At 62.2% G+C, this 57,671-nt stretch carries 54 protein-coding genes (2 of these 54 cut by a window edge); 13 read left to right on the forward strand and 41 right to left on the reverse strand.

All coding sequences use genetic code 11. The annotated features are described in order from the left end of the window. Positions 1-1,305, reverse strand: the 5' portion of a protein-coding gene (locus J2Y41_RS15215; RefSeq protein WP_309929718.1) for a glycerol-3-phosphate dehydrogenase/oxidase. The gene continues 477 nt to the left of window position 1, outside the view; the window shows 1,305 of its 1,782 coding nt (coding positions 1-1,305); it begins with the start codon at positions 1,303-1,305; its stop codon lies off the left edge, out of view. Between the two features lie 121 nt (positions 1,306-1,426). Here J2Y41_RS15215 and J2Y41_RS15220 point away from each other — a divergent pair, with 121 nt between their 5' ends. Genes J2Y41_RS15220 through J2Y41_RS15235 form a run of 4 tightly spaced genes read left to right on the forward strand, consistent with a single transcriptional unit; the run spans position 1,427 to position 5,333 of the window. Further along, positions 1,427-2,389 carry a sugar-binding transcriptional regulator gene (locus J2Y41_RS15220; protein WP_224090525.1) on the forward strand — a complete coding sequence of 321 codons (963 nt, stop codon included), beginning with the start codon at positions 1,427-1,429 and terminating at the stop codon, positions 2,387-2,389. A gap of 34 nt (positions 2,390-2,423) precedes the next feature. Continuing rightward, a complete protein-coding gene (locus tag J2Y41_RS15225; protein WP_309929721.1) occupies positions 2,424-3,305 on the forward strand; it encodes an aldo/keto reductase in 882 nt (293 codons plus the stop codon). Between the two features lie 10 nt (positions 3,306-3,315). Next, the gene (locus J2Y41_RS15230; protein WP_309929723.1) at positions 3,316-4,260 is read left to right on the forward strand and encodes an alpha/beta hydrolase; all 945 of its coding nucleotides are present in this window, start codon (positions 3,316-3,318) and stop codon (positions 4,258-4,260) included. Then, positions 4,257-5,333 carry a glycosyltransferase family 1 protein gene (locus J2Y41_RS15235; RefSeq protein WP_309929725.1) on the forward strand — a complete coding sequence of 359 codons (1,077 nt, stop codon included), beginning with the start codon at positions 4,257-4,259 and terminating at the stop codon, positions 5,331-5,333. The genes J2Y41_RS15230 and J2Y41_RS15235 overlap by 4 nt, the downstream gene beginning before the upstream one ends. A gap of 28 nt (positions 5,334-5,361) precedes the next feature. Here the strand turns inward: J2Y41_RS15235 and J2Y41_RS15240 are convergent, their stop codons facing one another. The 13 genes from J2Y41_RS15240 to pyrR all read right to left on the reverse strand — a co-directional run bounded on the left by J2Y41_RS15240 (position 5,362) and on the right by pyrR (position 20,407). Continuing rightward, the gene (locus J2Y41_RS15240) at positions 5,362-7,419 is read right to left on the reverse strand and encodes a primosomal protein N' (RefSeq protein ID WP_309929727.1); all 2,058 of its coding nucleotides are present in this window, start codon (positions 7,417-7,419) and stop codon (positions 5,362-5,364) included. Between the two features lie 163 nt (positions 7,420-7,582). After that, positions 7,583-8,812 (reverse strand): methionine adenosyltransferase, encoded by a 1,230-nt coding sequence (gene metK / locus J2Y41_RS15245; RefSeq protein WP_224090531.1) that lies wholly within the window; start codon positions 8,810-8,812, stop codon positions 7,583-7,585. 89 nt (positions 8,813-8,901) lie between these two features. After that, positions 8,902-10,161, reverse strand: a complete 1,260-nt coding sequence (gene coaBC / locus J2Y41_RS15250; RefSeq protein WP_309929729.1) for a bifunctional phosphopantothenoylcysteine decarboxylase/phosphopantothenate--cysteine ligase CoaBC — start codon at positions 10,159-10,161, stop codon at positions 8,902-8,904. Positions 10,162-10,188: 27 nt separating this feature from the next. After that, positions 10,189-10,449: a DNA-directed RNA polymerase subunit omega gene (gene rpoZ / locus J2Y41_RS15255; RefSeq protein ID WP_017197559.1), complete on the reverse strand. Its 261-nt coding sequence runs from the start codon at positions 10,447-10,449 to the stop codon at positions 10,189-10,191. A 39-nt stretch (positions 10,450-10,488) separates the two neighbouring features. Further along, positions 10,489-11,061 carry a guanylate kinase gene (gmk, locus tag J2Y41_RS15260; RefSeq protein WP_224090532.1) on the reverse strand — a complete coding sequence of 191 codons (573 nt, stop codon included), beginning with the start codon at positions 11,059-11,061 and terminating at the stop codon, positions 10,489-10,491. 21 nt (positions 11,062-11,082) lie between these two features. Continuing rightward, complete coding sequence (mihF, locus tag J2Y41_RS15265) at positions 11,083-11,409, reverse strand: integration host factor, actinobacterial type (protein WP_224164465.1); 327 nt, start codon at positions 11,407-11,409, stop codon at positions 11,083-11,085. Between the two features lie 99 nt (positions 11,410-11,508). After that, a complete protein-coding gene (gene pyrF / locus J2Y41_RS15270; RefSeq protein ID WP_309929732.1) occupies positions 11,509-12,393 on the reverse strand; it encodes an orotidine-5'-phosphate decarboxylase in 885 nt (294 codons plus the stop codon). After that, on the reverse strand, positions 12,386-15,694 hold the full coding sequence (carB, locus tag J2Y41_RS15275; protein ID WP_224164467.1) for a carbamoyl-phosphate synthase large subunit: 3,309 nt from the start codon (positions 15,692-15,694) through the stop codon (positions 12,386-12,388). The genes pyrF and carB overlap by 8 nt, the downstream gene beginning before the upstream one ends. Then, positions 15,694-16,941, reverse strand: coding sequence for a glutamine-hydrolyzing carbamoyl-phosphate synthase small subunit (gene carA, locus J2Y41_RS15280; RefSeq protein WP_309929735.1), 1,248 nt, complete (start codon positions 16,939-16,941; stop codon positions 15,694-15,696). Before carA ends, carB begins: the two co-directional genes overlap by 1 nt. Further along, positions 16,922-17,443 carry a hypothetical protein gene (locus J2Y41_RS15285; protein ID WP_309929737.1) on the reverse strand — a complete coding sequence of 174 codons (522 nt, stop codon included), beginning with the start codon at positions 17,441-17,443 and terminating at the stop codon, positions 16,922-16,924. Before J2Y41_RS15285 ends, carA begins: the two co-directional genes overlap by 20 nt. Then, the gene (locus tag J2Y41_RS15290; RefSeq protein WP_309929739.1) at positions 17,443-18,798 is read right to left on the reverse strand and encodes a dihydroorotase; all 1,356 of its coding nucleotides are present in this window, start codon (positions 18,796-18,798) and stop codon (positions 17,443-17,445) included. Before J2Y41_RS15290 ends, J2Y41_RS15285 begins: the two co-directional genes overlap by 1 nt. Then, positions 18,798-19,826, reverse strand: a complete 1,029-nt coding sequence (locus J2Y41_RS15295; RefSeq protein ID WP_309929741.1) for an aspartate carbamoyltransferase catalytic subunit — start codon at positions 19,824-19,826, stop codon at positions 18,798-18,800. Before J2Y41_RS15295 ends, J2Y41_RS15290 begins: the two co-directional genes overlap by 1 nt. Continuing rightward, positions 19,823-20,407 carry a bifunctional pyr operon transcriptional regulator/uracil phosphoribosyltransferase PyrR gene (pyrR, locus tag J2Y41_RS15300; protein ID WP_224164472.1) on the reverse strand — a complete coding sequence of 195 codons (585 nt, stop codon included), beginning with the start codon at positions 20,405-20,407 and terminating at the stop codon, positions 19,823-19,825. The genes J2Y41_RS15295 and pyrR overlap by 4 nt, the downstream gene beginning before the upstream one ends. Before the next feature lie 155 nt (positions 20,408-20,562). Between pyrR and J2Y41_RS15305 the strand changes: the two genes are divergently transcribed. Next, positions 20,563-21,816 (forward strand): PrsW family intramembrane metalloprotease, encoded by a 1,254-nt coding sequence (locus J2Y41_RS15305; RefSeq protein ID WP_309929743.1) that lies wholly within the window; start codon positions 20,563-20,565, stop codon positions 21,814-21,816. A 93-nt stretch (positions 21,817-21,909) separates the two neighbouring features. Here the strand turns inward: J2Y41_RS15305 and nusB are convergent, their stop codons facing one another. From nusB to J2Y41_RS15375, 14 genes are all read right to left on the reverse strand, one after another. Further along, complete coding sequence (gene nusB, locus J2Y41_RS15310) at positions 21,910-22,320, reverse strand: transcription antitermination factor NusB (protein WP_216925562.1); 411 nt, start codon at positions 22,318-22,320, stop codon at positions 21,910-21,912. Next, the gene (efp, locus tag J2Y41_RS15315; RefSeq protein ID WP_011774957.1) at positions 22,320-22,883 is read right to left on the reverse strand and encodes an elongation factor P; all 564 of its coding nucleotides are present in this window, start codon (positions 22,881-22,883) and stop codon (positions 22,320-22,322) included. Before efp ends, nusB begins: the two co-directional genes overlap by 1 nt. A gap of 167 nt (positions 22,884-23,050) precedes the next feature. Further along, complete coding sequence (locus J2Y41_RS15320) at positions 23,051-23,572, reverse strand: tetratricopeptide repeat protein (protein WP_224090545.1); 522 nt, start codon at positions 23,570-23,572, stop codon at positions 23,051-23,053. Continuing rightward, positions 23,569-24,660 (reverse strand): 3-dehydroquinate synthase, encoded by a 1,092-nt coding sequence (gene aroB / locus J2Y41_RS15325; protein ID WP_224164474.1) that lies wholly within the window; start codon positions 24,658-24,660, stop codon positions 23,569-23,571. Before aroB ends, J2Y41_RS15320 begins: the two co-directional genes overlap by 4 nt. Next, positions 24,657-25,223, reverse strand: coding sequence for a shikimate kinase (locus J2Y41_RS15330; RefSeq protein WP_224090547.1), 567 nt, complete (start codon positions 25,221-25,223; stop codon positions 24,657-24,659). Before J2Y41_RS15330 ends, aroB begins: the two co-directional genes overlap by 4 nt. Next, positions 25,223-26,422: a chorismate synthase gene (gene aroC, locus J2Y41_RS15335; protein WP_224090548.1), complete on the reverse strand. Its 1,200-nt coding sequence runs from the start codon at positions 26,420-26,422 to the stop codon at positions 25,223-25,225. The genes J2Y41_RS15330 and aroC overlap by 1 nt, the downstream gene beginning before the upstream one ends. Positions 26,423-26,448: 26 nt before the next feature. Then, complete coding sequence (locus tag J2Y41_RS15340) at positions 26,449-27,303, reverse strand: shikimate dehydrogenase (protein WP_309929910.1); 855 nt, start codon at positions 27,301-27,303, stop codon at positions 26,449-26,451. Then, positions 27,300-29,003, reverse strand: a complete 1,704-nt coding sequence (mltG, locus tag J2Y41_RS15345; RefSeq protein WP_309929749.1) for an endolytic transglycosylase MltG — start codon at positions 29,001-29,003, stop codon at positions 27,300-27,302. Before mltG ends, J2Y41_RS15340 begins: the two co-directional genes overlap by 4 nt. Next, the gene (gene ruvX / locus J2Y41_RS15350; protein ID WP_309929751.1) at positions 29,000-29,590 is read right to left on the reverse strand and encodes a Holliday junction resolvase RuvX; all 591 of its coding nucleotides are present in this window, start codon (positions 29,588-29,590) and stop codon (positions 29,000-29,002) included. Before ruvX ends, mltG begins: the two co-directional genes overlap by 4 nt. Positions 29,591-29,592: 2 nt before the next feature. Then, the gene (alaS, locus tag J2Y41_RS15355) at positions 29,593-32,271 is read right to left on the reverse strand and encodes an alanine--tRNA ligase (RefSeq protein WP_224090566.1); all 2,679 of its coding nucleotides are present in this window, start codon (positions 32,269-32,271) and stop codon (positions 29,593-29,595) included. A gap of 115 nt (positions 32,272-32,386) precedes the next feature. After that, positions 32,387-32,629, reverse strand: a complete 243-nt coding sequence (locus tag J2Y41_RS15360; RefSeq protein ID WP_309929754.1) for a DUF6167 family protein — start codon at positions 32,627-32,629, stop codon at positions 32,387-32,389. A gap of 22 nt (positions 32,630-32,651) precedes the next feature. After that, entirely contained in the window at positions 32,652-33,026 is a 375-nt protein-coding gene (locus J2Y41_RS15365; protein WP_216925653.1) for a DUF948 domain-containing protein, read from the reverse strand. 157 nt (positions 33,027-33,183) lie between these two features. Then, positions 33,184-33,804, reverse strand: coding sequence for a 30S ribosomal protein S4 (rpsD, locus tag J2Y41_RS15370; protein WP_216925553.1), 621 nt, complete (start codon positions 33,802-33,804; stop codon positions 33,184-33,186). A 166-nt stretch (positions 33,805-33,970) separates the two neighbouring features. Further along, positions 33,971-35,485, reverse strand: coding sequence for a replication-associated recombination protein A (locus tag J2Y41_RS15375; RefSeq protein ID WP_309929756.1), 1,515 nt, complete (start codon positions 35,483-35,485; stop codon positions 33,971-33,973). Positions 35,486-35,526: 41 nt separating this feature from the next. Between J2Y41_RS15375 and J2Y41_RS15380 the strand changes: the two genes are divergently transcribed. After that, a complete protein-coding gene (locus J2Y41_RS15380; protein ID WP_309929758.1) occupies positions 35,527-36,207 on the forward strand; it encodes an acVLRF1 family peptidyl-tRNA hydrolase in 681 nt (226 codons plus the stop codon). 7 nt (positions 36,208-36,214) lie between these two features. Here J2Y41_RS15380 and J2Y41_RS15385 read toward each other — a convergent pair whose 3' ends face one another. From J2Y41_RS15385 to hisS, 3 genes are all read right to left on the reverse strand, one after another. Next, entirely contained in the window at positions 36,215-37,015 is an 801-nt protein-coding gene (locus J2Y41_RS15385; RefSeq protein WP_309929760.1) for a GNAT family N-acetyltransferase, read from the reverse strand. A 68-nt stretch (positions 37,016-37,083) separates the two neighbouring features. After that, positions 37,084-38,877, reverse strand: coding sequence for an aspartate--tRNA ligase (gene aspS / locus J2Y41_RS15390; RefSeq protein WP_309929762.1), 1,794 nt, complete (start codon positions 38,875-38,877; stop codon positions 37,084-37,086). 96 nt (positions 38,878-38,973) lie between these two features. Continuing rightward, the gene (hisS, locus tag J2Y41_RS15395) at positions 38,974-40,335 is read right to left on the reverse strand and encodes a histidine--tRNA ligase (protein WP_309929764.1); all 1,362 of its coding nucleotides are present in this window, start codon (positions 40,333-40,335) and stop codon (positions 38,974-38,976) included. Positions 40,336-40,542: 207 nt separating this feature from the next. Between hisS and J2Y41_RS15400 the strand changes: the two genes are divergently transcribed. The 3 genes from J2Y41_RS15400 to J2Y41_RS15410 all read left to right on the forward strand — a co-directional run bounded on the left by J2Y41_RS15400 (position 40,543) and on the right by J2Y41_RS15410 (position 43,739). After that, complete coding sequence (locus tag J2Y41_RS15400) at positions 40,543-41,337, forward strand: peptidylprolyl isomerase (RefSeq protein WP_309929766.1); 795 nt, start codon at positions 40,543-40,545, stop codon at positions 41,335-41,337. A gap of 66 nt (positions 41,338-41,403) precedes the next feature. Further along, on the forward strand, positions 41,404-43,023 hold the full coding sequence (locus J2Y41_RS15405) for a DUF349 domain-containing protein (RefSeq protein WP_309929769.1): 1,620 nt from the start codon (positions 41,404-41,406) through the stop codon (positions 43,021-43,023). Between the two features lie 113 nt (positions 43,024-43,136). Beyond that, positions 43,137-43,739 carry a hypothetical protein gene (locus J2Y41_RS15410; protein WP_224090587.1) on the forward strand — a complete coding sequence of 201 codons (603 nt, stop codon included), beginning with the start codon at positions 43,137-43,139 and terminating at the stop codon, positions 43,737-43,739. Here the strand turns inward: J2Y41_RS15410 and J2Y41_RS15415 are convergent. The 9 genes from J2Y41_RS15415 to pdxT form a co-directional block, all read right to left on the reverse strand. Further along, entirely contained in the window at positions 43,736-46,129 is a 2,394-nt protein-coding gene (locus tag J2Y41_RS15415) for a bifunctional (p)ppGpp synthetase/guanosine-3',5'-bis(diphosphate) 3'-pyrophosphohydrolase (protein ID WP_216925652.1), read from the reverse strand. The genes J2Y41_RS15410 and J2Y41_RS15415 overlap by 4 nt on opposite strands. 162 nt (positions 46,130-46,291) lie before the next feature. Beyond that, positions 46,292-47,281, reverse strand: a complete 990-nt coding sequence (secF, locus tag J2Y41_RS15420) for a protein translocase subunit SecF (RefSeq protein WP_224090588.1) — start codon at positions 47,279-47,281, stop codon at positions 46,292-46,294. After that, a complete protein-coding gene (gene secD, locus J2Y41_RS15425; RefSeq protein WP_309929771.1) occupies positions 47,281-49,032 on the reverse strand; it encodes a protein translocase subunit SecD in 1,752 nt (583 codons plus the stop codon). Before secD ends, secF begins: the two co-directional genes overlap by 1 nt. 114 nt (positions 49,033-49,146) lie before the next feature. Continuing rightward, a complete protein-coding gene (gene yajC / locus J2Y41_RS15430) occupies positions 49,147-49,527 on the reverse strand; it encodes a preprotein translocase subunit YajC (RefSeq protein ID WP_216925542.1) in 381 nt (126 codons plus the stop codon). 186 nt (positions 49,528-49,713) lie between these two features. Further along, entirely contained in the window at positions 49,714-50,790 is a 1,077-nt protein-coding gene (gene ruvB, locus J2Y41_RS15435; RefSeq protein ID WP_223946210.1) for a Holliday junction branch migration DNA helicase RuvB, read from the reverse strand. Then, positions 50,783-51,427: a Holliday junction branch migration protein RuvA gene (gene ruvA, locus J2Y41_RS15440; RefSeq protein ID WP_309929774.1), complete on the reverse strand. Its 645-nt coding sequence runs from the start codon at positions 51,425-51,427 to the stop codon at positions 50,783-50,785. The genes ruvB and ruvA overlap by 8 nt, the downstream gene beginning before the upstream one ends. A gap of 69 nt (positions 51,428-51,496) precedes the next feature. Beyond that, a complete protein-coding gene (ruvC, locus tag J2Y41_RS15445) occupies positions 51,497-52,072 on the reverse strand; it encodes a crossover junction endodeoxyribonuclease RuvC (protein ID WP_224164487.1) in 576 nt (191 codons plus the stop codon). Positions 52,073-52,116: 44 nt separating this feature from the next. Beyond that, entirely contained in the window at positions 52,117-52,872 is a 756-nt protein-coding gene (locus tag J2Y41_RS15450) for a YebC/PmpR family DNA-binding transcriptional regulator (protein WP_224090590.1), read from the reverse strand. 3 nt (positions 52,873-52,875) lie between these two features. Then, positions 52,876-53,577, reverse strand: a complete 702-nt coding sequence (gene pdxT / locus J2Y41_RS15455) for a pyridoxal 5'-phosphate synthase glutaminase subunit PdxT (protein ID WP_216925537.1) — start codon at positions 53,575-53,577, stop codon at positions 52,876-52,878. Positions 53,578-53,691: 114 nt separating this feature from the next. Between pdxT and J2Y41_RS15460 the strand changes: the two genes are divergently transcribed. Together J2Y41_RS15460 and J2Y41_RS15465 are read left to right on the forward strand one after the other, a co-directional pair. After that, positions 53,692-55,023 carry a MurT ligase domain-containing protein gene (locus J2Y41_RS15460; protein WP_309929778.1) on the forward strand — a complete coding sequence of 444 codons (1,332 nt, stop codon included), beginning with the start codon at positions 53,692-53,694 and terminating at the stop codon, positions 55,021-55,023. Continuing rightward, positions 55,020-55,760: a type 1 glutamine amidotransferase gene (locus J2Y41_RS15465; RefSeq protein WP_224164489.1), complete on the forward strand. Its 741-nt coding sequence runs from the start codon at positions 55,020-55,022 to the stop codon at positions 55,758-55,760. Before J2Y41_RS15460 ends, J2Y41_RS15465 begins: the two co-directional genes overlap by 4 nt. A gap of 3 nt (positions 55,761-55,763) precedes the next feature. Here J2Y41_RS15465 and J2Y41_RS15470 read toward each other — a convergent pair whose 3' ends face one another. Further along, a complete protein-coding gene (locus J2Y41_RS15470; protein ID WP_309929780.1) occupies positions 55,764-56,762 on the reverse strand; it encodes a CapA family protein in 999 nt (332 codons plus the stop codon). Between J2Y41_RS15470 and J2Y41_RS15475 the strand changes: the two genes are divergently transcribed. Both J2Y41_RS15475 and J2Y41_RS15480 read left to right on the forward strand, forming a co-directional pair. After that, positions 56,761-56,988: a hypothetical protein gene (locus tag J2Y41_RS15475; RefSeq protein ID WP_309929782.1), complete on the forward strand. Its 228-nt coding sequence runs from the start codon at positions 56,761-56,763 to the stop codon at positions 56,986-56,988. The two genes, J2Y41_RS15470 and J2Y41_RS15475, sit on opposite strands and share 2 nt — an antisense overlap. Positions 56,989-57,115: 127 nt before the next feature. Then, positions 57,116-57,671: the beginning of a M3 family metallopeptidase gene (locus J2Y41_RS15480; RefSeq protein ID WP_309929784.1), read on the forward strand. It continues 1,457 nt past the right edge of the window; the window shows 556 of its 2,013 coding nt (coding positions 1-556); its start codon is at positions 57,116-57,118; its stop codon lies off the right edge, out of view.

Below are 57,671 nucleotides of genomic sequence, written 5' to 3' on the forward strand. Positions count from 1 at the left end.
AAGAACGTCGTTGGTCATGTGTTCGGCCAGTGCCCGGAAAGTAGTCCACTTGCCACCTACCAGGCTCAGTACGACGGCGGCCTTGCCGCCTGGCGTAGCCATGGCACCTTCGCCGGTGCGGACGCTGCGTTCGATCCTGTAGTCCCTAGAGACAAATCCCGGCTGGGTTGCGTCGTGGCGCGGCAGTGGACGGACTCCGGCGAAGCTGTAGACGATCTGGTCGCGGTCCACCTTGATGGTGGGGAAGACGTGGCCGATCAGGTCGAAAAAGTAGTCGATTTCGGATTCGGTACAGACGGCGTCTTCTGACATGTCGGCGTCGACGTCCGTGGTGCCCACCAGCACCCGGTCCCCCATCGGGTAAATAAGGACGATGCGGCCGTCCGTGTGTTCGAAGAAGATCTCCCGGCCATTGCAGGCGGCCAGCAGCCCAGGGTGGTCCAGCACAATGTGCGAGCCCTTGGTGCCGCCCATGAACTGGCTGGCGGCTCCCATGGCTTGGTTGGTGAGGTCCACCCACGCACCGGTGGTGTTGACGATGACGTCTGCCTGGAAATCGAACTCCTTGCCGCTCAATTCGTCGCGCAGCCGGACTCCGTCAGTACCCATGGAAACCAGTGAGACGTAGTTGCTGGCCCGGGCCGTCCCGCCAGGCAGGCCACCACCGCGTCCGGCCTTCTCGCCATCCTGAAGCACGTCCAGGGTGAGCCGCTCAGGATTGTGGACGGACGCGTCAAAGTAGGTTGCCGTGTACTTGATTCCCGGGTGCAGCTTGGGCAGCTCCGCCAGAGCCTTGTCCTTGCCGCGGAACTGGTGCCGGGGGACGCTGCCGCCGTCACGGGAGAAGAAGTCGTACATGCTCAGGCCGAGCTTGATGAGGAAGGCGCCGCGTTCGTTCGGTTTGCCCTGTTTGTGGGTGAGGAAGCGAATGGGCGCGGACAGGATGCCGGAGAAGGTGCTGAAGATGGGAATGGTGGTCTGCAGCGGCTTGACGTAATGCGGGGCGATCCGCAGAAGGCGGTTGCGCTCCACCACTGATTCCTTGACAAGGCGGAACTCACCGTTCTCCAGGTAACGGATGCCGCCATGGATCATGTGCGACGATGCACCGCTTGCGCCCTGGCAGTAGTCACCACGCTCCACAAGCGCAACATCAATGCCCTGCAAGGCCAGGTCACGGAAGGTCCCTACGCCGTTGATACCCCCGCCGATAATCAGCACCTTCGCCGACGGCCGCTCCCGCAAGGCGGTTACAGACTCACGCCGATGCGCATCGGAGGAGGTAGAAATCCTGTTGTGTCCCAAAACTGCTCCCTTGGGCTTGGTTTGTGCGCGGCGTTACGTTCGCTGCACCTTTCACCACTAATCTGGCGAAGGTGGAAAATGGAGTCAAGCTATATGCACAAACGTGCAGTAAGGAAATGAGATGGGACGCTCACGTCACTCGGATGCCCTCCGGGCCGCACAGATGTACTACCTGCAGGACCTGACCATGGACGCCATTGCGCGGGAGTTGCGGACCTCGCGCTCCACTGTTTCAAGGCTCTTGTCTTCCGCCCGGGAAACAGGCTTGGTCCAGGTCCAGATCCGCAGCCCGTTTGATACCGCCCCCGAGCTTGAGAGCCAGATTCGCGAGAAATTCAAGGTGGACGTCCACGTAGTGCCGGTGCTTGACACCTTGAACGAGGCTGAGACGCTGGACCGCGTGGCCATGCAGGCAGCTCGGACCATAGGACCCCTGGTGGATTCCAATGCCATCATCGGCATAGCCTGGGGTGCCACCCTCAGCGCTGTAAGCCGGCACCTGACCCGGAAAGTCACGCACGACACCATCGTTGTCCAACTCAACGGCGCCGGGAACATGCAAACAACCGGCATCACCTACGCGAGCGACATCATGCGGCGCTTCGGCAGCGCCTACGGAGCGCGGGTCGAACAATTTCCCGTGCCGGCGTTTTTCGATCACGCGGCCACCAAGACGGCCATGTGGAATGAACGCAGCGTTCAACGCATCCTGGATCTGCAGGCGCGCATGAGCATCGCCATTTTCGGTGTTGGATCCGTTGATTCGGACTATCCAAGCCATGTGTATGCCGGCGGCTACCTCGACGAACAAGACCTCAGCATGTTGGCCGCCGACGATGTGGTGGGCGACGTAGCCACGGTCTTCTTCCGCAGTGATGGATCATCTGACGGCATTACCCTGAACGAGCGGTCGACGGGTCCAAGCCATGAACAGCTACGGCAGGTGCGACGCCGGATTTGCGTCGTGTCCGGTGCCTCCAAAATCAACGGCCTGCAGGGCGCCCTGGCAGCCGGACTTGCCACTGACCTCATCCTCGACGAAGCTTCGGCGCGACGCCTGGTGAGTTTCAATGGCCAGTCCTGAGGCTTTCGGCCGGGGAATGGGTAGAGTCGTTGATATGAGATTCCCGGCCCGGCTGACATTGAACAACGGCGTGATGATGGATCGCCTGGGATTCGGACTCTATAAGGTGCCGCCCAAAGAAGCTGAAGCTTTGGTGAGCACTGCCCTCGGCGAAGGCTATCGGCGGTTCGATACCGCCGCCATGTATCGCAACGAAGTAGGCGTAGGCCGCGCGATCGGTGGTGCAATCGGCGATGCCAATGAGGCAAACCTCGGCACGGGTGGTTCCGGCGAATCCGTGCATGCCCTGGCCCGGGAAGACGTCTTTGTCACCACCAAGGTCTGGAATGACGACCACGGTTACGACTCCACGCTCCGGGCTTTCGATTCATCCATGGCCAACCTCGGACTGGACTACGTGGATCTTTACCTCATCCACTGGCCGTGTGCCGGACGAGGCCTGTTCGTGGAGACCTACAAAGCCATGGAAACCCTGTATAGGGAAGGCAAAGTCCGGGCCATTGGGGTTTCGAACTTCCAGCCCGGGCACTTGGAAGAACTCATGCAGAAAGCCGAAGTGGTCCCGGCCGTTAATCAAATAGAGCTGCATCCCTGGCTTCAGCAGGCCAGGCTGCGGACACTGCATGAACAACTCGGGATCCGAACCGAAGCATGGAGCCCCCTTGGCCGTGGGCAGGTCCTTGCCGATCCTGCGATTGCGGATTTGGCTCACAAGTACGGCAGGACACCCGCCCAAATAATCCTCCGGTGGCATCTCCAGCTTGGGAACCTCGTCATTCCGAAAGCAAGTTCCGCGGGGCGGATCAAGGAGAACTTTGCCGTTTTCGACTTCGAACTCGAGGCAGCAGACATGGACGGCATGGCGGCGCTTGAACGCCACCACCGCACGGGCTCGCACCCGGACAACGTGAATTAGGAACGGCCGAATGGAAAAAGTGGACACCGCGCAAACCCCGGAAGGCGCAGATGCCCCGTTTGAATTCATCAGCAAATCCCTGCAGGGACGCACTATCGCCTCTGATGTGGACGTCGATGGCAGCAATGTGGCGTATTGGACGTACGAACCCGTCAAACCCACACAGAATGCCCGCACGATTTTGGTCATTCACGGTTTTCGGGGTGACCACCATGGATTGCTCCGTGTAGCGGACCTGCTTCCGGACATGCGGATCATCATGCCTGACCTCCCTGCGTTTGGCAGTTCGGATCCTTTCCTTGACGACGAACACACGGTTGAGCGTTACGGCCATTTCATCTCCGGTTTCATGGCCGCGCTGGGCCTGGGCCCCAAGACCGTGCTGCTGGGCCATTCCTTCGGCTCCATCGTCGCGAGCCATTTTGCGGCCCGGAATCCCGGCGCCATTTATCCATTGATCCTTATCAACCCCATCGCTGCACCCGCTTTGGAGGGTCCCAAGGGGATCATGACCAAGCTCGCGGTGTTTTACTACCAGGTGTCTGCCAGGCTTCCAAGGCGCCTTGGCCTTGCCCTCCTGCGCAACCGCGCCATTGTCCGCGTCATGAGTATCACCATGGCCAAGACCAAAGACAAAAACCTGCGTCGCTTCATACATGGCCAGCACGATGCCTACTTCAGCGCATTCGCGGACCGGAGGAGCCTGCTCGAATCCTTCAAGGCATCCGTGTCGGGAACAGTGGCCGACGTCGCCGGGGAGTTGCGCCTCCCCGTGCTTCTGATCGCGGGCGAAAAGGACGAGATCGCCACTCTGCCCAACCAGCACAAACTGATGGAACGCCTTCCGGAGGCCACGCTGGAAGTGATTCCCGACGTCGGGCATTTGATCCACTACGAGACTCCGGCCCCGGCTGCCGCAGCCATCCGCACATTCCTGGAGGAACACCCCGCGTGAAAATTGTCATCGACGCCCGCTTCACCAGGACGGACCACCACGATGGCATCAGCCGGTACGGTTCAAGCCTCATTGCAGCAACATCCAAAATTGCGGATGTCACCATGCTCATCAATGACGAACGCCAGCTGGCTTTGCTTCCCGACGTGCCCTACGTGATGGTCAACAGCCCGCTGTCCCCGCTCGAGCTGTTCGTGGCCCGTAAAGTCAACCCGCTGAAGGCCGACGTCGTGGTGTGCCCGATGCAAACCATGGGAACCTTGGGGCGGAAGTATGGCCTGATCCTTACGCTTCACGATCTCATCTATTACGAACACCCCGCTCCCCCGGGGTTCCTTCCGGCTCCGGTGCGCCTGCTCTGGAGGCTGTACCACAAGGCATTCTGGCCGCAGCGCCTTTTGCTGAACCGGGCTGACGTGGTGGCAACCATCAGCAGGACCACAGAGGCTTTAATGGCCAAGTACACCTTGACCCGCCGTCCCGTACGGATCGTTGGCAACGCCCCGCAGCCCGGCCAGACTCCCCGCGATCCTTCGGCCGGAGCGGATAAGACCCTGCTGTACATGGGTTCGTTCATGCCTTACAAGAACGTGGAAACCATGATTCGGGGAATGGCAGGCCTGCAGGATTACACACTGCACTTGCTCAGCCGGATTACGCCCCAGCGTCGGGCCGAACTCGAGGCCATGGTGCCCCACGGGGCAAAGGTCCTGTTCCACAACGGTGTAACAGACGCCGAGTATGAAGAGCTTTTGACCAGGGCGACTGCACTCATCAGCCTGTCGCGGGCCGAGGGATATGGCTTGCCCCTGGTGGAGGCGATGTCCCTGGGTACGCCCGTTATCGCCAGCGACATTCCAATTTTCCGGGAAGTGGGCGCCGATGCGGTCAGCTATGTTGACCCCGGTTCACCCTCGGAGTTCGCTGCGGCTGTCACGGCGCTGGGCGATGACGCATTGTGGCAGGAACGTTCCCGCAGGTCCGTGGAACGTGCTGGAGACTTCAACTGGGACGAATCCGCCCGGCAGTTGCTGGCTGCGGCAGAAGAGGTCGTGGCGCTTCGTAAGCGCTAGCGTGCCCGCCGAAACCAGCGGCTGAAGGCTACAAAACGTCCACGCCGTCGAGCCGCAGTTGGACTGGACCGGCTGTGCGTTTCGCCGCGTTCGCTGCCTTGACGGCACGCATGGCACGGGTAACGTCTGCGGCGTCTGCGTAGGGAATGAAGTACAGGGTGCGAACATCTGCCTGAAGTGGCGCCGGACCGGCGCTGCGGAGCTTCGAACCGGACTTCAGCTTGACGCTTGCCTCGAAGGTATCGGAAAAATGCGCGACGTCGGCCCTTGGCCCGGTCACTGAAGCTACCCGCACTGCCGGGGGAAGCTGGAGTTCTTTGCGGAGTGCCAGTTCACGCGACGCGTAGCCCGGTGCGTCCCAGCGCAGCAGGGCTCCGGTAGCGGTTGTGTCATCTGCCGTGATGACTACCAGCCCGCCCTGGTTGGAGGGTCTCACGAGCGACGCCGCGTTGAACCATCGCCGAACAGTGTCCTCGCCGGCCCGCAGGTTTTCCCGGCGGAGCAATGAATTACCATCCAGAAGCAGCGCGGCCGCGTACCCCTGGGGAGCCACGGGTTCCGCGCCGACCGTGGCAATTACCAATGCCGGAGCATCAGGAACCGTGGCCTTGATGTTTTCCCCGGATGAGGTGATAACCGTCTGGCCAGGAAAAGCCCGCCCCAGTTCCTCCGCCGTTCGCACGGCTCCCGCCGCAACCCGGCGCAACTGTGTGCCGTTGCAATGGTTGCAGTGCCACTGCGGTGCCGGCGTGGAACACCAGCGGCAAAGCGGCATGGCGGAACTGCTGGAGATAGCCAGCGGTCCTTGGCAGTTGTTGCAGCGGGCGAGCTCCCGGCACGTTTCGCAAGCCAAAGAGGGCGCATAGCCGGCACGGGCAACCTGCACCAGCACAGGGCCGTGCTCGAGGCCCTCCTTGGCTGCACGCCATGCCGCTCCGGGCAAACGTGCAATCCGGGCCAGGGGATCCCGTTCCTGTTCAAAGCTGTCCGCTGTGTTCAGGACACGGGGAACAGTGGAACGAATGACCGTTCGCGGCGCCTCGATCGGCACCGCCCATTTCATTTCAACCAGGCGCTGGAGTTCGGTGCTGCGGCTATGGGATGCCATCAGGCAGGCTGCGTTCTCCTGCTCGGCCCGCAGGAGCAGTACTTCCCGCGTGTGCGCGTAGGGAGCCCGCTGGTCGATATGGAGGTCATCGCCGTCGTCCCAACAGACCACAAGTCCCAACTCCCGAACCGGCGCATAGGCGGCGGATCTCGTACCAATGGCTACACGCGCCTCACCACTAAGGATTCGCAGGAAGCTCCGGTAGCGGGGAGTTTGACCGTCGTCAGCCGTCAACCGCGCGACGTCACCCGGTGGCAGGACCCTGGCCAGGGCCACCTCCAGCTGTTCAAGATCCCTGTAATCGGGAACCACCACCACTGCACCACGGCCCGATGCCCGGACTGCCCCAACAGCCGCGGCAACCAGCGAAGGCCAACCCCCCGGGCCGAATCCCTGCAGCGCCGTCAGGACAGCCTTGGGCACTCCGCCACCGGCCAGGTGGTGGAGGTACGGGGCTCCCTTGGAGTAGGAAGCCCAGCCGGTGGCATCCGGCGCATTAGACGGAAGGTCCGGTTCCCGTGCTGCGTCCCCCGCGAGTAGCTCCTTCTCAACTTTGGCAACGCGAGGGGGAACAGCAGTGCGCAGGACATCGCTCAAGGTTCCGGCGTAGCGCGCGGCTACCGTTCCAGCCAACTCCGCGATGTGGGGCGTCAGGACGGACAGCGTGGAGACTACTTTGTGAAGTGGGGTCAGCGGGTGGCCGGCATCCGAAGCATCGACGCGTTCCAGCACGAAGCCGTTAAGCTCCTGGCCGTTGAACTTCACTTTCACCCGGACGCCGGGAGCAGCAGAATCAGCGAGTTCAGCGGGCACGCTGTAATCGAACGGCCGGTCCAGGTGTGGCAGGGAAGATTCCAGCACCACACGGGCAACGGGATTCACCGCCGCCAACGGGGGTCCACTGACGGGAGACTTGTCAGGGAACCCTTGAAGCAAAGAAGGTTGAAGCAGGGTGGGCTGGGCTTCATTTCCCGCCATGCTCTCTACCTCCAACTTTTTGTCACGGGGTTCCCGCGCAGACTAAACGACGGATGCCCGCAGTAGGGGAAACCCACTGCGGGCATCTCTCTGGCTCCAGCCAATCATGGACCACCGACAAAGCAGTAAACCCACGGCCGGCACCGGCCGAACATCGAGGAGATCAGGCGTTGAAGAATTCCTTCAGGTCCGCCACGCGGTCCAGGCGCTCCCAAGTGAAGTCGGGCTCGTCGCGCCCGAAGTGTCCGTGAGCCGCCGTCTTGGTGTAAATGGGACGCTTGAGGTCCAAGGCGTCGATGATGGCTCGGGGACGGAGATCGAAAAGTTCATTGATGGCCTCGCTGATGCGGGCGGGGTCAACAGTTTCCGTGCCGAAGGTTTCTACGTACGTGCCGACCGGACGGGCTTGGCCAATGGCGTAGGCAATCTGGATCTCCGCGCGCTTGGCCAGACCTGCGGCTACCACGTTCTTGGCAACCCAGCGCATGGCGTAGGCGGCCGAACGGTCTACCTTGGACGGGTCCTTGCCGGAGAAGGCACCTCCACCGTGCCGGGAGAATCCGCCATAGGTATCGACAATAATCTTCCGACCGGTCAGTCCGGCATCGCCAACCGGGCCACCGATGACGAAGGCACCTGCAGGGTTCAGGATGTTGGCTACATGGGAGATGTCAAGGTTGGATGCCGCCAGAACGGGATCGATGACATGGCTCGCGAGGTCGGCGCGCAGTTGCTCCAGGCTCGCGTCTTCGGCGTGTTGACTGGAAATAACCACCGTTTCAACCGAAACCGGGCGATCGCCGTCATACCCAACCGTGACCTGCGTCTTGCCATCCGGACGGAGGTATGCGAGTTCGCCGCTCTTGCGGACCTCGGTAAGGCGCTCGGACAAACGGTGGGCAAGCCAGATGGGCGTCGGCATGTAGGACGCAGTTTCATCGCTCGCATAGCCGAACATGATGCCCTGATCGCCCGCACCTTGGAGATCGTAATCGTCCTCCTGGCGGCCTTCACGCGCCTCAAGCGAGTTGAAGACGCCACCGGCGATGTCGTTGGACTGCTGTCCGATCGACACTGAAACGCCACAGCGGGCCCCGTCGAAACCGTTGGCCGAAGAGTCGTAGCCGATGCCGAGAATGGTCTCACGGACAATCTGCGGAATCTCGACGTACGCGTCAGTGGTTACTTCACCGGCCACATGGACCAGGCCGGTGGTGGCCATGGTCTCGACAGCCACCCGGGATTCAGGATCAGCAGCCAGCAGCCCATCCAGGATCGCGTCACTGATTTGGTCGCAGATCTTGTCCGGATGCCCTTCAGTGACCGACTCGGACGTGAAGAGCCGGAGCTTGGACGGGGTGCCATGATGTTCATGGTGCAGCGGTAAAGTCACTCGACCACCTTACTGTGTTGCGGGGCGGCGGCATCTGCCGTGTGTCCCTATGCTAAGAATTTCGGGGCGGGGGCTACCGCCCGTGGACATTACCTGGCCGGAAAAACCCTGGCCAATTCGGCGCCCACCCGATCCACAACGGCCGCGGCGACATCAAACTTGGATCCGGACGCGGACTGCGGTTCGGCGCCGTGCCCGGAGAGGATCACCACCGAGTTATCGTCCTGGCCGAAGACACGGCCTACCCCGACGTGGTTGACCACCAGGAGGTCGCAGCCCTTGCGCTTGAGTTTGGCGGTGGCATGCTCCAGGACATCACCTTGGGCATCGCCCGTTTCGGCGGCAAAACCTACGATCAGCTGGCGGCCACCCTCAGCGTTGCGCCGTTCGACCAGCTCACGCAGGATGTCCGGGTTCCGAACCAGGCGCACCAACGGCGCGTCCTCGCCGTCGACCTTCTTGATCTTGGTGTCAGAAACTTCAGCCGGCCGGAAATCCGCTACAGCGGCAGCCATGATGACGACGTCGGAATCCACGGCCGCTTTCAGCGCTGCATCACGCAGTTCCAGGGCGGACTCAACGCGGACGAGCTCGACGCCGGCGGGCGGCTCGACGTCCATATGCGCGGCAAGGAAACGAACGGTGGCACCGGCAGCCAATGCAGCCGCGGCCAGGGCAGCACCCTGCTTCCCCGAGGACCGGTTACCCAGGAAACGCACCGGGTCCAGCGCTTCCCTGGTACCACCGGCCGAAATCGTCACTGTTCGGCCAGCAAGGGAAGGGTGTGCCGCGGGTACGGCCTTGGGCGCATCCACCTCCGTGGCGGCCTCGGCCAGCGCCATGGCAGCCGTGAAGATTGCTTCCGGTTCGGGCAGTCGACCGGGGCCCGAATCGGCGCCGGTCAGGCGGCCGCTGGCAGGTTCCAGGACTGTTACCCCTCGACTCCGCAAGGTTTCCACATTGGCCTGGGTTGCAGCATGCTGCCACATTTCCGTGTGCATTGCAGGAGCGAACAGCACCGGCCCGTGAGCCATGAGGAGCGTATTGGTCAGGAGGTCACCGGCCTGGCCTGTGGCTGCCTTGGCCAGGAGGTCCGCAGTGGCCGGTGCAACGACGATCAAGTCAGCCTCGTGGCCCAGACGGACATGGTTGACCTTCTCGACGTCGTCAAAGACGCTGTTGCTCACCGGGTTTCCGGAGAGTGCCTCCCACGTGGCAACACCGACGAAACGGGTGGCTGCTTCGGTTGGGATCACCGTCACCTGGTGTCCGGCTTCAGTAAAAAGCCGGAGGAGCGATGCAACCTTGTAGGCTGCGATCCCTCCCCCGACTCCGAGGACTATGCGCACGTGACCTCCGTCAACAGGCAGTCTGTTTTATTCTGCGGGCTCGATCGGCGTGGAAACCAGGAGGCCTTCGTTGATCTCGCGGAGGGCGATCGACAATGACTTCTCGTTCAGCTTGGTGTCTACCAAGGGACCGACGTACTCGAAGAGGCCCTCGTGCAGCTGGGCGTAGTAGGCGTTGATCTGACGGGCACGCTTGGCGCCGAAGATCACAAGGCCGTACTTGGAATCGGCAGCCTCAAGCAGCGAATCGATCGGCGGGTTGATGATGCCTTCAAGGTTCGTGGACACGAAATCTCCAAATTCTAGCGGGCCTACAAGTGCAAGCGCTTAGCGCTCGTGCGGGGTTAGCCCCATGAGTGAAACAAGCTCGTCCGCTGCCCGGCGAACGTCGTCATTAATGACGGTGTGGTCAAACTCCGGTTCAGCAGCAAGTTCCAGTTTAGCGGTTTCCAGCCTGCGCTGCTGTTCCTCGGCAGATTCAGTGCCGCGGCCCACAAGCCGCCGCACCATTTCTTCCCAACTGGGCGGTGCCAGGAAGACGAACTTGGCATCCGGTACAGCAGCCTTTACCTGCCGTGCACCTTGGAGGTCAATCTCGAGCAGCACCGATTTCCCCTCCGCAATGGCAGCATTCACGGTGCTCCGGAGCGTGCCGTAACGGTTCTGGCCGTGCACCACGGCCCACTCCAGGAGTTCCCCATCAGCCACGAGGGAGTCAAACTCTTCGGCGGACTTGAAGAAGTAGTGAACCCCGTCCTTCTCCCCTGGACGCGCGGCGCGGGTGGTGGCGGAGACGGAAAGCCAAACCTCTGGATAGTTGTCCCTGATGTAGGTGGATACGGTTCCCTTGCCAACAGCAGTTGGGCCTGCGAGGACAGTCAGTCCAGGTTTCTTGCTCACGGATTCCTTCGGGGAGATGCGTCAAACGCTTTGCTGGGTATCCATAAAATCTACCAGCGCCCGGGCCTGGTGAATGCCCAACCCCCTGATGCGCCGGGATGCGGCGATGCCTATGTCCGCCATGATCCCGGCCGCACGTACAGGTCCTATGCCTGGGAGGGCCTCCAGGAGCTCCACCACCCGCATCCGCGCAATGGCTTCATCCGTAGTGCCTGAAGAGATCAGCTCAGCAATGCTCACTTCACCACGTTTGAGCCGTTCTTTGGCTGCGGCCCGCACAGCGCGCGCCTTTGCAGCCTTATCCAAAGCATCGGAACGCTCCTGCGGTGTCAGCTCTTTCAGACCCACGGCCAAACCCCTGTCAGATCGGATTTGTGATTCACGTCACGCGAAACTGATCCTGAACCTACCGGCAGGCGGCGGGTTGCGCAATGAGGCGCCAGCGAATCATTCCGCCCGCAGGCCGTCCAGCGTTTCCTGGGTAGCCGCCCGCAACGCAGCGCTCGTTGGACCGGCGGCAAGTATGCCCCGGCTCGACGTAGCCAGCACTGTGGGATAGGCGGCGCCGAAGGTCGTGCGGAGATCCGCGGGTGTAGCACCCTGCGCCCCCAACCCGGGCGCCAGGATAGCTCCCCGGACCGGGCCGAGGTCGATGTCCAGATCCTCAAGTGCCGTACCTATGGTGGCGCCTACAACAAGTCCCACTGAACCCAGGACACCCGCGTACCGCTGGTTCTCGGCTGCAGCCGCAGTGACGATACCGCGGGCGACGGAATTGCTTCCGCCCACGTGCTGGACAGACTTTCCCTCCGGATTGGATGTCAAGGCGAGCACAAAGACTCCCCTGCCGTTTTGCGCAGCAAGGTCCAACGCCGGGCGCAAGGATTCGAAGCCCAGGTAGGGACTCAGGGTCACTGAGTCCGCAGCCAGGGCCGAGCCGTCACGCAGCCAGGCATCTGCGTAGGCAGCCATGGTGGACCCGATATCACCGCGCTTGGCATCGGCGATGCTCAGCACATCCGCGTCAGCAGCTGCGGCCAACGTCCGCTCCAGGACAGCCATGCCCGCAGAGCCGTGCCGCTCATAAAGCGCCACTTGCGGCTTGACCGCGGCAGCGAGGGAAGCCACAGCCTCCACAACGCTGAGCGAAAAGCGCTCCAGCCCGGCGACGTCGTCGTTCAGTCCCCAGTCAGCCAGCAGCTGGGGATGGGGATCAATTCCAACGCACAGCGGGCCACGGGTGGCCATTGCGGCAGCCAGCCGGGAGCCGAATGACTCCCGGACCGGCTGCCGTGCATCCTGGGCCTCGTGGGCACCAACAATGTCAGGCATTGACGGCGGCCTGGGATTCGCTGAGGTTGGCTGCGTGCTCCTGAAGGCTGGTGACCGACCATTCATAGGTGCGCAGGGCCTCGATTGCCTGTACGGCCGCGTTGAACTCAGCCACGGTGGTGATGCACGGAATGCCGATGGATGTAGCCGCTGCCCTGAGCTCGTAGCCGTCACTGCGGGCTTCCCCGCCGGACGGGGTGTTGAAGACCATGTCGATCTCGCCGGCAATGACGAGGTCTGCGATGGTACCTTCACCCTCGGCGCTGCTGCCCTCGGCCACCTTGCGGACCGGTGTCGCCTGGATGCCGTTGCGGCGCAGGACGTCAGCCGTACCACCCGTGGAGACGATCTCGAAGCCGAGGTCCGAGAGACGCTTGACGCCCATAATCACCGAGCGCTTGTCGCGGTTGGCCACGGAAACGAAGATCTTGCCTTCGGTGGGCAGCGCGTTGTTTGCGGCAGCCTGGCTCTTGGCGAAGGCGGTATCGAAGTGCTTGTCGATGCCCATCACTTCACCCGTGGACCGCATTTCCGGGCCGAGCAGGGAGTCGACAACCTTGCCCTCGGGCGTACGGAAGCGGCTGAACGGCAGGACAGCTTCCTTGACAGCGACCGGTGCGTCCAGGGGCAACGTGGAACCGTCACCGGTTTCCGGCAGCATCTTGTAGGCACTGCGCAGCTGGTTGATGGTGACGCCAGTACCGATGAGGGCAGCAGCCTTGGCCATCTGCACCCCGGTTGCCTTGGAAACGAAGGGCACAGTCCGCGAAGCACGCGGGTTGGCTTCAAGGACGTACAGGACGTCCGAGGCCAGGGCGAACTGGATGTTGATGAGACCCCGGACGCCCACACCCTCGGCAATGGCCCGCGTTGCGGTGCGAACGCGCTCGATCACGTTGTTGCCGAGCGTGATCGGAGGAAGGACACAAGCGGAGTCACCGGAGTGGATACCCGCCTCTTCGATGTGCTCCATGATGCCGCCCAGGTACATGTCGGTGCCATCGAAGAGGGCGTCGACGTCGATTTCGACCGCGTCTTCCAGGAAGCGGTCAATCAGTACGGGGTGATCCGGCGTGATTTCCGTGGCATTGGCGATGTACCGGGAAAGGTTGGCTTCGTCGTAGACGATTTCCATGCCGCGACCGCCCAGGACATAGGACGGACGGACGAGCACGGGATAGCCGATCTCGTCGGCGATCTTCTTGGCATCCTCGAAGGAAACGGCGGTTCCGTTCTTCGGGGAGGTCAGGCCGGCCTCGTCCAGGACGCGGGCGAACGCACCACGGTGCTCTGCGAGGTCAATTGCCTCAGGCGAGGTGCCCAGGATGGGCACGCCTGCGTCGGCAAGCTGCTGTGCGAGCTTCAGGGGTGTCTGGCCACCGAGCTGGACGAAGACACCCATGACGCCACCGGTGCGCTCCTCAGCGGCGATGACCTCGAGGACGTCCTCAAGGGTCAGCGGCTCGAAGTAAAGGCGCGTGGAGACGTCGTAGTCCGTGGAGACAGTCTCGGGGTTGCAGTTGACCATTACGGTCTCGTAGCCGGCCTTGCGCAGCGCCATGGAGGCGTGGACGCAGGAGTAGTCGAACTCAATGCCCTGGCCAATGCGGTTGGGCCCAGAGCCAAGGATGATGACGGAGGGCTTGGCGTGCAGGCCCACTTCATCTTCTTCGTCGTAGGACGAGTAGTGGTACGGGGTGTAAGCGGCAAACTCAGCGGCACAGGTGTCCACCGTCTTGTAGACCGGACGAATACCCAAGGCCTGGCGGACGCCGCGGACCACTGCCTCATTGTTGTGCGTCAACGCACCGATCTGCTCATCGGAGAAGCCGTGGCGCTTGGCGTTGCGCAGCATTTCCTCTGTGAGGACGCCGGCCTTGCGGATCTCCTGCGCGGTCTCGTTCAGGAGCTGCAGCTGGTCCAGGAACCAAGGATCGATCTTGGTGGCTTCGAAGAGGTCCTCCACCGTGGCGCCACCCAGCAAGGCGCGCTGCACCTGGTGCAGGCGGTCCGTCGTAGGACGCTTGGCCTTCTCGATGAGCTCGGCAACCTCGTACTCCGGCACGGAGCTGAAGTCCAGCTGCGAGCCCTTCTGCTCCAGTGAGCGAAGGGCCTTCTGCAGGGCTTCGGTGAAGTTGCGGCCCATGGCCATGGCTTCGCCAACAGACTTCATGGTGGTGGTCAGCGTGTTGTCGGCTGCCGGGAACTTCTCGAAAGCGAAACGCGGAACCTTGACCACTACATAGTCGAGGGTCGGTTCGAACGACGCCGGCGTCTTCTGCGTGATGTCGTTCGGGATCTCATCCAGGGTGTAACCAAGGGAGAGCTTGGTGGCGATCTTGGCAATGGCGAAGCCGGTTGCCTTGGAAGCCAACGCGGAGGAACGGGATACGCGCGGGTTCATCTCGATAACCACTACGCGGCCAGTGGCGGGGTCGATGGCGAACTGGATGTTGCAGCCACCGGTGTCAACGCCCACTTCGCGGATAACGGCGATGGAGACGTCCCGAAGCTTTTGGTACTCGCGGTCCGTGAGGGTCAGTGCCGGCGCAACCGTGATGGAGTCACCGGTGTGGACGCCCACGGGATCGAAGTTTTCGATGGAGCAAACAACAACGACGTTGTCGTTCTTGTCGCGCATCATCTCAAGCTCGTATTCCTTCCAACCGAGAATGCTCTCTTCGAGCAGGACCTCGGTGGTAGGGCTGTACTGGAGGCCCTGGCCGACGATGCGGCGGAGGTCGTCCTCGTTGTAAGCCAGGCCTGAGCCCAAGCCACCCATGGTGAAGGACGGCCGGACCACCATGGGATAGCCGAGGTCCTCAGCAGCAGCGAAGGCCTCTTCCATGGTGTGGATGATGTGGCTGCGTGCGGACTCCGCGCCACAACGCTCAACAACGCCCTTGAACTTCTCGCGGTCTTCCCCGAGCTCAATGGCAGCAATGTTTGCGCCAATGAGTTCCACGTTGTACTTCTCCAGCACACCGTTCTTGTCCAACGCGATGGCAGTATTCAGGGCCGTCTGGCCACCCAGGGTGGGCAGGATGGCGTCCGGACGCTCCTTGGCGATGATCTTCTCAACAACCTCGGGCGTGATGGGCTCGACGTAGGTGGCGTCGGCGAACTCGGGGTCCGTCATGATCGTGGCGGGGTTGGAGTTTACGAGGATGACCCGGAGGCCTTCCTCCTTGAGGACGCGGAGAGCCTGGGTCCCGGAGTAGTCGAACTCGGCTGCCTGGCCGATGACGATGGGGCCGGAACCGATGACAAGGACGCTCTTGAGATCTGTACGCTTTGGCATTACTTCTTGTCCTCAGTCTTGGATTCGGTGGAGTTGGCGTCTGTGGCCTTGGACTTGGTATCGGCCATGAGGTCGATAAAGCGGTCGAACAGGTAGGCAGCATCGTGCGGGCCAGCCGCGGCCTCAGGGTGGTACTGAACCGAGAACGCCGGGATGTCCAGGCAGGCAAGGCCTTCAACGACGTCGTCATTCAAGGAGACGTGGCTGACTTCAACGCGGCCGAAGCGCTCTTCCGGTGCCACAGTGGCCCCGTTCAGCGGCGCGTCGACGGCGAAGCCGTGGTTCTGCGAGGTGATTTCAACCTTTCCGGTACGGCGGTCCATCACCGGCTGGTTGATGCCGCGGTGGCCGTACCGGAGCTTGTAGGTGCCAAAGCCCAGGGCGCGTCCCAGGATCTGGTTCCCGAAGCAGATGCCGAAGTACGGGAGTTTCTCGTCCAGCACCGAGCGCAGCAAGGAAACCTGGTGGTCTGCCGTAGCGGGGTCGCCGGGTCCGTTGGACATGAAGAAGCCGTCCGGGTTGACCGCGTTGACGTCTTCCAGGGTGGACGTCGCCGGAAGGACATGCACGCGCACGCCGCGTTCAGCGAAGCGGACCGGGGTCATGGCCTTGATGCCGAGGTCGACGGCGGCAATGGAGAACCTGGGCTCGCCTTCCCAGCCGTGGTCCTTGGGTTCCACGACGTAAGCCTCGTCAATGGAGACCTCTTCAGCCAGCGCTGCGCCTTCCATGGGGGCGCTTGCCAGCACGGCGTTCAGGAGCTCCTTGTCCGATGCCTGTGCGGCCTCACCCGAGAAGATGCCTGCGCGCATGGTCTTGTGCTCGCGGAGGTGGCGGGTGATGGCACGCGTATCGACGCCCTGGATGCCCACGATGCCTTGCTCTACCAATTCGGAGTCCAAAGAACGTTCCGAGCGCCAGTTGGAGGGGCGGCGGGCGGCATCGCGCACAATGTAGCCGGCCACCCAGATGCGGCGGGACTCAGCGTCTTCGCTGTTGACGCCCGTGTTGCCGATGTGGGGTGCAGTCTGCACCACGAGCTGGCGGGCGTAGGAGGGATCCGTGATGGTCTCCTGGTAGCCGGTCATTCCGGTGGCGAAGACGGCCTCACCGAGGGCCGTTCCCTGGGCGCCGTAGCTACGGCCGCGGAACATGCGGCCGTCTTCGAGCACCAGTACTGCTGCTGAGGGGGTGGGTGTGGTGGCTGCTTTACTGTCCGTCACTTTATTACTTTCCACTATCGGCATCTGCCTGAGGGGCTGCGGAGATCAATTCTTGGATGGCTTCGAGGAGGAGCTCTTTGTCGGCTGCATGCCTGGTCCGGAACCCGGTATCCAGTTCCTTGCCGCCCAGCTTCCAACTGATAACCAGGAGTCCGTCTTTTTCGACGAACTTCCCGGCCATGCCGGCGGCTTGGCGGCTGTCAGCCACTGCGGAGCGTGGGATGAATACCGGGGCGGCGCCTGGGCGGTCGAACAGGATGCCTTCAGCATGGACGCTCAGTTCCGCATTGGTGCGGATGCCAAGGCCCTGCACTGCGATCCGGTCCAGCCAGTCACCTGCGGTGGTAGTGGCAACGTACTGGCCCTCCGCTACCGCCGTGGCCGGTGTCAGTTGCTGCGGCACCTCGGGGAGGCGTTCGACGTCGGCTTGCCGCCTGAGCCGGTTCCTCCACCCCAGCCAGATCATCACCAGGACGAGGATGATCAGCGGCACCGTGATGAGCACGGTGAGTGTCTGGTTGTTCATCAGCTACCGCTGACTGCCCCGGCGGCATCCGGGGTTGGGTAGTTTCCGGCGTACCTGTACGGAGTGTTGAGCTTGCCGTTGAGAACCGTGGGGTGGCCCTTGAAGAAGGTTGCGACCACGGATCCGGGCAGCTCTTTGCCCTTGAACGGTGAATTGCGGCCCATGGTGGCCATTTTATGGGGGTCAACCGTCCAGCGCGCAGCCGGGTCCACCAGGATGACGTTGGCGGGCTCGCCTTCCTCCAACGGCCGGCCCTGATCCGCTACGCGGCCAATAACTGCGGGGGTGAAGGAGGTGACCCGGGCAAAGTCTGCCCACGTCATGAGTCCGGTTTCGATCATGGTTTCCTGAACCACCGACAGTGCCGTTTCCAGGCCGGTCATGCCCATGGCCGCCTGCGCCCACTCGCATTCCTTGTGCTCGCTGGGGTGCGGTGCGTGGTCCGTGCCCACAACGTCGATCGTGCCGTCGGCGAGGCCTTCGCGGAGCGCCTGGACGTCGGCATCCGTACGCAGCGGCGGGTTAACCTTATACACGGGGTCGTAGCTGCGGACCAGTTCGTCAGTGAGGAGCAGGTGGTGGGGCGTGACCTCGGCTGTGACGTTGATCCCCCGGGCTTTGGCCCAGCGGACGATTTCAACGGATCCGGCGGTGGAGACGTGGCAGACGTGGAGGCGGGAACCCACATGCTGCGCGAGCAGGACGTCGCGGGCGATGATGCTTTCCTCTGCCACCGCAGGCCAACCGGCAAGACCCAGCACCGCCGAGACGGCGCCTTCGTTCATCTGTGCCCCGGCGGTAAGGCGGGGTTCCTGCGCGTGCTGGGCCACCACGCCGTCGAACGCTTTGACGTACTCCAGCGCACGTCGCATCAGCACGGGGTCGTGCACGCAGATGCCGTCGTCGGAGAAGATCCGCACTTGGGCGCGGGAATCCGCCATGGCACCCAGTTCCGCAAGTTGTTCACCGGCCAGGCCCACCGTGACAGCGCCAACGGGTCGTACGTCCACCCAGCCCGACGCGCGGCCGAGGCTGTGGACCTGTTCGACCACGCCTGCCGTGTCAGCAACGGGGTTGCTGTTGGCCATGGCGTGGACGGCCGTGAAGCCACCCAGGGCTGCGGCGCGAGTGCCGGTCTCGACCGTTTCAGCATCTTCGCGGCCGGGTTCGCGCAGGTGCGTGTGGACGTCCACCATGCCAGGCAGGGCAATGAGGCCCTTGCCGTCGATCACTGTGGCGTCGTCGTCGTGGAGATCCTTGCCCCTGGCTGCGATGACGCCATCGCGGATCAGCAGGTCTTCAGCTTCGCCGCCGAGAATGGCGGCCCCGCGGATCAGGTACGTGTTCTCGGCCATCAGTTGCTCTCCTTGGTGGACTGGCTTACAGCGTGGGTGGTCGCTGCCGTTGCGGCAGCTGCTTCGCGGGAATCCCCGGAGAGCAGCAGGTAAAGGGCGGCCATGCGCACTGAAACACCGTTCCGCACCTGTGCAAGCACTGTTGAGCGGGGCGAATCGGCGGCGGCCGAGGAAATTTCCAGGCCACGGTTCATGGGGCCGGGGTGCATGATGATGGTGTCTTTCATGCCAAGGTCATCCAGTGCCCGAAGCCGGGCATCGTCGAAGCCCCAGCGCCGTGAGTACTCACGGGTAGAGGGGAAGAACGAGGCATGCATGCGCTCACCCTGGACGCGCAGCATCATCATCGCGTCGACGCCCGCTTCGAGCGTTTCGTCCAGGTTGTAGCTGACCTTGCAGGGCCAGTGCTCGACGCCGATCGGCAGCAGTGTGGGTGGCGCAACCAACGTGACCTCGGCACCCAGGGTGCGCAACAACCAGACGTTCGACCGGGCCACGCGGGAATGCAGGACATCTCCGACGATCGCGACACGCATGCCTCGAAGGTCCGCCCCGGTGGATTTGGTCCCGTTAAGCCGGGACCAGTGCCGGCGCATGGTGAACGCATCCAACAGCGCCTGCGTGGGGTGTTCGTGGGTGCCATCGCCTGCGTTGATCACTGCGGCGTCGATCCAGTCCGTTGCAGCAAGCCGGTGCGGTGCGCCGGAAGCCCAATGACGGATGACCACCGCATCCGCCCCCATGGCGGCCAGCGTCTGGGCTGTGTCTTTGAGGGACTCGCCCTTGGACACGGAGGAACCCTTGGCCGCGAAGTTGATGACATCGGCTGAAAGCCGCTTTGCTGCGGCTTCGAAGGAGATCCGGGTACGGGTGGAGTCCTCGAAGAAGAGGTTCACTACCGTGCGGCCACGGAGGGCAGGGAGCTTCTTGACCTCGCGGTCGCCCACGGCCGACATTTCTTCGGCGGTGTCCAGAACGCGGATGGCGTCCACAGCGCTGAGGTTCTCAGTGGAGAGGAGGTGCTTCACTTGCCGGCCTCGATTACTACTTCATTGACTGGAACGCCGTCCACCGAGTCGATTTCCTCGAGGTGGACGCGGACCTTTTCTGCGGAAGAAGTGGGCAGGTTCTTGCCTACATGGTCCGCGCGGATGGGAAGCTCACGATGGCCCCTGTCCACCAGGACTGCCAGGCGGACAATCCTGGGACGGCCAAGGTCCACCAGGGCGTCAAGTGCTGCCCTGATGGTGCGGCCGGAATACAGGACGTCGTCAATGAGGACAACAACTTTGTTGTCGATACCGGACAGCGGCAGGCGTGTGTGGTGGGGCGGCCTGGTGGGCTGGTGTGAAAGATCGTCACGGAACATCGTGACGTCCAGCTGCCCGACGATCGTTTCTGCGTTGACGCCGGGGTCAGCCGCAGCGATCTTATTGGCGAGCCGCACGGCCAAGGGATAACCGCGGCTGGGAATGCCCAACAGAACCAGATCCTGGGAACCCTTGTTGGCTTCGAGGATCTCATGGGCGATACGAGTCAGCGCGCGATCAATGTCCGCTTGGTTGAGAACAACCCGCGACGGAACCTGCGCTGAAGTGACTTCAGTCATTCGCTCGTCTCCCCTTTCCCCGCCTCACGGGACGGAATTAAAAAAGGAATATTTGCCTTTCAAAACTACCACAGCGAAAACTGACCGCCTCACCGGGCCGCAAACGAGGCGTGAGTTAAAGCTCACATCCGGCCCGTTGCAATAGGCTCTAAGCCATGAGCAGCGACCATCCTGGGCACCCCGGCGGGCATCAACCCTACCCGCGGCCCTATCTGGAACCGGGAGCCAATCCCACATGGATCGGACACGTACAGCCCGGAAACTACCAACCAGCGCCCGGGAACCCCGGCAGCCTTCCCCAGCAGGCCTGGCCGGCTCCACCGGCACCCCGGGCACGCCGGTCGCCGGGTACACTCCCCCTGCTCCTGGCGGGCGCCATATTGGTCTTCGGCAGCCTTCTCCTGGTGGTTCCCTTCCTTCTGGGCAATACAGGAATTGCAGGCTTCGTGATCGGGTTCATCGCCTCCCTGGTCCCGTTGTCGGTGGTACTGCTGACCGTACGGCTCATTGACCGTTGGGAGCCCGAACCAAACAGGCTGCTCTGGTTCGCTTTCACATGGGGAGCTGCAGTCTCAATCGCCGGAACATTGTTGATCCAGCCCCTCTTCGCCTTGGCAGCTCCCACCACCAGCGAAGAAGCATTCACTTATTTCATGGCCACGGTCCAGGCTCCCATCGTGGAGGAATTCACCAAATCGCTTGGCCTGTTGCTTCTGATCCTTGGAGCCCGGAAGTATTTCGATGGTCCCGTGGATGGTGTGGTCTTTGCTTTTACCATCGCGGCCGGCTTTGCCTTCACCGAGAACATCCTCTACTTCGGCCGTGAGATCGCCTCCTCATCGGAGCCCGGCACGGACCTTGTCCGCATCTTCATCCTTCGCGGGGTCATGTCACCCTTCGCCCACGCCATTTTCACGGGGACAACCGGCCTGATTATGGGATTCGCCGCCCGTCGATGGCATTCCGGCTATGCAGTACTCGCCTTCGCCATCGGACTCTTGCCGGCCATGTTCCTGCATAACCGGTGGAACAGCATGGGCCAGGACTTCCTGCTGGACTACTTCGTGGTGCAGGTGCCGATCTTCCTGGTCGCGGCCCTGGGCATCATTTTCCTGCGCATTGCCGAAGGCAAACTCACGCGCCAGCGGCTTCTCGAATATGCCAGGGCCGGATGGTTCACCCCGGCCGAAGTTGAAATGCTGGCGACCTCCCAAGGAAGGCGGCAGGCGGTTCGCTGGGCAGCCTCGCGTGGTCGTGCCGCGCAGATGCGGGCGTTCATCAAGGGCGCCACGGCCTTGGCGTTCACGCGCCAACGCATCCTCAGCGGCCGTGACGTGCCCGTTCATCAGCGGGACGAACTTGAGCATCTTCGCGGGATTCCGGCGCTCCGGGCGGCAGTGCTGACCTGACCCGCTCTAAGAATTGACCCGCTCAAAGAAGAGGACCCGCCCCACAGTTTCCTGTGGACGCGGGTCCTCTTTCTGAACAAGCTGCAGCGACGCCTAGGCGAGCAGTGACGGCTTGAGCTTCTGGAGCCGGCCAAGCAAGCCGTTGATGAAGGCCGGTGATTCGTCCGTGGACATCGTCTTGGCGAGGGCCACAGCTTCGCTGACTGCCACTCCGTCCGGGACTTCGTCGTTGTAGAGGAGTTCCCAGGCACCAATGCGGAGGATGATGCGGTCTACCGAAGGCATCCGCTCAAGCGTCCAGCCCTGGGCATAGGTCTGCAGGAACTCGTCGATAGTCGGCTGCATGGAGACGACACCCTCAACGATTTCCATCGTGTAGGGGTTAATGACGAGATCCGTTTTCTCCCGACGCGCCTTGAGCGCGTCAAAAGCCGAAACGGAACGCTGCTCCGCCTCGAAAAGTACTTCAAGTGCCCTGCTACGGGCTTTACCGCGTGCGCTCACTAGTCGTTGACCCGGCCCAGGTAGCTGCCGTCGCGGGTGTCAACCTTGACTTTGGTGCCCTGCTCCACAAACAGCGGAACCTGGATTTCGTAGCCGGTTTCCACGGTTGCCGGCTTGGTGCCCGCCGAAGAGCGATCGCCCTGGAGGCCGGGCTCGGTGTAGGTGATTTCGAGAACGACGCTCGGCGGCAGCTCGATGTACAGCGGCGTGCCTTCGTGGATGGCGATGTTCACCATCTGGTTCTCGAGCATGAAGTTTGTGGCGTCGCCGACCGTAGCACCGGAAACGGTGATTTGGTCGTAGTCCTGGGTGTCCATGAAGACGAAGTCTTCGCCATCCTGGTACAGGTACTGGTAGTCACGGCGGTCAACCGTAGCGGTCTCGATCTTCAGGCCGGCGTTGAAGGTCTTGTCAACCACCTTGCCGGACATGACGTTGCGCATCTTGGTGCGAACGAAAGCGCCACCCTTGCCCGGCTTGACGTGCTGGAACTCAATGATGTTCCAGAGCTGGCCCTCGAGCTTCAGTACGGTTCCGTTCTTGATGTCGTTTGTGGTTGCCACTCGTATCCTCTGGTTTCTCTCACTGGTTCTAGCTACGGTTTCTAGCTTCCAGCCGGGTATGCCAGCCAGCATGCCAAAAGGCGTGCCAGCGCGTATTTATCAAAAATCCAAGAACCATTCTACCGGCAAATGGGAAGTGGCTTGGCTTCGGGTGGTTCCAGCCTGGATCAGGATGCGAGTTCCAGCACGTCCCTGGCCCGTTGGAGTGCCACCGCGGAGGAGTAAATCAACGCGGCATCGGCGGCCTTGGCAACCCTCAGGTCCAGTGCCTTGGCGAACTCTTCGGACGCTGCCAGCGCATTTCCGCTCACAAAATATGCCCTGCCCAAATACTGGTGGACGATCGCTTCCTTGGATGTGCCCTGGACTTCCTGCAGCAGTTGGCGGAACAGTTGGATGGCACGGTCCAGGCGGTTGGTGGCCCGGTGGACTTCAGCTTCAAAAATCCGCAACCGGAAGGATTCCGGGTCCTTGTAGCGGGCTTCGGCGAGCAATTCCGCCGCTTCCTTTGGCTGGTTTTCCAGCAGCAGCGCCATGATGCGGTCGGCAGGATCTTCCGAAGCGGCCAGCGCAGATTCCAGTGCGTCTTCGTTGACGATAACGGGCAGCAAGGTGTCCGGGTTCGTGCGGACGCCCGGGAATCCTGCGGTTGGCCAATCGCTGACGCCTTCCCTGAGGGTGGTCATCATGAAGCAATCTCCTGGTAGGCAGCAAACAACAGGGACGTATCGGGGACGTCCAGAATGCCGGGCTTGGCTACGCCATCCAGGACAACAAAGCGCAGGAGGTCGCCACGTGACTTCTTATCCCGGCGCATGCCATCCAGCAGGCCTTGCCAACGGTCCTTGCGGTAGGTGATGGGCAAACCAAGGCTCTCAAGGATGGTGCGGTGCCGGTCGGCGTCGGCGTCGGAGAGTCGTCCAACGCTTCGGGCCAGTTCAGCAGCGAACATCATGCCTACCGAAACGGCCGCACCATGGCGCCAGGAGTACCGTTCCACGAGTTCAATGGCATGGCCCAGGGTGTGTCCGTAGTTCAGGATTTCGCGCAGCCCGGATTCCTTGAGGTCCTGGGAGACGACGTTGGCTTTGACCGCAATGGCGCGTTCGATGAGTTCACGGACAACATCCGACTCCGGATCCATCACGGCGTCCGTGTTCTTTTCCACGAGGTCAAGGATCGCGGGATCGGCGATAAAGCCGCACTTGATGACCTCTGCCATTCCGGAAATCAGCTCATTCCTGGGCAAAGTCTTGAGCGTATCCAGATCCGCCAGTACAGCCGCCGGAGGATGGAACGATCCCACCAGGTTCTTGCCTTCGGCAGTGTTGATACCTGTTTTGCCGCCAACTGAGGCATCCACCATGCCCAACAAGCTGGTGGGCATGTGGATGACTTTGACTCCGCGAAGCCAGGTAGCGGCAACGAATCCGGCGAGGTCGGTCACGGCCCCGCCACCGACGGCAACAATGGCGTCCGAGCGCGTGAAGTCGTTCTGCCCCAGCACCTGCCAGCAGAAAGCGGCAACCTGTATGTGCTTGCCTTCTTCGGCATCCGGGATCTCGGCCGTCAGCGCGGTGAAGCCGGCAGCTTCGAGCTCATCGCGGACGGTGTCCCCGGTCAGGCGAAGGGCACGTGGGTGAATGACAAGCACGCGTCGAACCCGCTCGCCAAGCTTGGCGGGAAGGGATTGCAGGAGTCCACGGCCCACGATGACGTCGTAGTTCTCCGTGGTTGATTGGCCGGTCACCTTGATGACAGTTGCTTCGTTGCTCACTTTTCAACTTCCTCTTTCAAGGCTGCATGCTGGCGCAGCCGTTCCTCCAACCGGAGGCCGATTTCAGCCACGGATCCCGAACGGACGTCCAGGACAATGTCTGCCAGGCGCTCATACACTGGACGCCTGGTGGCAAACAAAGCTTCCCAACGGGACATTGCGTCGCCCTGCAGCAAAGGCCTTCCGGTGTTTCGCGCGATCCGGTCAGCAACAGTCGAGGCGTCGCATTCCAGGTAAACCACGGTGCACTCCCCCAGCAATTGCTGGGTTCCCGAGTCCAGGACCGCTCCACCACCCAGCGAAATCACCGCTGGTTGTTCCTTGGCGGCCTCGATGGCCTTCGCCACTGCCCGGGCTTCGATTTCCCGGAACGCGTGTTCTCCCCGACCAGCGAAAATGTCAGCGATGCTGCCGTGCGCCGCGACCACCACGGCGTCGGTGTCCACGAAGGGAACGCCGAGTTGCTGCGCCAGTTGCTGGCCGATCGCAGACTTGCCAACTGCCATGGGACCCACCAGGACAACGGGACGGCCAGCGCAGCCGTCCTGGGTAGTGCGGCCCACTACCGGCCGACCGAGTCCAGGGTTGCCGGAATGTTGTCCAGGTAGCTCTGCAGGTTACGCGTGGTCTCGGCAACAGAGTCACCTCCGAATTTCTCGGCAATGGCTTCTGCGAGGACGAGGGCAACCATGGCCTCGGCCACAACGCCCGCTGCCGGAACTGCACAAACGTCCGAACGCTGGTGGTGCGCCTTGGCGGGTTCCCCGGTGCTGACATCAATGGTGCGCAACGCGCGGGGAACAGTAGCAATAGGCTTCATGGCGGCGCGGACGCGCAGAACTTCGCCGATGCTCATTCCACCCTCAATGCCGCCGGCACGGTTGGTCTGACGAATAATTCTGCCGTTCTCATCCTTGAGGATTTCGTCGTGCGCTGCAGAACCACGGCGGGCAGCGGTGAGGAAACCGTCGCCGACCTCCACGCCCTTGATGGCCTGGATACCCATCAGCGCAGCGGCCAGGCGGGAATCAAGGCGGCGGTCCCAATGGACGTAACTGCCCAATCCAGGGGGAAGCCCGTAGGCAAGGACCTCAACCACGCCGCCAAGGGTTTCCCCTTCCTTGTGGGCGGCATCCACCTCGGCGACCATTGCATCGGATGTTTCGCGGTCGAAGCAGCGCAGCGGATCTGCATCAAGGGCGATGACGTCCTTAGGCAGGGGCAACGCCTTGCCCTCGGGTACGGTGACGCTGGCGATGGAAACGGTGTGGCTTACCAATTCCACGCCCAGTTGCTTAAGGAACTGGGCGGCAACGGTACCAAGAGCAACACGGGTGGCGGTTTCACGCGCACTTGCGCGCTCAAGGACCGGACGGGCTTCATCAAAGCCGTACTTCTGCATCCCGGTGAAATCGGCGTGCCCCGGACGCGGGCGCGTCAGAGGTGCGTTGCGGGCTTGGTCGGCAAGGACTTCAGGGTCCACCGGATCAGCAGACATAATCTGCTCCCACTTTGGCCATTCGGTGTTGCCCACCTGAATGGCGACCGGACCACCCTGGGTGATGCCGTGGCGCACGCCACCGAGGATCGTGACTTCATCCTGCTCAAACTTCATGCGGGCGCCACGTCCATAGCCCAGGCGACGACGCGCCAAAGCATCACGGATTTGCCCGCTGGTGAGTTCAACACCGGCGGGCACGCCTTCAACAATTCCGATCAGAGCCGGACCATGGGATTCACCGGCAGTCAACCAACGCAACATATAACCAATCCTGCCATGTAAGGCCTCTAGAACACTCGCCGGGGAAGCCCAACTGAGTCGCACATCACATCTATGACGGAGGCGTCAACGTCACAGCCACTGAACTGCCGGATCTGCTCCGCCGCTTGGTACATCAGCATTTCAAGCCCGGGAACCACCGCTCCCCCGTGGCCGTGCCAAACCTCGGCGAGGCGGCTGGGCCACGGGTCATAAGCGACGTCCAACAAAACCCCTGCCCCTGTTCCTGGCAGGGCAGCGAGCTCCTCCGCAAGCGCATCGGCCGCGCGCGGTGGAAAGGTGGAGATGACCAGCCCGGACCCAGCCACGGCAGTGGCCGCCTCACTGAGGGGGCGGAGCCGCAGGGAAATTCCGACGGCGGCCGCAGCGGCCTGGGCGTCGACGGCGCGCGTGGCATCCCGGACGAAAACGTCCACGTGCCCGGCCCCGAGCTCGTGCACGGCAGCAATGGCAGCCGCGGAGGTTCCTCCGCCGCCGAGGACAGCAGCATGCGGTGCCGAAGAGATTCCCGCGTAGCGTACTGCTTCCACGATGCCCGCGACATCGGTGTTGTAACCGACGCGGCGAGCCGAACCGCCGTCGTACTCAAAGGCCACAGTGTTGATAACGCCCAACTGGGCGCCAGCGCCCCGGACCTCGTCAACTTCCCTGACCATGGCCGACTTCAAGGGCATGGTTACCGACAGCCCGCACCATGATTGGTCCCCGCGAAGGGAATCCATGAAGGCCGGAAGCCTATCGACCGTCAGGTCGATTGCCGAGTATTCGATGTCCACGCCGAGCTTGGCATAGGCGGCAGTGTGCATCGCCGGGGACTTCGAATGTGAGATCGGGTGCCCGAGGACAGCGGCGCGACGACTCACACGCACCGTCCGGCGTTGGCCTGGCACCATGCGTTGTATTGCTCAACGTACCTGCTGTGTTCGGCCAGCGTCTTGGAGAACTTGGTCTCCTTGGTGTCCAGGTTGATGGTGACCCAGTACAGGTAATCGTTCTGCGTCGGCTTTGCTGCGGCGTCGATCGCCGTCTTGCCCGGAGAACCGATCGGACCGGCGGGCAGCCCTGGGTTGGCGTACGTGTTGTAGGTGTTGGACTTATCGGCCTTCTCTTCGTCCGTGAGGTGGAAGGACTTCTTGCCCAGGCCATAAGTCACCGTGGCGTCGGACTGGATAAGGCCGTTGGTCTCGGTGTTGTTCGGTTTGAGCCTGTTGTAGATCGCACCAGCGACGTTCCCATAGTCGGCCTGGCCGCCCTCCGCCTGGACGATGCTGGCGATGGTTACGGTGTCGTACTGCTTGGCCGGATCCGTAATTCCTTGGGCCTTGAGCTCATCAAGGGTGCTGGAGACCAACTTCTGGATGATGTCCTTACCCGATGTTCCCAGCGGGAAGCGATACTCTCCGGGAGCGAGGAAGCCCTCCAGGTTCTTGGCCTTCGCAGGCACCCCGAACTGTCCGGGCGCCTGGTTGAAGCTGTTGAGCTGTGCCATGGGGATGCCGGAGCCCTTGGAGATAGCCTCCAGCGACTCGTTGATCCTCAGACCTGCACTCAAGGCGAAGTAGATCACCTTGGAAGCGTCTTTGTTGACGAGGACGGCAACGGCGTCGGAGTTTTTCATCTCGGTACGGAAGGTGAATTCCCCCGGCGAGAGCTCGCCGCCCTCGGTCACGAACTCCTTGACGAAGGAATCGGCGTCCGCCACGACGTGGTTTTCCACCAGCGCGGTTGCCACAGCCTTGGGGCCGGCCCCTTCCGGGACCGTAATGCTGACGGAGCCCGTCCCGGGACCGGGGTAATCGGTGACTTTGTCCATGCCAAGGAGGGGCTTGAGGAATTGTGCCCCGATCGCGATGGCGGCAACAAAGACTCCCAGCGTGATCAGCAAGGCAAGGACCCGACGGCGACGCCGCGCCTTCTTGGCCGCGGCCTTGGACGCCGCCGTAACTTCTACCGGAGCGATGAGGTGGTGGTGCTCGTCATGAAGCTCGTCGTGAAGCTCCATGTGCCCTTCGTGGGCTTCGTAATCGTACTGGGGCGCATGCTCTTCAAACGCATGATCATCCACGTGGACCGAGCCTTCGTGGACGCCGTAGGTGTCGTGGGCCTCATTGGCATGACCGGCATAGACATGTGCAACAGCCGGGACCGGAAGGGCATCGTCATGGTGCTCCTCTTCCGAAAGCACGGGCTCCACATGTTCGGCAGGAGCAACCGTCGGCAACGCCTCCGGAATTGGCGGGACCTCCGGAGAAGCAGCCCGCACAGGTTCCGGGGCCGGGGTTTCAGACGCAGCCGGTTGGGGCGCGGCAGGTTCAGGCGCAACCGGTTCAGGCGCAGGGGCTTCAGGCACAGCAGTTGGCTTGGGAACCGCGGGGATCGGGCGGGGCAGTTCAGGCTCGACATCAGCCGAAGGCGCTGCTTCCCCCGGCGTCGCTTCGGGAACGGGTACGACGTTCTGGTTCTGGGTGGCGAGGAATCGTTCCCGCGCCCGCAGTTCCTTGCGGGTCAGCGGCATGCCGCCGCCGGCGGTTCCGCTGGAGGGGTCGTTGTTGACCGGGCTCACAGTTGCAGTCCCCTCGTAGAAGAATCTGGTTCAGGGCCGGAGGAAGCCTGCAGCGTTGGGGCACTGCTGGATGTATCGGACGGCCCCGGTGCATTTACGCGGCGGCCAACGTCCGTTCCTCTGGCTTTTTGCATGTCGATCGCGTGCTGAAGTATTCCAGCAGCGGCAACCTGATCAACCACTTTACGGTGGTTCTTGCTGCTCATGCCAGCTTCGTGCAGGTTGCGGTGCGCCGTAACAGTGGAAAGACGCTCATCCACGAGGTTCACGGGAACGTCCAAACCGGTTCGGGCGAGCTCGCCCGCAAGCAGTTCGGCGTACTCCGTTGCCATCTGCGCGGAGCTTCGTTCCTCGCCCTTCATGGTCATGGGAAGGCCCACGAAAATCTGCACGGCCCGCATTTCCATAGCCTGTTTAACCACCACGCGAACATCGGAGTTCTTTTTGGCGTCGCGGCCCACTGTCTTGAAAGGCGTGGCCAGGATTTCGTCGGGGTCGCAAATGGCCAGCCCAACCCTGACGGTGCCGACGTCTACCCCCAGCTTGATGCCTTGGGGGTAGACGCCGCTGTTCGTACTGGAATTCACCGTTAGCGCTTGGCTATCGCATCCACCACCGCTGTGAGGGCCTCAGAGACCTTCCCAGCGTCGGTGCCGCCGCCTTGGGCGACATCGTCCTTGCCGCCGCCGCCACCACCGAGGATTCCCGCGGCAAGGCGCACCAAAGCTCCGGCCTTCACACCGGCTTCACGGGCAGCCTCATTCGTGGCGATCAAAATGACGGGCCGGTCGTTGCTGACACCGGCTACGGCCACAGTGGCGGCTTCGGATCCCAAACGGCTGCGGAGGTCCAGGGCAAGGTTCCGGAGATCGTCTGCGCCACCCACCTGGCCGGCGTCGTGGGCTACAACCCGCACACCCGCGGCGTCCTTGGCGGTACCCACCAGGTTGGCGGCCGCTGCAGCCAGCTGCTCCTTGCGAAGGCGGTCGAGTTCCTTCTCTGTTGCCTTTAACTTGTTCAAGGTGCTGGAGATGCGGTCCGCGAGCTGGCCGGAGGGAACCTTCAACAGTTCTGTGAGTTCCGTAACGAGTGCCCGCTCGGCCGCCAGGTGGCGGAAAGCGTCCAAGCCCACGAAGGCCTCCACACGACGGTTTCCGGAACCAACCGACTGCTCACCCAACAGGGAAAGGCTGCCAATAAGGGAAGTATTGGACACGTGCGTGCCACCACAAAGCTCGCGGGACCACGCGCCGTCGATCTCCACCACGCGTACTTCACTGCCGTAGTTCTCGCCGAACAGGGCCATGGCGCCCAGGGCCTTGGCCTCGGCCAAGCCCATGACCTTGGTGTCTACCCGGTAGTTGTTCCGGATGGCGATGTTGGAAACCTCTTCAATTTCCGAACGCGTGGCGGGGCTCAGGCCCTCACCCCAGGCGAAGTCGAAGCGGAGGTAGCCGGCTTTGTTGTAGGAACCACGCTGGGTAGCTTCCGGGCCCAGGATCTGGTGCAGCGCGGCATGCACAATGTGCGTCCCAGTGTGCGCCTGCTCGGCCGCGTGGCGCCGTTCACGGTCGACGGCGGCGCGCACCAGGGCGTCGGTGGCGATCTCACCTTCCCGGACGATTGCCTTATGGACGCTCAGACCCTTTACCGGGCGCTGGACGTCCAGGACCTCGACGACGAATCCGTCGCCGGTGATCAGGCCGGTATCGGCCGACTGTCCACCGGCTTCTGCATAGAACGGCGTCTCATTGAGGACCACTTCGATTTCGTCGCCCGTGGAAGCGTGGGCCACGCGCCGACCGCCGCTGACGATGCCGCGGACCTTGGACTCGCCCTCAAGCTCGTCGTAACCGGTAAAGGTAGTCTCGCCCTGGCCAAGCATCTCCTGGTAGGCGGTGAGATCGGCGTGGCCGCCCTTCTTGCCCTTGGCATCTGCCTGTGCGCGCTGACGCTGTTCAAGCATGAGCGAGCGGAAGCCGGCTTCGTCAACCTTAAGGCCGGCTTCTTCAGCCATTTCCAAGGTGAGGTCAATGGGGAAACCGTAAGTGTCATGCAGCGCAAAAGCATCGGCGCCGGACAAGGGAACCCCTGCAGCCTTCGATTCGGCCACTGCATCCTCCAGGCGGGCTGTACCCGAGGCAATGGTGCGCAGGAACGCCTTTTCCTCGGCGTAAGCGATACGGCTGATGCGCGCGAAGTCCGTCTCCACTACCGGGTAGACACCCTTCATGGCGTCACGGGAAGCAGGAAGAAGGTCCGGCAGGCAGGCCTTCTCGACACCGAGCAGGCGCATCGCACGGACGGCCCGGCGGATCAGCCGGCGCAGGACATAGCCACGGCCTTCGTTCGAAGGTGCTACTCCGTCAGCAATGAGCATCAGGGCCGAGCGGATGTGGTCGGCAACAACACGCATCCGGACGTCGTCAGTGTGGTGGGGGTCATCTGCTGACTCGGCAGAGGTGTATTCACGGCCGGACAGCTCTGCAGCCTTGTCAATGACAGGACGGACCTGGTCTGTCTCATACATGTTCTCGACGCCCTGGAGGATCATCGCGAGGCGTTCCATGCCCAGGCCGGTGTCAATGTTCTTGTTCGGCAGTTCGCCCACGATGTCGAAGTCCACCTTGGAACGCACGTTCTCGATCTGGTACTGCATGAACACGAGGTTCCAGATCTCGATGTAGCGCGTTTCGTCGGCGATGGGGCCGCCTTCAATACCGTACTCGGGACCGCGGTCGTAGTAGATCTCCGAGCAGGGGCCTGCGGGACCGGGCTGGCCCGTGTGCCAGTAATTATCCGACTTGCCCATGCGCTGGATGCGTTCTGCCGGAATGCCCGTGTTCTTGAGCCACAGTTCTTTGGCTTCGTCGTCTTCCTCGTAGACCGTAACCCAGAGGCGTTCGGCAGGAAGCCCATAGCCGCCGTCGTCAACGCTCTTGGTGAGCAGCTCGAAAGCGAACTTGATGGCATCTTCCTTGAAGTAGTCCCCGAAGGAGAAGTTGCCGCACATCTGGAAGAACGTGCCGTGCCGTGCCGTCTTGCCGACTTCCTCGATGTCGCCGGTGCGGATACACTTCTGGACGCTCGTGGCGCGTGTGTAAGGAGGCTCTTCGCGGGCCGTCAAGTAAGGAATGAACGGCACCATGCCTGCCACAGTAAAGAGAAGTGACGGGTCGCTGGAAACGAGCGACGCGGAGGGAACGGCGGTGTGGCCCTTGCTGACAAAAAAGTCCACCCAGCGTTTGGTGATCTCCTGCGACTTCATTAGCTGATTACTTACCCTTCTCAATTCACTGCACACGTTGTGCGCGGCACCGGCCGTTGCCGTTCCGCAGCTTTCCATTCTGCCTTGTTGTGGGCTCTGGGGCGAACCGTGTTCGCTAGCGCCGGGCGGGGCTGGTGTTGATATCCGCACTCTGAATGCCCAGCGCGGACCTCAAGTCCTCTTCGCGTTCATGCATGCCTGAGCGCACCGCATCCGCGAAATCGAACAAGCCGTCGGCAAGGCGCCCAACTGCACGGTTCAAGCCATCCGGGCCGATAGTGGCCTTGGCCTCGGTGACCTTGCGGAAGGCAATAACGCCAATCGCCACCCCAATGCCCATCCAAACGATTCTTTTCATGTGTTCCTGGTCTCCAATTGGTTCAGCGGCTGCGACGGCCGGAGGAAGGAGCGCGACGGCCTGCGAAGGCCGAACGGACACCATAGCTGAAGGCTGCAACCTTGATCAGCGGCGAACCAACAGTCGCAGCCACCAGCGAGGACAGGGCGGAAATGTTCGCCGATGCGTCGGACACGTTCGATGCGATGCCGTCGACTTTTTTCAGTTGCTGGTTGGTAGTGGAAACCGTTGCGGTTACTTCGTCCATGAGGGGCGTCGCCCCGTCGCTGATGGATCGGATGGTGGTGCGCACTTCGTCAAAGACGCCACCGAGCTTCAGGATAGGCACGGCCAACAGCAGGACCAGCAGTGCGAACACTCCTGCCGCAATCAGGCCGGCGATGTCGCCACCAGACATAGAATTCATCTCCTAGATTGTTGCGCTGCCCGGCACGGCCGGTATCCGGCTTCGACCAAGGCCTCCCCAGTACCCTATCGAAAAAACGTCAGTACCCTACCTACAAAGAAAGCCCGCGGCGTGTGCCACGGGCTTTCTTTGTAATCGCTGCTTGAATTTAGCGAGCGTAGAATTCGACGACGAGCTGCTCTTCGCAGATCACGGGGACCTCGGAGCGCTTCGGGCGGCGAACCAGGCGGGCCTGCAGGGCGTCCAGCTTGACGTCCAGGTATGCCGGCACGTTGTTCAGGGCGTGGGCACCAGCAGCTGCGACCTGGAACGGAGCCATGACCTCGGAGCGGCTGTGAACGTGGATGAGCTGGCCTTCGCCAACGCGGAAGGACGGGCGGTCCACGCGGATGCCGTCAACCATGATGTGGCGGTGCACAACGAGCTGGCGGGCCTGTGCGATGGTGCGGGCGAAGCCTGCACGCAGTACGAGGGCGTCCAAACGCATTTCGAGCAGCTCAACCAGGTTTTCACCGGTGAGGCCCTTGGTGCGGCGTGCTTCTTCGAAGGCACGGGTCATCTGGGCTTCACGGATGCCGTACTGGGCGCGGAGACGCTGCTTTTCGCGCAGACGTACGGCGTAGTCGGAGTCCTGCTTCTTGCGGGCACGGCCGTGCTCACCGGGGCCGTACGGGCGGCGCTCCATGTACTTGGCGGCCTTGGGGGTCAGAGCAATGCCGAGTGCACGCGAAAGGCGTGCGGTACGGCGAGCACGAGTGTTGTTAGCCACTTGTGTCCTTCCAATTACTGCGGTGTGTCAGTGTTACTGGCCTCCATCAGGGAGAGCATCGGCCAACCGCTGCCTTTTGCTACTGGCCCGCGGCACAGCTCCATTGAAGGAATCTTCAAAGGGATTGTGCGTCGGGTCATGCCAGACAAGGAACTATCCTACCACGCTACTGTCCCCGGACGATCTTCCGGAGCCGTTCCAGCCTGGCAGTTATATCGCGTTCGGCGCCGTTGTTGGTTGGCTCGTAGTAGTCCTTTCCCACGAGGTCATCCGGCGGGTACTGCTGGGTCGCCACCCCATGCGGTTCATCATGCGCGTACTTGTAGCTCTTGCCATGTCCCAATTGCTTGGCACCTGGATAGTGCGCGTCGCGCAGATGCATGGGGATGCCGCCGCCGAAACCGGCACGGACGTCGGCAACTGCCTTGTTCAAGCCCATGTACGCCGCATTGGACTTGGGAGCGGTGGCAAGGTGGACAACAGCTTCGGCCAGGACAATCCGGCCTTCCGGCATCCCTATCAACTGGACCGCCTGTGCCGCTGCCACAGCTGTTTGCAAAGCGGTGGGATCGGCCATGCCGATGTCTTCCGCCGCGGAGATGATGATGCGCCGCGCCACGAACCTCGGGTCCTCCCCCGCCTCCAGCATCCGCGCCAGATAGTGAAGGGAGGCATCAACGTCCGAGCCCCTGATGGACTTGATGAACGCACTGGCGACGTCGTAGTGCTGGTCGCCGGCCCTGTCATAACGAACAGCAGCGGCGTCCAGGGCACGCTCGGTGTGCTTGAGTTCCACCAGCACCGGAGCGTCGGGGGCGCCGTCGCCGGCAAGCCCCGGTTCGCCGTCGTCGGTGACGTTGGTCCCGTCCATGACGCTGGTCCCGTCGGTTCCGCCTTCCCCTTCGACGACGGTTGAAACGGCATTGCTGTCTCCGAACGCGACGCCGGCCGCAGCTTCCAGGGCAGTCAGGGCCCTTCGGGCGTCACCTCCGGAGAGCCGCACCAAGTGATCCAAAGCCTCGGGACTGAGTTCCACACGCCCGGCAAGGCCACGGGCATCAGCAACAGCCCGCTGCAACAGACCGGCAATGTCGTCATCCGTCAGTGGTTTCAACGTCAACAGGAGGGAGCGGGAAAGTAGAGGTGACACCACCGAGAACGACGGGTTCTCCGTGGTTGCAGCCACCAGGACCACCCACCGGTTTTCAACGCCAGGCAACAGTGCGTCCTGCTGTGCCTTGTTGAAACGGTGGATTTCGTCAAGGAAAAGGACGGTGGTCTTCTTATAGAGGTCCCGGGCGGTCAATGCCTCATCCATCACGCGGCGGACATCCTTCACGCCGGCGGTAATGGCAGACAACTCCACGAATTTCCGCCCCGGCCCGCGGGCAATGACGTGCGCCAAGGTGGTCTTTCCAGTCCCCGGAGGCCCCCACAGAATGACTGAACTGGGCCCTGCCGGGCCGGCAGCTTCTGCGCCCGCGGCGAGCTGGCGAAGCGGGGAACCGTGTCCCAACAGGTGCTGTTGACCCACCACGTCATCCAAGGTCCGGGGGCGCATCCGAACTGCCAGCGGGCTCCGCTGGGACGCCATCCACGCGGCGTCGGAGGCTCCCCCTGCGGCAGGCAGATCCTCCGACTCGTCGTCGTTGTTTGCACCGGCACCAAAGAGATCTTCCACATGGATAGGCTACTCATAGTTCCAACAAAGGAGACATCGACGTGGACCGCCGCGCATCCGCCCCGCAACAACGGCCGCCGAGGGCCTCCAGCCGCACGGCCCTCGTGCCGGCATCACGGCTGGTGGGTTGGGTGGATCGCTTTGCCGGAAGCCATGGCCCACTCACTGAAGAGACTGACGACGGCGGCCTCCTCCTCCGCGCCGCTGACGGGGCTTCTGCCCTCCTGAAGGCACCCTGGCCGGTCGATGGACGTCCAGGCCGTGGCGCCACTGACATCGAACGGCTTGCCGCTCTTGCAGGCCAGGAACGTGGTCTGGGTATCCTGCTGGTGCGTCGGGGCGGTTTCGCTGTGGCCGTGGCGAGCGGCAGCAAGGTCCTGGAATCCAAAAGCGGTAACCGCTATGTTCAGTCCAGAACGGCTGCAGGTGGCCAATCCCAACAACGTTATGCCCGGCGCCGCTCCAACCAGGCGGACGCATTGGTGGACTCCGCAGCGGAACAGGCCGCGCGCATTTTCGCCGGCCACCGTGTTGAGTACATTGTTCCCGGCGGGGACAGAGCCTTGGTGGACCTGGTCCTGGCGCAACCCTCCCTGCGGGCCCTGGCCAGCCGAAGCCAACTTGCCTTCCTGGACGTACAGGAACCCAAAACTGCTGCGCTTGCAAAAGCTGCTTCGGATGCCTGTTCCATCCGGATCCTGGTGACTGATCCAGCACCGTAACTACGGCTCAGCAGCCTCCCGGCGCCCGCCTCAAAGGAGCCTGCCGATACAGATAGCTTCCTTGTTCCACGAACCCGGCCCGCGAATACAACGCCTGGGCACCGCGGTTGGATGCAGTGACCAACAGCCAAAAACCTTGGAGATTGCGGGCCGCCCCCTGCTCCAGCAGCGCTGACAGGACCATCGTCGCGTATCCCCGCCTGCGGTGGGTGACCGAGGTCGCCATCGTGTAGAGGCCTCCCCAGCCGTCCACCAGGGCGAGGCGTCCGACGGCGGCCGGTATGCCGTCGTCGTCCCTCACCAGCGCGTACAGAGACTTGCATCCGGTAAGAATGGTGCGGGCAACCTCGAGTTCCACCTCGCCACCGCGACCATCCACGGACCACCACAAGCGAAGCCATTCATCGGTGGGCGTGTCCGAGACCTCTACGCCCTTGGGCCCGGCACTTAAGGTCTCCAAGGCGTCCATGCCCCGGACCATAATCAGGGTTTCGGACTGTCTGGTGAAGCGTTGCCCGTCCAGGACGGCGTTAAGGCCTGCACTACGGGAGTCATCGAATATCTGGAAAATGAGCGGGAGACGCCGCTGCCTGTACCAGGCTGATGCCGAACTGACTGACCGCGCTATGTCTTCCGTTCCGCCCAGGCCAGCAGTTCCGGCCGCGCCAGGCAGGCTCCTCGGCCACACGGAGTTCGCCCTCTGAGTGACCCCGGAGGACGCGCGGAGCACCCACTCCCCCGTGTCATTGCGCTCCACGGCCGGCCACGCCTTATCCATGAGGGTTTCCAAGAATGCTTGTTCCAACATCCCGGCGCCTTTCATCTGCAGGAACACCAAGGGCCCCCCACATGAGTGGGGAGCCCTTGGCTACCGTCTTATTCGGACTTGGTCTCCGGCTTGGCCGCAGGCTTGGTTTCCGGCTTGAAATCGACGCCGGCTTCCTTCCGCTGCTGTGCCGTAATCGGGGCAGGAGCGGCGGTCAGCGGGTCAAAGCCGTTGCCGGTCTTCGGGAAGGCGATGACGTCGCGGATGGACTCGACACCGGCGAGCAAAGCCACTACGCGGTCCCAACCCAGTGCGATGCCGCCGTGCGGTGGCGCGCCGTACTTGAAGCCCTCCAACAGGAAGCCGAACTTGGTCTGGGCGTCCTCCTTGTCCAGGCCCATGAGCTGGAAGACGCGTTCCTGGACTTCGCGCTCATGGATACGGATGGATCCACCACCGATTTCGTTGCCGTTGCACACGATGTCGTAGGCGTAGGACAGAGCCGACTCAGGATCCTTGTCAAAGGTGTCAAGGAACTCCGGCTTGGGAGAGGTGAAGGCATGGTGCACGGCTGTCCACTGCCCGGCACCCACAGCGACGTCACCGGAGGCAACGGCAGCGGCAGCGGGCTCGAACATCGGCGCGTCCACGATCCATACGAAGGCCCAGTCGTTGGGATCGATCAGGCCAGTGCGGTGGCCAATTTCAACTCGTGCAGCGCCAAGGAGGGCCCGTGATGCGGACTTCTCGCCGGCGGCGAAGAAGATGCAGTCACCCGGCTTGGCACCAACGGCGTCGGCCAGGCCGGCCCGCTCTTCGTCGGTGAGGTTCTTGGCCACGGGGCCGGCGAGTTCGCCGTCTTCCTTGTAAAGAACGTAGGCCAATCCCTTTGCGCCACGCTGCTTGGCCCATTCCTGCCAGGCATCCAGGGCACGGCGCGCCTGCGTAGCGCCCCCTGGCATCACGACGGCGCCAACATAAGGTGCCTTGAAGACGCCGAAGTTGGTGTTCTTGAAGAACTCCGTCAACTCGGTCAGCTCCAGGCCGAAGCGCAGGTCCGGCTTGTCGGAACCGTACTTTGCCATGGCGTCCAGGTACGTCATGCGCCGGATGGGCGTGGGGACCTCGACGTCGATCAGCTGCCACAGGGCCTTCACAATTGCTTCACCGAGCTCGATGACATCGTCCTGGTCAACGAAGCTGGCCTCGATGTCCAACTGGGTGAATTCGGGCTGGCGGTCCGCGCGGAAGTCTTCGTCACGGTAGCAGCGGGCGATCTGGTAGTACTTTTCGAATCCACCCACTTGGAGCAGCTGCTTGAAAAGCTGCGGCGACTGCGGCAGCGCGTACCAGGAACCCGGGGCAAGCCGCGCGGGGACGACGAAGTCGCGGGCACCTTCCGGCGTCGAGCGCGTCAACGTGGGTGTTTCAATCTCGATGTAGCCCCGCTGGTGCAGCAACTCGCGGGCAATGCGGTTTGCCTCTGAGCGGAGGCGGATGTTCCGTGCGGGGCCAGGGCGGCGAAGGTCAAGGTAGCGGTGCTTAAGGCGTGCTTCTTCGCCCACTTCGACGTGCTCGTCGATCTGGAACGGCAGGGGGTCCGAGGTATTCAGGATGATGACCTTGTCCGCAATGACCTCGATCTCGCCGGTAGCCAGCGCAGGGTTTTCATTGCCTTCAGGACGCTTGTTGACGGTACCCGTCACCTGCAGGACATATTCGTTCCGCAGGCCGTGGAAGACCTCTTCTTCACGGACAACCACCTGGGCGACACCGGAAGCGTCACGAAGGTCAACGAATGCAACGCCACCGTGATCACGGCGGCGGCCCACCCAGCCGGCCAGGGTAACGGTTTGTCCAATGTGCTCGGAGCGAAGTGATCCGAGGTCATGTGTGCGCAGCACAGCATTCCTTTCAGCATGAATTTTCAAGGGATCATTGCAAAGACGATCCCGTCCGAGTTTACCCGCCCCGGCCGCGGCTGAATCACCTGGCCTGGGTCAGGCGGTGATGACACGGACGTGCAGATCTTCCTCCGACGGCGACCAAGTGGCCGGGTCCGCGTCCACCTGCACGCCGGACCGGATGTCCTTGACCTGGTGCTTGCCGTCATCGTCAGTGAACCAAACAAACGGAATTCCGCGACGATCCGCGAACTTGATCTGCTTGCCGAACTTTTCAGCTTTCGCGGCAACTTCAGTAGCAATACCGCGGCCGCGAAGCTGTGCGGCGACGTCCTGTGCCGCGGACCAACTGTCGTCGTTGTTCAAAGCGACCAGGACAGCAGTGGGCACCGCACGGGTAGCCGTTGCAAGCTCCTGGCTCAGGATCCGCGAGACCAGGCGGGTGACGCCGATGGACAGGCCGACGCCCGGGAACTTCCGGTTTCCCTTGCTGGCCAGGGCATCGTACCGGCCGCCCGAGCAAATGGAGCCAAGTTGTTCGTGTCCTACCAGGACGGTTTCGACGACGGTTCCCGTGTAGTAGTCCAGTCCCCGGGCGATACTGAGGTCTGCGACCACCTTGCCGGGTGCGCGCTGGACGGCGGCCTCAATGACCTGCTGGAGCTCGCTCAAGCCTTCCTCGAGAAGGTCATCAGTCACCCCAAGGGCACGTACCTGCTCCACGAACGAGGTGTCCTCGGTGCGGATGGTGGCAAGCTTGAGCGCCAGTGCGGCCTGCTCATCCGAGGCGCCAAGCTCGCTCTTGAGCAGCTCAGCGACTTTGCCTTCGCCAATCTTTTCCAGTTTGTCGATGCTCCGCAGGACTCCGGCCGTATCAGTCAGGCCAATACCGCGGTAGAAGCCCTCAGCCAGCTTGCGGTTGTTGATCCTGAGGCGGAAGTCCGGAATCGGGAGGGCGCTCAGGGCCTCGGCGATGACCAGCGCAATTTCGACGTCGTAGCGGAACGGCAACTCGCCATCGCCCACCACATCAATGTCTGCCTGGGTGAATTCGCGGGCACGGCCTTCCTGCGGACGCTCACCACGCCAGACCTTCTGGATCTGGTAGCGGCGGAAGGGGAAGGCCAGATAACCCGCGTTCTCCACGACGTAGCGTGCGAAGGGAACAGTGAGGTCAAAGTGGAGGGCAAGCGCATTCGGATCAGCTTTGTCTGCCTTGTCCGTAGTGCTTGACCGGGAATCTTCTTCGTCGTCCTGCAGGCGGCTCAGGCCATAGACCTCTTTGTCGATCTCGCCTTTCCGCAGCAACTGGCCGACTGTTTCAACGGCACGCGTTTCAATGGAGGAGAAACCGTGCAGTTCGAACGTTTTCCGGAGTGTGTCCAGCACGTGGAGCTCCACCAACCGCTCCTGGGGAAGCCACTCGGGGAATCCGGACAGGGAGGCGGTACGTGCCATGGTGGATAAATCTCCTCGATGAAAGCTGACTCAGGAATGAGCACCGCAGCTTTAAAGGCCTTTTCGGCGATTATGGGGCGGGCGTCCAGCCGGTCATGCATAAACTATGTGCGGCAGCCAGTTTATGCTTTCCGCGCGTGCACATCTAATGCAGCATGCCCGGTCCCTGCAGGCGGCCGGCGAACGTGGACACAATCAGGAGGACTCTTGGCAACAAGGTCGCGGGATGACCGCGAAGCGAGACGCCGCATCCGGCAGATGGAAGCCAAGCGTGCCCTGCGGCAGGAACAGGGCAAGCGGCGCAAACGCGACAACACTGTTGCCATCGGCGCGGGCGCCGCGGCTGTGATCCTCGCGGTGGTACTGCAACTTACTGTTTTCAGTTCCAACCCCACTGAGGCAGAGTTCGCCGCCGCAGAGGCCGGACTGAACTCCCCGTCGGCCTCTCCTTCGGCCTCCAACAGCGCAGACATACCCAGCCCGGACACCGCAGCCGGTAAGACCTTCACCGGTGAGCTCGCACTGAACAGCGGCGTTGTGGGAGTGGAACTGAACGGAACTGCTGCACCCCAGGCGGCGGCCGTCATCAAGTCCCTCACCGATGCCGGCTACTACAACGGAGCCTTCTGCCACCGCCTGACAACGTCCGACACGTTCGGCCTCCTGCAATGCGGAGCCAAGTCCGAAGACGGCTCAGATGATCCCAATTACCGCTGGGGTCCCCTGGAGAACACACCAACGGACAACACATACCCGGCTGGAACAATCGCCGTCGCCCGTTCGGGAAACAACGCCTACGGCAACGGTCATCAGTTCTTCATTGTGTATAAGGACACGACAATTCCTGCGGACACGGCCGGTGGTTACACAGTGGTCGGCAAAGTCACCAGTGGTTTGGACGTGGTCACGAAAATCGCTGCGGCCGGCCTGAAACCGGGCGAAAACGCGACCGACGGCGCCCCTGTGGCACCTGTCACGATAGACTCGTTTTCTCTGAAGTAACCAGCCTTTGGCCCCGGTCCGGGGTGCAGTACCTTAGCAGTCCCTCCAAGCGAAAGACTTTTAGCGGTGACAGACAGTCAGAAATCCGACGAAACAGCAGTAGTGGCCAACCAAGACGCAGTCGAGGCAAACAGCCTGAACGGCACTGAAGCAGCACCTGCGACTGAACAAACTCCCGCAGTTGCGGCCGACGAAACACCGGCAGCAGCCGAGGCCCCTGCCGCTGAAGAAACGCCTGCGACAGAAGAAACGCCTGCACCAGCGGCTGAGGTGGCACCCGCAGCGGAGGAAGCACCAGCGGCTGAGGCGGCACCCGCAGCGGAGGAAGCCAAGCCTGCCGATTCGCGTCCCGCTCCTTCCCCTGCTGCCTTTGCGGCCCGCCCGAAGGCGCCTGCCGCCGTCGTTCCTGCTGCGCCTGCAGTGTCTGCCGCCTCGCTTGCAGAGGCAGCCAAGTGGGGACGCGCCGAAGGTGACGGCCACGTATTCCTCACTTTGGATGGCGAAGAGATTGCCGTTGGCCAGTATCCCGGTGTCAGCCCTGACGAAGCCCTGGGCTACTTCGCCCGGAAGTACGACGACGTCATTGCCCAGATAGTCCTGCTGGAACACCGCGTGGAATCCAAAGCCCCGGCAACGGACATGCAGAAGACGGTGACCCACCTCCGCGAGCAGCTCGCAGAGCGCAACATGGTGGGCGATATCCGTTCTGCCGAAGCACGCCTGGACACGCTGTCCGAACAGATCGCCGAGCTGGAAAAGTCCGAGAAAGCGGCCCATGAAGCCGTCCGCGCCAACGAGCTTGCTGCGCGCGAAGCCATCGTGGCAGAGGCGGAGTCCATCGCTGGCCAGGATCCTGCGCAAATCCAATGGAAGACGTCCAGTGCGCGAATGAACGAACTCTTCGAGACGTGGAAGGCTGCGCAGAAGAGCGGTGTCCGTCTTGGCCGGAGCAATGAAGACGCACTATGGAAGCGCTTCCGCTCGGCACGCACTGTATTCGATCGCCATCGCCGCGCGTACTTCTCGCAGCTGGACAGCAACAATTCTGCGGCCAAGGTGGCCAAGGAAGCGTTGATCGCAGAGGCCGAGGCGCTTTCCTCTTCCACTGACTGGGGTTACGCCGCCGGTGAATACCGCAGGCTCATGGATCAGTGGAAGGCCACCCCGCGCGCCAGCCGCAAGGATGACGACGCCCTCTGGGGCCGTTTCCGGGCCGCGCAGGATGTGTTCTTCAGCAACCGGCAGGCTGCGAACGACCAGATCGACCAGGAGTACACCGCCAACCTTGCAGTGAAGGAGCAGCTGGTAGCTGAGGCCCAGGCGCTGCTGCCGATCAACGATCTCAACGCAACCAAGAAGGCCCTGCAGTCCATTCGTGACCGCTGGGAAGATGCCGGCAAGGTCCCGAGGGCGGACATGGGCCGCATCGAGGCCGGCCTTCGCAAGGTGGAGGACGCGGTCCGCGAGGCTGAGGAGGAGAAGTGGCGCCGGAGCAATCCGGAGACCAAGGCCCGCACCAACAGCGCTTTGTCGCAGCTTGAGTCCGCGATCGCCGGGCTCAAGGAGGATCTGGAGAAAGCTGAAAAAGCCGGAGACCAGCGCCGCATCAAGGCTGCGCGGGAAGCTCTTGAAGCACGTCAGGCGTGGCTGGACCAGATCCAGCGCTCAGCGAGCGACCTCGCCTGACCCACCCTTGGGTTCATGTTGAGCCCCTGTTTATCTGCAGGCCCTGTACCGGTTATCCACATGACCGGTGCAGGGCCTGTACTGTTGCGGCCAGGACACGGAATGATCAATGAATGGTCCCACCCGTCACAGCCCCGCAACTGCAGGAACCCGTGCTCGCCGAGCTCTACGCACCCAGCCGCATCTTCACCTGGCCTGAATTGCAGGGCATGGCACTGGATGGCGTCCTGCTTCCCTTGTACGGCAGGAGCTATGCGTCGCCCGGCGTTGCAGTCACGCCCCGCCTCCGCGCCCGTGCAGCTGCCCTGACTGTCCCGGACAGGATGCGCACCAAGGTGGTGGCGGGCAGGCTTACCGCGGCCTGGATCTACGGGTGTGCGAGCCCTCCGGAGCGGTTATCACTCCTGGTGGATGCCAAGCATCGTATCTCCAGCGTGCGCAGCGCCCGGGGGTGCAACCTCCATGAGGTCCGGCTTGGCCAACTGGACGTTGTAAGCGTTGGTGGCATGCTGGTGAGCAGCCCCCTGCGAACAGCAGCGGACATTGCCCTGCACGTTGAGCCGGACCAGGCCGTGCCGGCACTGCGGCGACTCCTGGACGACCCCGATCTGGGCATCAGGCTCCGTTTGCTCACCCTTGCCGTGGAGGCAGCGCCGCGGGTTCCCCACAAGAAGCGTGCGCTCGCTACGCTCGCACGGCTCGTGTCCCCGAACTAGCTCCTGCGCCTGTTACCCGTGGTGCGGTACACATCGAAGACCCCGTCAATACGCCGCACCGCGCTGAGAACATGGTGCAAATACTTTGGGTCACCCATTTCGAAGGCAAATTTGGAGATCGCCACCCGGTCGCTTGAGGTGTGCACCGAAGCCGCAAGGATGTTCACATGGTTTTCAGACAGGACACGCGTGACATCGGACAGGAGTGACTTCCTGTCCAAGGCTTCCACCTGAATCTCCACCAGGAAGACGCTGGACTGTGTTGGTGCCCACTCGACCTCGACGATCCTGTCCGGCTGGTCACGCAACCCGGAGACGTTCGTGCAATCAGTCCTATGGACCGACACGCCGGAACCGCGGGTGACAAATCCAAGAATGGGGTCAGGGGGCACAGGGGTGCAGCATCGGGCCAGTTTGACCCACACGTCTCCCACGCCGCGAACAATGACACCGGAATCGGAAAACTTGGACTTGGCTACCTGCGTAGGAATGCTGACCTCGTCAAGGTCCTCATCCGGGGTCTCGTGTCCACCAAGGTGCTCTACGAGCTTCTCCATGACGGACTGGGCAGACGTGTGCCCGTCACCCACTCCTGCGTACAGACCGGAGATGTCAACGTAGTGGAAGTCCTCGGCGACGGCTGACAGCGCATCATGCGTCATGAGTCGCTGCAGTGGGAGGTTCTGCTTTCGCATTGCCCGCGTCAGCATGTCCTTGCCGCGGTCAATCGCTTCCTCACGGCGTTCCTTGGTGAACCACTGGCGGATCTTGTTCCGGGCCCGTGCCGACTTGACGAAGTGTTGCCAGTCCTGGCTTGGACCCGCCCCCTCGGCCTTGGAGGTGAAGATCTCCACCCAGTCGCCATGGTTCAGCTCGCTGTTGAGCGGCACAAGCTTGCCGTTAACGCGGGCTCCGATGGTCCGGTGCCCCACTTCCGTGTGAACCGCGTACGCGAAGTCCACCGGGGTCGATCCAGCAGGCAAGGCCATGACTTCGCCCTTGGGCGTGAAGACGAAGACTTCCCGTGCGTTGATCTCGTACCTGAGTGAATCAAGAAATTCGCCCGGGTCCGAAGTTTCCTGCTGCCAGTCCACCAAGGACCGCAGCCAGCCCATATCGCCGTCGCGTGGGCTGCCCGGGCCCACCGCAGTACGGTTGGGTTGATCCTTGTACTTCCAGTGGGCTGCGACGCCGTACTCCGCCCGGCGGTGCATCTCATGGGTGCGGATCTGGATTTCCACGGGCTTTCCACCCGGGCCGATGACCGTGGTGTGAAGAGACTGGTACATGTTGAACTTCGGCATGGCGATGTAGTCCTTGAACCGCCCTGGGAGAGGGTTCCATCGCGAGTGCAGGGTACCAAGTGCCGCGTAACAATCCCGCACCGAATCAACCAGGACGCGAACGCCCATGAGGTCGTTGATGTCGTCAAAGTCCTTATCGCGGACGATCATCTTCTGGTAGATCGAGTAGTAGTGCTTGGGCCGGCCGGTAATGGTCGCCTTGATCCGCGCAGTCCGAAGATCATCGGCAATCTGGTTGCGGATTACGCTCAGGCTCTTCTCGCGTTCGGGTGTGCGGTCCCCCACCATGCGGACGATTTCTTCGTACACCTTGGGGTAGAGCGCCGCGAAGGACAGATCCTCCAGCTCCCACTTGATGGTGTTCATACCCAGGCGGTGTGCAAGGGGAGCGAAGATCTCCAGCGTTTCGCGGGCTTTACGGGACGAGGATTCTGCCGAAACGAACCGCCACGTACGGGCATTATGGAGGCGATCGGCAAGTTTGATCATCAGGACACGGATGTCCTTGGCCATGGCCACGACCATCTTGCGGACCGTCTCCGACTGGGCCGCTTCGCCGAAGCTGACCTTGTCCAGTTTGGTCACGCCGTCTACAAGCATGGCAACTTCCGGGCCGAAGTCGCGGGTGAGGTCATTCAGTGTGTAGGGGGTGTCCTCCACGGTGTCGTGGAGCAACGCAGCGGCCAGGGTGGTCCCTGTCATCCCGAGCTCAGCAAGGATGGTGGCTACTGCCACCGGGTGGGTGATGTACGGATCACCACTCTTGCGCTTCTGCCCCTGGTGGCTGCGCTCTGCTACCGCGAATGCGCGCTGAATGAGGTCGAAGTCTTCTTTGGGGTTGTTGGCCCGCACCGTTCGCAGGAGCGGTTCCAGAATCGGCGAGTACGGCGCCATCCCCCGGCCGGTCAACCGCGCAAGCCTGGATCGCGTGCGTTCCCGCCGACCCGGAAAGGTTGGACGCACGCCGGGAGTATCGACTGGAACCGTACCAGCAGTCCGTCCAGCCACGCTTGTTGCCGGAACCGTCACACCGTGGTGACTGTCCTCCCCGCCCGTCGGTGGTGCCGACGTCGCACGTTCTTCCACAGAAGTACCCCTCACGACCTATTTAATTCTTCCAGTCTATTCCCGCAGGCGAATGCTTCCGCAACCGGACAGCACATGACGCGCGCCCCGGCAAGTCAACGAGAAAGGACCCCGCTGTAAAGCGGGGTCCTTTTCCAGCGCGTAATGCCTGATGGAACGAGCCTAAACAGTGGCCTCGGCCCTGCGGTGGGCCACCTTCTTGGCCTGCTTCACGAGGTCCGGCTCGCCTTGGCGCAGCCAGGCGTAGAGCGGTGCCGCAATGAAGATGGTCGCTGCCGTTCCGATGAGGATTCCGACGAACAGCGCCAGGGAAAGGTCCCGCAGCGTTCCTGCGCCCAGCAATCCGGCCCCGATGAAGAGGATCGCCGCAACCGGAAGGACGGCAACCATCATGGTATTGATGGAGCGGACCAGGGTTTGGTTGACCGCGAGGTTGACCTCTTCACCGAAGGTCCGGCGCGTGGAAGTGGAAATGTCTGCTGTGTTCTCGCGGATCTTGTCGAAGACCACCACGGTGTCATACAGCGAATAGCTCAGGACTGTCAGGAATCCGATGATGGCCGATGGCGTCACCTCGAAATCACTCAGGGCGTAGACGCCCGCTGTGGTGAACATCGTGACCAGCATGCCCACCAAGGCAGAGAGTGACATCTTCCAGGTCCGGAAATACAAAGCCATGAGGACAGCTGCGAGGCCAACGAACACGACCAGCCCGATGAGTGCCTGGCGTGTGACATCCTGGCCCCACGTGGGGCCAACGAAGTTTGATGTGACTTCGTTGTCCGTTACACCGTAAGCGGTGGTCAGGCCCTCTTTGATGCGGTTGGTTTCGTCATCGGTCAGCTGATCCGTCTGGATCCGCATGGTGTTGCCCGCCACGTTCGCAACACGGGGAACGGCACCGGATACGACGTCATGGACAGCCTTTTCGCCCAGGCCCGCATCGGTGGTCTTCACGTTGGAGACCGTGAACTCCGAACCGCCCCGGAACTCGATGCCGAGGTTAAAGCCACCCTTCAAAACCGGGATCAGGATGGAGAGGGCCACAGCGACCGCAGCAATGATGAACCAGATCTTCTTGGAATCAACAAAGTTGTAGGAGCGCTTGCCCGTGTAAAGCTCGTTGCCGAAGGTCGCGAAGCTCGTGGTCATTACTTCTCCTCCTTGGTGCCGTTGGAAGGACCGGTCAGTTGGCCCTTCTCGGCGAGGCGCCGTTCGGCGATGGTCATGCGGCGTTCTGCTTCAGCCGCGGCACCTGTATTGCGTGCACGGACAACGGCCGGCTTCTCGCCAGGTGTGCGGAGGCGTCCGGCTCCCCGATACAACGGGACAGCCCCCAGACGGTCAGGTGAGAGTCCGGAGAACCTGTGGCCTTCGCCAAAGAACTTCGTGCGGGCAAGGACCTGCAGCATCGGATGCGTGAACAGGAACACCACGATGAGGTCAGCGACAGCCGTGAGGCCAAGAGTGAACGCGAAGCCACGGACATTGCCGACAGCCACGAAATAAAGGACCAACGCTGCCAGCAGGTTCACTGCCTTGGAAGCCAGCACAGTCCGCTTGGCGCGCTTCCAGCCATTCTCGACGGCGGACACGAGCCCGCGGCCCTCACGAAGTTCATCGCGGATTCGTTCGAAGTACACGATGAACGAGTCCGCCGTCTGTCCGATGGCAACGATCAGGCCGGCAACACCTGCCAGGGAAAGGCGGTAGTTTTCAGTCCAACCCAAAATGGCGATGGCGAGGTAGGTCAAGCCACCGGCGACAACCAGGGAAGCGATTGTGACAAAGCCAAGCGCCCGGTACTGGAACAGCGAGTAAACAACCACCAGCAACAGGCCGATCAGGCCGGCCAGCAGGCCGAGCCGGAGCTGATCGCCACCGAGCGTGGCAGAGATCTGTTCCTGGGACTGGATCTCGAAGGAGATCGGCAAAGCGCCGTAGCGGAGTTGGTCGGACAGCGCCTTTGCAGAGGCCTGGGTGAAGTTACCCGTGATCTGCGGTTTTCCGTCAGTGATGACAGCAAGGGACCTCGGTGCTGAGATGACCTTGTCATCAAGGACAATGGCGAATTGTGCCTTGGGGTCGTTGCCGCCCTGGGCAAGGGACGCGGTGTAGAACTGGTTTAGCCGCTCCGTAACTTCCTTGAACTTGGCAGTTGCCTCGGCGTTGAACGTGATGTTCACACCCCAGGAATTTGTCACCGAGCCCTGTGCGCCCTGGACCTGCGAGAAGGACGAGGAGCTGATGTCCTGGCCTTTGACCTCCACCGGACCAAGGATGTACTTGATGGCGGGAGTCTTGTCCGTTGCCGGTTCACAAGTCACCAGCGGCTTCGCCGGATCGGAACGGTCCCGCTTCTCGGCGGAAGGGTTGACGCAGTCAAGCGCCTCGAATTCCTTGTAGACCTCCGGAGTCACCCAGTTGGTGTCGCTCGCGTTGGTGGGTTCTGCGGTGGGCTTGGGCAGCTTGTCATCCGGCGTACGGGATTCGACAGGGATGGCCGCAGGATCAGCCGCAGCGATCACCGGGCGGAAGTTCATGTCCGCCGACGCCTGGATAAGGTCACGGGTTTCCTTGGATGGAGTCCCCGGGAGGCTCACCACCACGTTCCGCCCCGACTGGGTGCTGATCTCGGCTTCGGCAACACCGGAGCCGTCTACACGCTGCCGGATGATGGCAACTGCCTGGTTGAGTTGTTCCTCGGTGATCTCGCTGGAACCCTCTACCCGCGGTGCCAGGATCATCTGGGTGCCGCCCTCAAGGTCCAAGGCAAGCTTGGGAGCCCAGCTTGCATGGCCGGAAATGACTCCGCCAGCCAGGACAGCGGTGAGTACAACGAATATTGCTCCAAGCCAAGTCAGCACCCTGCGGGCTGAGTTTTTGGGGCCGGTCCGTGCCATTATCGATCTTCCTTTTATCGCCGGACAGCCGCCGGCGGGCGCTGGTAAGCGTCTGCCGGCGGCTTTCGGCTGCCGTAGAAGTGTCCTTGCGCGGTGTTGCCGCGACTGACGGTGCTAGTTGTCCTTCTTGTCCTCTTTGTTGAGGCGCGCGATGGTTTCGTCCGGCGTCTCAGTCGCAGCCGGGGTCTCATCAGCAACGGTCAACGAAGAAGCGTCGTCCGGAACGACGGGGGCTTCCTCTTCAGCCTTTTCAATCACCTTGGTGACGGCCTGGCGGTGAACCGTAGCTTCGTTTCCGGGAGACAGCTCGATAACAACCTTGTTCTCAGCTTCGTCGATGGACACGATGCGTCCGAAAAGACCGAAGCTGGTCATGACATCGACGCCCGGAGCGAACTTGGACTGCATCGCAGCCTGCTGCTGCTGGGTCTTCTTGTTGCGGCGGAACATCATGAAGACAAAGAGTCCAAGCATGACGAACAGCAATATGGTCATTGGATCCACAGGGAAGTTCCATTCTTTACTTACGTTTTGGTCCACGGCAACGTCCCCCGCAGATCCTGCGGCCCGGGAGTAAACCCCGCACAGCAACGCGCTTCACCGCGAAGCGGGCGCATGGATCAAGGACTCGAACGTGCCGAGCGTCATACCAGTCTAGTGGGAAAAGCTGAATACAGCGTGTTAACCGATGGTATCTACGCTTTCGGCGTGGTTTTCATCCTCGTCAAACAAGGCAAGTGTCTCCTGGCCGAATACGCCCGCCGGTACGGCATAACCAAGGTGTGTCCATGCGGATGCCATGGCGATACGGCCACGCGGTGTGCGCCCGAGCAGTCCTTCGCGCACCAAGTACGGTTCGGCAACGGTTTCGACAGTCTCCGGCTCCTCACCCACGGCGATCGCCAGCGTTGAAAGACCCACCGGTCCTCCATTGAATTTGGTAATCAACGCCTCAAGGACGGCGCGGTCAAGGCGATCCAGTCCCCGTTCATCCACCTCGTACATATCCAGGGCCGCCGACGCCGAACGCGCGTCGATCTGTTCGATTCCGTGCACAAGGGCCCAGTCGCGGACACGGCGAAGCAAGCGGTTTGCAATACGTGGCGTGCCGCGGGAGCGTCCGGCAATCTCCGTGAATCCGGCGGAGTTGACCTTCAGGTCAAGCAATCCCGCCGAGCGGCGCAGCACGAGTTCGAGTTCTGCCACAGAGTAGAACTCCAGGTGGCCGGTAAATCCGAACCGGTCCCGCAAAGGGCCCGGCAGAAGCCCGGCGCGCGTGGTTGCACCAACGAGCGTGAAGGGTGGAAGTTCAAGCGGAATGGCGGTGGCGCCGGCCCCCTTGCCGACCACGATGTCCACACGGAAGTCTTCCATGGCCATGTAGAGCATCTCTTCAGCCGGGCGGGACATGCGGTGGATTTCGTCAAGGAACAGCACCTCCCCTTCGGACAGCGAGGAAAGAATTGCTGCAAGATCTCCGGCATGCTGGATGGCTGGTCCGCTGCTGATACGCAGTGGGGCGTTCATCTCCGCGGCAATGATCATGGCAAGGGTGGTCTTGCCCAGACCTGGAGGACCGGAGAGCAGTACGTGGTCAGCGCTGCGGCCCCGCATCCGCGAAGCTTCAAGCACCAGCGAAAGCTGCTTGCGAACACGGTGCTGGCCAACAAAATCATGCAAGTTTTTGGGCCGGAGGGCGGCTTCAATGACGCGCTCCTCCGGCTCCTCTCCCCCGGCAACGAGCGATTGCTCAGCCACGGGTACCTACACGGTTTCCGGCGCGCGCGCCGTCCTGCCCCAGCCAGCGCAATGTGGCCCGCAGGATTTGCGCCACGTTACCGTCATCGGCAAGCTCGGGGGAATCGGCCATTGCTTTGTCGATGCTTCCCGCGGCGTCCTTCTCGGACCACCCCAGACTGGTCATGGCAGCCACTACCTGGGGCTTCCATTCCACGGTATTGATCACTGCGGGTGCTGTGCCCGTGCCTGTGCCGTGCGGGACCAGCTTTCCGGCCAGTTCAAGGACTATCCGGCCTGCGACTTTGGGCCCAATGCCCGGGACTTTGGTGAACGCTTTGCCATCGCCGGTGTGCGCAGCTACGCGGATCGCTTCCGGCTCGTGCACCGCAAGTACGGCCAGAGCCAGCCGTGGCCCGACGCCACTCACACTCAGCAGGACATCGAAGACCTCGCGCTCATCATCATCGGCGAAGCCGAACAACGTGAGCGAATCCTCACGGACGATCATGGAAGTGAAGAGCTTCGCCTCGGCGCCTACTTTTAGGTGGTTCAAGGTCTGCGGCGTTGCGAAGACGCTCATTCCCGCACCGTTGAGGTCGATCACGGCGGTCGACAAGCCAACGTGGGCAACTGTTCCACGGAGAAAACTGATCAAGACCCGGCTCCTGAGGTTAGCGGACTATCCGAACATATCTACGAATACCCTAGCAAGGGCTACCGACAATCAGCGTGCGCGGCGCGCTTTCGCTTCTGCTTCAGCCCACGCACGTTGCGCGGGGGTGAGCGAATCCTTGCCGGAACCCTGGGGCGCACCCATTCCGCTACCTGCCCGCCAGGCATGCGTCAGGGCAAGGGCAAGCGCGTCCGCGGCGTCAGCGGGCTTGGGCGGGGCATCGAGCCGGAGGATTTTAGTGACCAATTTAGTGACCGCGTCCTTGTTCGCAGTTCCACTTCCGGTCACGGCCGCTTTGACTTCGGAGGGCGTGTGCAAGGCGACGGGAATCCCGCGGCGCGCGGCCGCGGCGATGACAACGCCCGAGGCCTGGGCCACGCCCATCACAGTGCTGACGTTCATCTGCGAAAAAACGCGCTCGACGGCGACTACGTCCGGCTCATGCAGGTCCAGCCACTCGTCGATGGCCTGCGCGATGACCAAAAGCCGCTTGTCCAGCGTCAACTCAGCCGACGTCCCCACCACACCAACAGCCACCATGGTGGCCCGGCGGTTCCGCTCGATATCCACTACGCCGATGCCGCAACGGGTGAGGCCCGGATCGACTCCCAATACGCGAAGAGTCAAGTCCGGGCCTTCCTGGTTGTTGTCAAAAGAGGAGTACTGCCTGCCTAGTCGGCGTCGAGGGCAGCCTGCACTTCCTCACTGAAGTCCGCGTTGCTGTAGACGTTCTGGACGTCATCCAGGTCTTCGAGGGCATCCACGAGTTTCATGAATTTCCGGGCGCCATCAATATCGAGGTCCACCTGCATGGAGGGCACGAATTCGGCTTCATCGGATTCGTACTCGATGCCGGCTTCCTTCAAGGCGTCACGGATGGCCTGCAGATCAGAAGGCTCGGAATGCACTTCCCAGTTCTCGCCGCTGTCCTTGACTTCCTCTGCGCCGGCGTCCAGGACGGCCATCAGGATGTCGTCCTCGCTCAGGCCATTCTTTGGCAGCACGACGACGCCCTTGCGGGTGAACAAGTAGCTGACCGAGCCGGGATCTGCAATGGTGCCACCGTTGCGGGAAATCGCGAGTCGAACCTCCGAAGCCGCACGGTTCTTGTTGTCGGTCAAGCACTCGATCAATAGAGCCGAGCCCTGGGGGCCGCGGGCTTCGTACATGATTTCCGTGTAGTCGACCACTTCGCCTGTGAGGCCGGCACCACGTTTGATGGCGCGGTCGATGTTGTCGTTCGGAACCGAGGTCTTCTTCGCCTTGGTAACCGCAAGTTCCAGGCCTGGGTTGCCGGCGAGGTCCGGGCCGCCCATGCGCGCAGCAACTTCGATGTTCTTGATCAGCTTTGCGAACGACTTTGCACGCCTGCTATCAATGATGGCTTTCTTGTGCTTGGTAGTCGCCCATTTGGAGTGGCCTGACATGCTTTACGCTTCTCCTCTGATCATTCGAATAAAGAGTTCATGCACGCGCTTCTCACCTGTGACTTCCGGGTGGAAAGAGGTGGCCAACAGCTGGCCGGAGCGCACTGCAACAATTCTAGCCAATCCGTGCAAAGTGGCGGTGTGGCTGGCATGCTCCGGATCAACCTGTGCCAGGACTTCGACTCCCGGGCCAACCCGTTCCACCCAGGGTCCACGGATGAAGACCGCGTGCACCGGATCCACGCCGGACTCGCCTGCGCTGAACTCGAGTCCTTTGAAATCGAGGTCGGTTTCAAAGGACTCGCGCTGCCGCCCAAAGGCATTGCGGCGCACTGTGATGTCCAGTCCACCGAAGGTCTGCTGGGGGTTTCCGTCCAGATCAGTAGCGGGATCGGCAATCTCGTCGGCAAGCAGAATCATGCCTGCGCAAGAGCCGTACACCGGAAGGCCTTCGGCGATGCGCTTCCGAAGCGGGTCCGCGAGTTCAAAGATCCTTGAAAGTTTGTCGATCGTGGTGGATTCCCCACCCGGGATAATGAGGCCGTCAACGTCATCCAGCTCTGCGGGGCGGCGGATGCCCACACCCGTGGCGCCTGCGGCTTCCACTGCGTGGATGTGCTCACGGAAGTCGCCTTGGAGGGCCAGTACGCCGATCCGGAGTCCTGCACCCACGCGTGATGAAGCGTCGGAAAGGGGGTTGGTCATTGGACCATCATAGTGGCCCGGCCCGGCAATCTCCTCCCGGAGGACGGGCGGGAGTGCCAGCAGGAGGAGCCTCCACGCCAAGTTCCATACCTTAACTGGGATATATTACAGAGCATGTTTTCCTTCAGCGTTCCCCTCGGCAAGCTGGTCCGCACACTGTCCCGGCTCCGGGGCGGCGGCTCTGCTTTCCCCGGCCTGGTGGTCGAAAAAATCGATCCCGGTTTCATGCAGAGAACGCTGTCCAGCCTTCCCCATGGCGTGGCTGTTGTCAGCGGCACGAACGGAAAAACGACGACCACCAAAATGGTGGTCGAACTGCTGGAAAGCCAGGGCCTGAAGGTCTTCACCAACCGCACAGGCAGTAACTTCACCCGGGGCGTGGCCGCCTCCCTTCTCGGCGAAGTTGACTGGCGTGGCCGCCTTGACGCCGACGTCGCCATCCTCGAACTCGACGAAGCACATGCCGTGCACTTCGTGAACAAGGTGCCGCCGCGTTTCAGCCTCTTGCTGAACGTCCTTCGGGACCAACTTGACCGGTTCGGCGAGATCGACAAGACGGCCCGTTTGCTCGAACACATTGCACTGAAGACCACAGACACCGTGGTGCTGAACCGTGAAGACCCCCGGGTGGCCCGCATTGCCAACGTCCTTAACGTTCCGGGGGCTGTCCACAGTCCCAGCGTCCGCTACTTCGGGCTGGATGAATCACTTCGCAGCACGTTCCCCAACGACGACGACATGCGCACCGCCACCACCGGACCGTCGTCCCCGAATACGCCGGCGCCCGGCACCGTGGGTGAGGTGGCTGACGGCCCCGCTGCCGACGTCGTACTCCGCCGTGTGGGTGCCCAGGACGCTGACTTTGAATTCGACGGCGAAACAGTCACCACGAGCATGAAGCTGCGGGGTGTCTACAACATCTTCAACGCGGCGGCCGCGCTCTCCCTGGCCAGGGCGATCCTGGGTACGGGAGCCGTCGACACTCCCAAACTGGTCAAAGCACTTGGTGACGTGGCTCCTGCTTTCGGGCGCGGCGAAAGCCTCACCGTGGACGGCCAGCCGTTGGAGCTTGTGCTGGTCAAGAATCCCAGTGGCTTCCGGCTCGGCCTGAAGTCCTTCCCGGCCGGTGGATACGCCACCATGATCGCCATCAACGACAACTATGCAGATGGCAGGGATATGTCCTGGCTCTGGGACGTTGACTTCGAATCACTCAGGGAAGATGGCGTCGAGGTCCTTACCGGCGTCCGCGCCTACGACATGGCCCTGCGATTGCAATACGACGAGGTCCGCTTCGGTACAGTCGAGACCGACATAACCTCGGCGCTCCATGCATTTATCGACGGCTCGCGAGGCAAGCCCAAGCGGATTTTCTGCACGTACACCGCCATGCTCGCGATCCGTCGCGAACTGGCCAAAATCACCATAGTTGAGGTGGTCTCATGACCTCGGAAGCACAGCCGACCAAAGGAACCATCCGCGTCCTCCAGCTGTACCCGCGGGACATGAATATTTACGGTGACTGGGGCAATGCCCTGGTCCTCCAGCAACGCATCAAGTGGCATGGCTACACGCCGGAGCTGCTTGAATACAACGTAGGCGATGACTTTCCCGGGGACGTTGACATCATCGTGGGCGGCGGCGGGCAGGACAGCGGCCAGCTGGTTATTCAGGATGATCTACAGGCCCGTGCCGATCATTTGCGGGATCTCGCGGATGGCGGCGCACCGATGCTGGTCATTTGCGGGCTCTACCAGCTCTTCGGAAAGTTCTTTAAGACCAGCGCAGGACCTGTCATTCCCGGGATCGGTATCCTCGACGTCGAAACGCACGGCACGGATGAGCGGCTGATCGGCAATGTCACGCTCAAGTCCTCCGAATTCGGGGACGTCCTGGGCTACGAGAACCACAGTGGACAAACCACCCTGGGCCCCGGCGTCCAACCGTTGGGGACAGTCACCAAAGGTGCTGGAAACAACAGCAAGGACGGGCACGAGGGCGCCCGCTACCGCAACGTGGTGGCCAGCTACCTGCATGGTTCGCTGCTGCCCAAGAACCCGGCGATCGCCGACTTCCTGATCCGCACGGCCGCGGAACGGAAATATGGCACTTTCGTGCCGGGAACGCCCGACGACGACTACGCCCGCCTCGCGCGGGAGCATGCTGCCCGGCGACCACGCTAGAAGCTATTTTTCCTTGGTCGTGAGCAACTCGTGGGCGCCGGCTGTTGCTGCGCCCATCGACTCGACCACGGCTTGGGTGCGCTGATGGGTCTCTGCATCGGCAGCCGGGGAAGCGCAGACTCCCTGCGGTGCGTCGCTGGCCACTGAGCACCAGCGGTAGGGATCCCGGACAATCACCGACGGCGCCCACGCGAGATCCGAGGCAGCCCAAACACCCGCCGCGTTTTGGCTGAACTGCGCACGGACCAGCAGTCCTTCGTTGTTGACTACATACCAGGGCGACAATTCCGTCACGCCATTACCCAGTCCATAGACAATCCACGTGCCCTTGTAGTTTTCAATCGGCAGCACCGAGTGCGTGTGGTGTCCATAAACCATGGTGAATTGCCCACTGTCCACCAATGCGTGGGCGACTTCCTGTTGCTGGGCGTTGGCCTCGCTGGCGTACTCGTCACCTGCGTGCATGACTCCGAGCACGATGTCGGCTCCAAGCGCACGGGCTTCGGTGGCTTTCGCAATCATGATGGTGGGATCAAGTTCGTCCACAAGCCACGGGTATTCCGGAATCTGACCGTTGTGGCCGTAGGTGCCAACGATGACTGCTACCGTTGCGGCGTCTGTCTTGAGCATCAGGATTTCCTGTGATGCAGCTTCAGTCCTGTAGGAACCAGTGTGCTTGAGCCCGGCAGCATCCATGGCATCCAATGTCCGGAGCAACCCTTCAGTCCCCCGGTCAATGGTGTGGTTGCTTGCCGTAGTGCAGGCTTGATACCCCACGTTTTTGGAGGCGGCAACGATCTGCGGCGGCACGTTGAAGGACGGGTACGCGGAGAACGGACCTTCGGCAGTGGCGACAGGAGTTTCCTGATGGCAAATGGCGAGATCGCTGTTGCGGATGTATCGGCGCTGGCCTTCAAGGAGCGGGATGAAGTTGTAGCCGGGCTGCCCTGCGGCGGCGGCGTCGGCGCGGGCCTGCTGCCACAGTTGGGTATGGATCAGCATGTCACCCGTGACTGTGATGGAAGTACAGCGCAGCTCTGGACAGGCGGGTCCCTTGCCAGGGGTGGGCGTAGGTGTTGGCGTTGGGGTCGATGTCGGGGCTACGGGAGCAGTTGCGGCGTTGCTCTTCTCCCGGGAATCGTTCTCGGCAATTACTCCACAGGCGCTCAAGCACAACGCAACTGCTGAGGCCACCAGCAGGGTGCCCGTTCGTCGTGAGGGCCTGTAACGCCCCCGGTCCGCGCGACGTCCGCCAGATGTGATGATCCCCATACGGGCAATCCTACGGCGCAAAACGCGCGGGATTCCGGCGAGCCACCCTTGAGGACACGATTCTTAAATGAAAGAGTCCCTTCATGACCAATCCGCTTTTGAGTCCCAGCCCCCTGCCGTCCGGCCTGCCACCTTTCGAAGCAATCACCACAGAGGACTATGCCGAAGCCATCGACGCGGGGCTGGAGGATCACCTCCGTGAAATCCAGCAGATTGCGGCCAACCCAAAACCAGCGACTTTCGAGAACACGGCTGTGGCCATGGAAAGGTCCGGGCGGTTGCTGGACCGGGCTGCGGCGGCGTTCTTTACGCTTGTCTCGGCAGATGCATCGGACGCCATCAGGGAGTTGGAGACGGCCTTCGCGCCCAGGTTTGCCGCGCATCAAGACGCCGTCTACATGAACCGTGGTTTGTATGAACGCTTCGCTGCCATTGACACCGCGGGCCTTGATGATGAGTCTGCGCGGTTGGTCCAGGAATACCTCAAAGAGTTTCGGAAGACCGGAATTGAACTCGACGACGACGGCCAGGCCCGCCTTCGGGAAATCAACGCCGAACTCTCACGTCAGGGCACCGAATTCGGCCAGCGCGTCAAGGAGGCGATAAAGGCTGCCGCTATTCTCCTCGACGACGAAGCGG

Source organism: Arthrobacter sp. 1088, assembly GCF_031455315.1.
Lineage (GTDB): Bacteria > Actinomycetota > Actinomycetes > Actinomycetales > Micrococcaceae > Arthrobacter.

What these genes read in the sequence shown, in the direction of transcription:
- carB (WP_224164467.1), bottom strand. Translation starts at nt 15,694, where the DNA reads ATGCCAAAGCGTACAGATCTCAAGAGCGTCCTTGTCATCGGTTCCGGC.
- carA (WP_309929735.1), bottom strand. Translation starts at nt 16,941, where the DNA reads ATGCCGATAGTGGAAAGTAATAAAGTGACGGACAGTAAAGCAGCCACC.
- J2Y41_RS15465 (WP_224164489.1), top strand. Translation starts at nt 55,020, where the DNA reads ATGACCTCGGAAGCACAGCCGACCAAAGGAACCATCCGCGTCCTCCAG.
- aroC (WP_224090548.1), bottom strand. Translation starts at nt 26,422, where the DNA reads ATGTTGCGTTGGTTGACTGCCGGTGAATCCCATGGTCCGGCTCTGATC.
- J2Y41_RS15385 (WP_309929760.1), bottom strand. Translation starts at nt 37,015, where the DNA reads ATGTTGGAACAAGCATTCTTGGAAACCCTCATGGATAAGGCGTGGCCG.
- pyrR (WP_224164472.1), bottom strand. Translation starts at nt 20,407, where the DNA reads ATGACTGAAGTCACTTCAGCGCAGGTTCCGTCGCGGGTTGTTCTCAAC.
- J2Y41_RS15240 (WP_309929727.1), bottom strand. Translation starts at nt 7,419, where the DNA reads ATGGCGGGAAATGAAGCCCAGCCCACCCTGCTTCAACCTTCTTTGCTT.
- J2Y41_RS15475 (WP_309929782.1), top strand. Translation starts at nt 56,761, where the DNA reads ATGTCACCCGTGACTGTGATGGAAGTACAGCGCAGCTCTGGACAGGCG.
- J2Y41_RS15410 (WP_224090587.1), top strand. Translation starts at nt 43,137, where the DNA reads ATGGTCCCACCCGTCACAGCCCCGCAACTGCAGGAACCCGTGCTCGCC.
- J2Y41_RS15450 (WP_224090590.1), bottom strand. Translation starts at nt 52,872, where the DNA reads ATGTCAGGCCACTCCAAATGGGCGACTACCAAGCACAAGAAAGCCATC.
- J2Y41_RS15320 (WP_224090545.1), bottom strand. Translation starts at nt 23,572, where the DNA reads ATGATGACCACCCTCAGGGAAGGCGTCAGCGATTGGCCAACCGCAGGA.
- J2Y41_RS15470 (WP_309929780.1), bottom strand. Translation starts at nt 56,762, where the DNA reads ATGCTGATCCATACCCAACTGTGGCAGCAGGCCCGCGCCGACGCCGCC.
- secD (WP_309929771.1), bottom strand. Translation starts at nt 49,032, where the DNA reads ATGGCACGGACCGGCCCCAAAAACTCAGCCCGCAGGGTGCTGACTTGG.
- J2Y41_RS15220 (WP_224090525.1), top strand. Translation starts at nt 1,427, where the DNA reads ATGGGACGCTCACGTCACTCGGATGCCCTCCGGGCCGCACAGATGTAC.
- hisS (WP_309929764.1), bottom strand. Translation starts at nt 40,335, where the DNA reads ATGGCACGTACCGCCTCCCTGTCCGGATTCCCCGAGTGGCTTCCCCAG.
- alaS (WP_224090566.1), bottom strand. Translation starts at nt 32,271, where the DNA reads ATGAAGTCGCAGGAGATCACCAAACGCTGGGTGGACTTTTTTGTCAGC.
- J2Y41_RS15305 (WP_309929743.1), top strand. Translation starts at nt 20,563, where the DNA reads ATGAGCAGCGACCATCCTGGGCACCCCGGCGGGCATCAACCCTACCCG.
- J2Y41_RS15365 (WP_216925653.1), bottom strand. Translation starts at nt 33,026, where the DNA reads ATGTCTGGTGGCGACATCGCCGGCCTGATTGCGGCAGGAGTGTTCGCA.
- J2Y41_RS15230 (WP_309929723.1), top strand. Translation starts at nt 3,316, where the DNA reads ATGGAAAAAGTGGACACCGCGCAAACCCCGGAAGGCGCAGATGCCCCG.
- J2Y41_RS15290 (WP_309929739.1), bottom strand. Translation starts at nt 18,798, where the DNA reads ATGGCCGAGAACACGTACCTGATCCGCGGGGCCGCCATTCTCGGCGGC.
- J2Y41_RS15285 (WP_309929737.1), bottom strand. Translation starts at nt 17,443, where the DNA reads ATGAACAACCAGACACTCACCGTGCTCATCACGGTGCCGCTGATCATC.
- J2Y41_RS15225 (WP_309929721.1), top strand. Translation starts at nt 2,424, where the DNA reads ATGAGATTCCCGGCCCGGCTGACATTGAACAACGGCGTGATGATGGAT.
- pyrF (WP_309929732.1), bottom strand. Translation starts at nt 12,393, where the DNA reads ATGCCTGACATTGTTGGTGCCCACGAGGCCCAGGATGCACGGCAGCCG.
- J2Y41_RS15460 (WP_309929778.1), top strand. Translation starts at nt 53,692, where the DNA reads ATGTTTTCCTTCAGCGTTCCCCTCGGCAAGCTGGTCCGCACACTGTCC.
- yajC (WP_216925542.1), bottom strand. Translation starts at nt 49,527, where the DNA reads ATGACCATATTGCTGTTCGTCATGCTTGGACTCTTTGTCTTCATGATG.
- pdxT (WP_216925537.1), bottom strand. Translation starts at nt 53,577, where the DNA reads ATGACCAACCCCCTTTCCGACGCTTCATCACGCGTGGGTGCAGGACTC.
- J2Y41_RS15360 (WP_309929754.1), bottom strand. Translation starts at nt 32,629, where the DNA reads ATGAAAAGAATCGTTTGGATGGGCATTGGGGTGGCGATTGGCGTTATT.
- secF (WP_224090588.1), bottom strand. Translation starts at nt 47,281, where the DNA reads ATGACCACGAGCTTCGCGACCTTCGGCAACGAGCTTTACACGGGCAAG.